The organism is Pseudohalocynthiibacter sp. F2068, assembly GCF_023015645.1.
Classification (GTDB): domain Bacteria; phylum Pseudomonadota; class Alphaproteobacteria; order Rhodobacterales; family Rhodobacteraceae; genus Pseudohalocynthiibacter; species Pseudohalocynthiibacter aestuariivivens.
On record NZ_JALKAK010000005.1, the window covers coordinates 1 to 56,412 of the forward strand.

The 56,412-nt window shown below is 53.1% G+C and carries 55 protein-coding genes, 1 tRNA gene and 1 pseudogene (1 of these 57 only partly in view); 36 read left to right on the forward strand and 21 right to left on the reverse strand.

Going from position 1 to position 56,412, the window contains the following annotated elements; translation table 11 throughout:
• The first annotated feature begins 56 nt into the window (after positions 1-56).
• The 3 genes and pseudogenes from MWU63_RS07430 to MWU63_RS07440 all read left to right on the forward strand — a co-directional run.
• A tRNA-Met gene (locus MWU63_RS07430) sits at positions 57-133 on the forward strand.
• Between the two features lie 317 nt (positions 134-450).
• Positions 451-1,125, forward strand: a complete 675-nt coding sequence (locus MWU63_RS07435; RefSeq protein WP_213889443.1) for an SDR family NAD(P)-dependent oxidoreductase — start codon at positions 451-453, stop codon at positions 1,123-1,125.
• A 69-nt stretch (positions 1,126-1,194) separates the two neighbouring features.
• Positions 1,195-1,398 (forward strand): annotated as a pseudogene (locus MWU63_RS07440) (hypothetical protein); the annotation flags it as partial.
• Positions 1,399-1,471: 73 nt separating this feature from the next.
• Here the strand turns inward: MWU63_RS07440 and MWU63_RS07445 are convergent.
• Positions 1,472-2,395 (reverse strand): DMT family transporter, encoded by a 924-nt coding sequence (locus tag MWU63_RS07445; RefSeq protein ID WP_247077437.1) that lies wholly within the window; start codon positions 2,393-2,395, stop codon positions 1,472-1,474.
• A 710-nt stretch (positions 2,396-3,105) separates the two neighbouring features.
• Between MWU63_RS07445 and MWU63_RS07450 the strand changes: the two genes are divergently transcribed.
• On the forward strand, positions 3,106-3,699 hold the full coding sequence (locus tag MWU63_RS07450; RefSeq protein ID WP_213889441.1) for a hypothetical protein: 594 nt from the start codon (positions 3,106-3,108) through the stop codon (positions 3,697-3,699).
• Positions 3,700-3,992: 293 nt separating this feature from the next.
• Here MWU63_RS07450 and MWU63_RS07455 read toward each other — a convergent pair whose 3' ends face one another.
• Together MWU63_RS07455 and MWU63_RS07460 are read right to left on the reverse strand one after the other, a co-directional pair.
• The gene (locus MWU63_RS07455; protein ID WP_247077440.1) at positions 3,993-4,352 is read right to left on the reverse strand and encodes a MerC domain-containing protein; all 360 of its coding nucleotides are present in this window, start codon (positions 4,350-4,352) and stop codon (positions 3,993-3,995) included.
• Positions 4,353-4,504: 152 nt separating this feature from the next.
• Entirely contained in the window at positions 4,505-5,410 is a 906-nt protein-coding gene (locus MWU63_RS07460) for a LysR substrate-binding domain-containing protein (protein ID WP_213889439.1), read from the reverse strand.
• 111 nt (positions 5,411-5,521) lie between these two features.
• Here MWU63_RS07460 and MWU63_RS07465 point away from each other — a divergent pair, with 111 nt between their 5' ends.
• The 9 genes from MWU63_RS07465 to MWU63_RS07505 all read left to right on the forward strand — a co-directional run bounded on the left by MWU63_RS07465 (position 5,522) and on the right by MWU63_RS07505 (position 16,454).
• A complete protein-coding gene (locus tag MWU63_RS07465) occupies positions 5,522-7,048 on the forward strand; it encodes a trimethylamine methyltransferase family protein (RefSeq protein WP_247077442.1) in 1,527 nt (508 codons plus the stop codon).
• A 24-nt stretch (positions 7,049-7,072) separates the two neighbouring features.
• Positions 7,073-9,511 carry an FAD-dependent oxidoreductase gene (locus MWU63_RS07470; protein WP_213889437.1) on the forward strand — a complete coding sequence of 813 codons (2,439 nt, stop codon included), beginning with the start codon at positions 7,073-7,075 and terminating at the stop codon, positions 9,509-9,511.
• A gap of 140 nt (positions 9,512-9,651) precedes the next feature.
• A complete protein-coding gene (locus tag MWU63_RS07475) occupies positions 9,652-10,692 on the forward strand; it encodes a D-cysteine desulfhydrase family protein (RefSeq protein ID WP_213889436.1) in 1,041 nt (346 codons plus the stop codon).
• Between the two features lie 127 nt (positions 10,693-10,819).
• Complete coding sequence (locus tag MWU63_RS07480) at positions 10,820-11,617, forward strand: S49 family peptidase (protein WP_213889434.1); 798 nt, start codon at positions 10,820-10,822, stop codon at positions 11,615-11,617.
• Between the two features lie 171 nt (positions 11,618-11,788).
• Positions 11,789-12,751 (forward strand): calcium/sodium antiporter, encoded by a 963-nt coding sequence (locus MWU63_RS07485; RefSeq protein WP_213889433.1) that lies wholly within the window; start codon positions 11,789-11,791, stop codon positions 12,749-12,751.
• A 440-nt stretch (positions 12,752-13,191) separates the two neighbouring features.
• Positions 13,192-15,072: an excinuclease ABC subunit UvrC gene (gene uvrC / locus MWU63_RS07490; RefSeq protein WP_247077445.1), complete on the forward strand. Its 1,881-nt coding sequence runs from the start codon at positions 13,192-13,194 to the stop codon at positions 15,070-15,072.
• Positions 15,073-15,090: 18 nt separating this feature from the next.
• Positions 15,091-15,765, forward strand: a complete 675-nt coding sequence (pgsA, locus tag MWU63_RS07495; protein ID WP_213889430.1) for a CDP-diacylglycerol--glycerol-3-phosphate 3-phosphatidyltransferase — start codon at positions 15,091-15,093, stop codon at positions 15,763-15,765.
• The gene (gene moaD, locus MWU63_RS07500) at positions 15,758-16,006 is read left to right on the forward strand and encodes a molybdopterin converting factor subunit 1 (RefSeq protein WP_213889428.1); all 249 of its coding nucleotides are present in this window, start codon (positions 15,758-15,760) and stop codon (positions 16,004-16,006) included. The genes pgsA and moaD overlap by 8 nt, the downstream gene beginning before the upstream one ends.
• Position 16,007: 1 nt before the next feature.
• Positions 16,008-16,454: a molybdenum cofactor biosynthesis protein MoaE gene (locus MWU63_RS07505; RefSeq protein ID WP_213889426.1), complete on the forward strand. Its 447-nt coding sequence runs from the start codon at positions 16,008-16,010 to the stop codon at positions 16,452-16,454.
• A 198-nt stretch (positions 16,455-16,652) separates the two neighbouring features.
• On the opposite strand, the gene MWU63_RS07510 is transcribed toward MWU63_RS07505, so the two are convergent.
• From MWU63_RS07510 to ubiA, 3 genes are all read right to left on the reverse strand, one after another.
• The gene (locus MWU63_RS07510; protein WP_213889424.1) at positions 16,653-16,979 is read right to left on the reverse strand and encodes a hypothetical protein; all 327 of its coding nucleotides are present in this window, start codon (positions 16,977-16,979) and stop codon (positions 16,653-16,655) included.
• A complete protein-coding gene (locus tag MWU63_RS07515; protein WP_247077448.1) occupies positions 16,966-18,882 on the reverse strand; it encodes an OmpA family protein in 1,917 nt (638 codons plus the stop codon). Before MWU63_RS07515 ends, MWU63_RS07510 begins: the two co-directional genes overlap by 14 nt.
• 61 nt (positions 18,883-18,943) lie before the next feature.
• Positions 18,944-19,924, reverse strand: coding sequence for a 4-hydroxybenzoate octaprenyltransferase (ubiA, locus tag MWU63_RS07520; protein WP_246531707.1), 981 nt, complete (start codon positions 19,922-19,924; stop codon positions 18,944-18,946).
• Between the two features lie 12 nt (positions 19,925-19,936).
• Between ubiA and MWU63_RS07525 the strand changes: the two genes are divergently transcribed.
• The 3 genes from MWU63_RS07525 to MWU63_RS07535 all read left to right on the forward strand — a co-directional run bounded on the left by MWU63_RS07525 (position 19,937) and on the right by MWU63_RS07535 (position 22,622).
• Positions 19,937-20,662 (forward strand): 16S rRNA (uracil(1498)-N(3))-methyltransferase, encoded by a 726-nt coding sequence (locus tag MWU63_RS07525; RefSeq protein WP_213889419.1) that lies wholly within the window; start codon positions 19,937-19,939, stop codon positions 20,660-20,662.
• On the forward strand, positions 20,659-21,174 hold the full coding sequence (locus MWU63_RS07530) for a hypothetical protein (RefSeq protein WP_213889418.1): 516 nt from the start codon (positions 20,659-20,661) through the stop codon (positions 21,172-21,174). Before MWU63_RS07525 ends, MWU63_RS07530 begins: the two co-directional genes overlap by 4 nt.
• 77 nt (positions 21,175-21,251) lie before the next feature.
• On the forward strand, positions 21,252-22,622 hold the full coding sequence (locus tag MWU63_RS07535) for a glutamate--cysteine ligase (protein WP_213889416.1): 1,371 nt from the start codon (positions 21,252-21,254) through the stop codon (positions 22,620-22,622).
• A gap of 14 nt (positions 22,623-22,636) precedes the next feature.
• Here the strand turns inward: MWU63_RS07535 and MWU63_RS07540 are convergent, their stop codons facing one another.
• The 4 genes from MWU63_RS07540 to MWU63_RS07555 are packed head-to-tail and all read right to left on the reverse strand — an operon-like array spanning position 22,637 to position 25,755.
• Entirely contained in the window at positions 22,637-22,897 is a 261-nt protein-coding gene (locus MWU63_RS07540) for a hypothetical protein (protein WP_213889415.1), read from the reverse strand.
• Between the two features lie 3 nt (positions 22,898-22,900).
• Entirely contained in the window at positions 22,901-23,509 is a 609-nt protein-coding gene (gene plsY, locus MWU63_RS07545) for a glycerol-3-phosphate 1-O-acyltransferase PlsY (protein ID WP_213889414.1), read from the reverse strand.
• Between the two features lie 3 nt (positions 23,510-23,512).
• Positions 23,513-24,805 carry a dihydroorotase gene (gene pyrC, locus MWU63_RS07550; RefSeq protein WP_213889413.1) on the reverse strand — a complete coding sequence of 431 codons (1,293 nt, stop codon included), beginning with the start codon at positions 24,803-24,805 and terminating at the stop codon, positions 23,513-23,515.
• Complete coding sequence (locus MWU63_RS07555) at positions 24,802-25,755, reverse strand: aspartate carbamoyltransferase catalytic subunit (RefSeq protein ID WP_213889412.1); 954 nt, start codon at positions 25,753-25,755, stop codon at positions 24,802-24,804. Before MWU63_RS07555 ends, pyrC begins: the two co-directional genes overlap by 4 nt.
• A gap of 161 nt (positions 25,756-25,916) precedes the next feature.
• Between MWU63_RS07555 and MWU63_RS07560 the strand changes: the two genes are divergently transcribed.
• From MWU63_RS07560 to MWU63_RS07580, 5 genes are all read left to right on the forward strand, one after another.
• On the forward strand, positions 25,917-26,702 hold the full coding sequence (locus tag MWU63_RS07560) for a uracil-DNA glycosylase (protein WP_247077449.1): 786 nt from the start codon (positions 25,917-25,919) through the stop codon (positions 26,700-26,702).
• On the forward strand, positions 26,695-27,309 hold the full coding sequence (locus tag MWU63_RS07565) for a LysE family translocator (RefSeq protein ID WP_213889409.1): 615 nt from the start codon (positions 26,695-26,697) through the stop codon (positions 27,307-27,309). The genes MWU63_RS07560 and MWU63_RS07565 overlap by 8 nt, the downstream gene beginning before the upstream one ends.
• A gap of 8 nt (positions 27,310-27,317) precedes the next feature.
• Positions 27,318-27,851 (forward strand): molybdenum cofactor biosynthesis protein B, encoded by a 534-nt coding sequence (moaB, locus tag MWU63_RS07570; RefSeq protein ID WP_213889407.1) that lies wholly within the window; start codon positions 27,318-27,320, stop codon positions 27,849-27,851.
• Positions 27,852-27,932: 81 nt separating this feature from the next.
• Positions 27,933-29,390 (forward strand): efflux transporter periplasmic adaptor subunit, encoded by a 1,458-nt coding sequence (locus tag MWU63_RS07575; protein WP_213889405.1) that lies wholly within the window; start codon positions 27,933-27,935, stop codon positions 29,388-29,390.
• Position 29,391: 1 nt separating this feature from the next.
• A complete protein-coding gene (locus MWU63_RS07580; protein ID WP_247077451.1) occupies positions 29,392-32,796 on the forward strand; it encodes an efflux RND transporter permease subunit in 3,405 nt (1,134 codons plus the stop codon).
• On the opposite strand, the gene MWU63_RS07585 is transcribed toward MWU63_RS07580, so the two are convergent.
• Complete coding sequence (locus MWU63_RS07585; RefSeq protein WP_213889401.1) at positions 32,793-33,593, reverse strand: protein-disulfide reductase DsbD domain-containing protein; 801 nt, start codon at positions 33,591-33,593, stop codon at positions 32,793-32,795. The genes MWU63_RS07580 and MWU63_RS07585 overlap by 4 nt on opposite strands.
• A gap of 147 nt (positions 33,594-33,740) precedes the next feature.
• Between MWU63_RS07585 and MWU63_RS07590 the strand changes: the two genes are divergently transcribed.
• Positions 33,741-34,298 (forward strand): YqgE/AlgH family protein, encoded by a 558-nt coding sequence (locus MWU63_RS07590; RefSeq protein ID WP_213889397.1) that lies wholly within the window; start codon positions 33,741-33,743, stop codon positions 34,296-34,298.
• 66 nt (positions 34,299-34,364) lie between these two features.
• Here MWU63_RS07590 and MWU63_RS07595 read toward each other — a convergent pair whose 3' ends face one another.
• The gene (locus MWU63_RS07595; protein WP_213889459.1) at positions 34,365-35,309 is read right to left on the reverse strand and encodes an L-threonylcarbamoyladenylate synthase; all 945 of its coding nucleotides are present in this window, start codon (positions 35,307-35,309) and stop codon (positions 34,365-34,367) included.
• 128 nt (positions 35,310-35,437) lie between these two features.
• On the opposite strand from MWU63_RS07595, the gene MWU63_RS07600 reads away from it, so the two are divergent.
• From MWU63_RS07600 to MWU63_RS07620, 5 genes are all read left to right on the forward strand, one after another.
• Positions 35,438-37,153 (forward strand): acyl-CoA dehydrogenase, encoded by a 1,716-nt coding sequence (locus tag MWU63_RS07600; protein WP_247077453.1) that lies wholly within the window; start codon positions 35,438-35,440, stop codon positions 37,151-37,153.
• The gene (locus MWU63_RS07605; RefSeq protein WP_247077455.1) at positions 37,150-38,196 is read left to right on the forward strand and encodes an MBL fold metallo-hydrolase; all 1,047 of its coding nucleotides are present in this window, start codon (positions 37,150-37,152) and stop codon (positions 38,194-38,196) included. The genes MWU63_RS07600 and MWU63_RS07605 overlap by 4 nt, the downstream gene beginning before the upstream one ends.
• A 2-nt stretch (positions 38,197-38,198) precedes the next feature.
• Positions 38,199-38,660 carry a DUF6173 family protein gene (locus MWU63_RS07610; protein WP_213889394.1) on the forward strand — a complete coding sequence of 154 codons (462 nt, stop codon included), beginning with the start codon at positions 38,199-38,201 and terminating at the stop codon, positions 38,658-38,660.
• Between the two features lie 88 nt (positions 38,661-38,748).
• Positions 38,749-38,883, forward strand: a complete 135-nt coding sequence (locus tag MWU63_RS07615; protein ID WP_213889393.1) for an aa3-type cytochrome c oxidase subunit IV — start codon at positions 38,749-38,751, stop codon at positions 38,881-38,883.
• Positions 38,884-38,939: 56 nt separating this feature from the next.
• Entirely contained in the window at positions 38,940-39,560 is a 621-nt protein-coding gene (locus MWU63_RS07620) for a hypothetical protein (protein ID WP_213889390.1), read from the forward strand.
• Here the strand turns inward: MWU63_RS07620 and MWU63_RS07625 are convergent.
• Positions 39,534-39,872: an AzlD domain-containing protein gene (locus MWU63_RS07625; protein ID WP_213889388.1), complete on the reverse strand. Its 339-nt coding sequence runs from the start codon at positions 39,870-39,872 to the stop codon at positions 39,534-39,536. The genes MWU63_RS07620 and MWU63_RS07625 overlap by 27 nt on opposite strands.
• Positions 39,863-40,579: an AzlC family ABC transporter permease gene (locus MWU63_RS07630; protein WP_213889387.1), complete on the reverse strand. Its 717-nt coding sequence runs from the start codon at positions 40,577-40,579 to the stop codon at positions 39,863-39,865. The genes MWU63_RS07625 and MWU63_RS07630 overlap by 10 nt, the downstream gene beginning before the upstream one ends.
• Before the next feature lie 51 nt (positions 40,580-40,630).
• Between MWU63_RS07630 and MWU63_RS07635 the strand changes: the two genes are divergently transcribed.
• From MWU63_RS07635 to MWU63_RS07645, 3 genes are read left to right on the forward strand one after another with little or no spacing between them, the layout of a single operon-like run.
• Entirely contained in the window at positions 40,631-41,521 is an 891-nt protein-coding gene (locus tag MWU63_RS07635) for a formate dehydrogenase accessory sulfurtransferase FdhD (RefSeq protein ID WP_247077457.1), read from the forward strand.
• Positions 41,518-42,141, forward strand: coding sequence for a molybdenum cofactor guanylyltransferase MobA (mobA, locus tag MWU63_RS07640; protein WP_213889383.1), 624 nt, complete (start codon positions 41,518-41,520; stop codon positions 42,139-42,141). Before MWU63_RS07635 ends, mobA begins: the two co-directional genes overlap by 4 nt.
• The gene (locus MWU63_RS07645) at positions 42,138-43,913 is read left to right on the forward strand and encodes a bifunctional molybdopterin-guanine dinucleotide biosynthesis adaptor protein MobB/molybdopterin molybdotransferase MoeA (protein ID WP_213889381.1); all 1,776 of its coding nucleotides are present in this window, start codon (positions 42,138-42,140) and stop codon (positions 43,911-43,913) included. The genes mobA and MWU63_RS07645 overlap by 4 nt, the downstream gene beginning before the upstream one ends.
• A gap of 76 nt (positions 43,914-43,989) precedes the next feature.
• Here the strand turns inward: MWU63_RS07645 and MWU63_RS07650 are convergent, their stop codons facing one another.
• Together MWU63_RS07650 and greA are read right to left on the reverse strand one after the other, a co-directional pair.
• Positions 43,990-45,021, reverse strand: coding sequence for a hypothetical protein (locus MWU63_RS07650; RefSeq protein WP_213889380.1), 1,032 nt, complete (start codon positions 45,019-45,021; stop codon positions 43,990-43,992).
• A 20-nt stretch (positions 45,022-45,041) separates the two neighbouring features.
• Positions 45,042-45,512, reverse strand: a complete 471-nt coding sequence (greA, locus tag MWU63_RS07655) for a transcription elongation factor GreA (RefSeq protein ID WP_213889379.1) — start codon at positions 45,510-45,512, stop codon at positions 45,042-45,044.
• Between the two features lie 432 nt (positions 45,513-45,944).
• Between greA and MWU63_RS07660 the strand changes: the two genes are divergently transcribed.
• The 3 genes from MWU63_RS07660 (at position 45,945) to MWU63_RS07670 (ending at position 50,245) form a co-directional block, all read left to right on the forward strand.
• Positions 45,945-47,597, forward strand: coding sequence for an electron transfer flavoprotein-ubiquinone oxidoreductase (locus MWU63_RS07660; RefSeq protein WP_213889378.1), 1,653 nt, complete (start codon positions 45,945-45,947; stop codon positions 47,595-47,597).
• A gap of 115 nt (positions 47,598-47,712) precedes the next feature.
• Positions 47,713-49,407, forward strand: a complete 1,695-nt coding sequence (locus tag MWU63_RS07665; protein ID WP_247077460.1) for a tetratricopeptide repeat protein — start codon at positions 47,713-47,715, stop codon at positions 49,405-49,407.
• Positions 49,397-50,245 carry a 4-(cytidine 5'-diphospho)-2-C-methyl-D-erythritol kinase gene (locus tag MWU63_RS07670; RefSeq protein ID WP_247077463.1) on the forward strand — a complete coding sequence of 283 codons (849 nt, stop codon included), beginning with the start codon at positions 49,397-49,399 and terminating at the stop codon, positions 50,243-50,245. The genes MWU63_RS07665 and MWU63_RS07670 overlap by 11 nt, the downstream gene beginning before the upstream one ends.
• On the opposite strand, the gene MWU63_RS07675 is transcribed toward MWU63_RS07670, so the two are convergent.
• A complete protein-coding gene (locus MWU63_RS07675; RefSeq protein ID WP_213889376.1) occupies positions 50,238-51,236 on the reverse strand; it encodes a polyprenyl synthetase family protein in 999 nt (332 codons plus the stop codon). The genes MWU63_RS07670 and MWU63_RS07675 overlap by 8 nt on opposite strands.
• Positions 51,237-51,291: 55 nt before the next feature.
• Here MWU63_RS07675 and MWU63_RS07680 point away from each other — a divergent pair, with 55 nt between their 5' ends.
• From MWU63_RS07680 to MWU63_RS07690, 3 genes are all read left to right on the forward strand, one after another.
• Positions 51,292-51,507 carry a DUF2007 domain-containing protein gene (locus MWU63_RS07680; protein ID WP_247077465.1) on the forward strand — a complete coding sequence of 72 codons (216 nt, stop codon included), beginning with the start codon at positions 51,292-51,294 and terminating at the stop codon, positions 51,505-51,507.
• Between the two features lie 4 nt (positions 51,508-51,511).
• Entirely contained in the window at positions 51,512-52,279 is a 768-nt protein-coding gene (locus MWU63_RS07685; protein ID WP_213889452.1) for a methyltransferase, read from the forward strand.
• Positions 52,280-52,404: 125 nt separating this feature from the next.
• Complete coding sequence (locus MWU63_RS07690; protein ID WP_213889370.1) at positions 52,405-52,572, forward strand: DUF465 domain-containing protein; 168 nt, start codon at positions 52,405-52,407, stop codon at positions 52,570-52,572.
• Here MWU63_RS07690 and MWU63_RS07695 read toward each other — a convergent pair.
• From MWU63_RS07695 to MWU63_RS07710, 4 genes are all read right to left on the reverse strand, one after another.
• A complete protein-coding gene (locus MWU63_RS07695; protein ID WP_213889369.1) occupies positions 52,569-53,444 on the reverse strand; it encodes an EamA family transporter in 876 nt (291 codons plus the stop codon). The two genes, MWU63_RS07690 and MWU63_RS07695, sit on opposite strands and share 4 nt — an antisense overlap.
• Positions 53,445-54,144: 700 nt before the next feature.
• Entirely contained in the window at positions 54,145-54,867 is a 723-nt protein-coding gene (phbB, locus tag MWU63_RS07700; protein WP_213889367.1) for an acetoacetyl-CoA reductase, read from the reverse strand.
• A 78-nt stretch (positions 54,868-54,945) separates the two neighbouring features.
• The gene (locus tag MWU63_RS07705; RefSeq protein WP_213889365.1) at positions 54,946-56,121 is read right to left on the reverse strand and encodes an acetyl-CoA C-acetyltransferase; all 1,176 of its coding nucleotides are present in this window, start codon (positions 56,119-56,121) and stop codon (positions 54,946-54,948) included.
• 163 nt (positions 56,122-56,284) lie between these two features.
• A protein-coding gene (locus tag MWU63_RS07710; RefSeq protein WP_213889364.1) for an EAL domain-containing protein crosses the window boundary here: on the reverse strand, positions 56,285-56,412 show its 3' end. It continues 706 nt past the right edge of the window; the window shows 128 of its 834 coding nt (coding positions 707-834); the start codon falls outside the window, past its right edge; its stop codon occupies positions 56,285-56,287.

The following is a 56,412-nucleotide window of genomic DNA, read 5'->3' on the forward strand; positions in this document are numbered from 1 at the left end:
AACAAAAGCGCTCAATGCCAAAAATAAAAAAAAGGCAATGGGCCGGAAAAAACTGTCGCGGGATGGAGCAGCCCGGTAGCTCGTCAGGCTCATAACCTGAAGGTCGTAGGTTCAAATCCTACTCCCGCAACCAAAATTTATTTGCACAAGGCCATCGGCAGTCATGCGGGTGGCTTTTTTGTTGTCTTGCGCGAGGCCGAGTATTCCTGCGATATCTCTCTCGATACCTATCAGGAGACCGGACGATAAGTCCTTGTTCACACGCCGGTTGGTTCGCAACCACCGAAAGCTACCAACTCCTCAAATTGTGTTAGGGTTTTTTTTGCCAACGTTGTTGGCTCGTCAGCCTTAAGCTTTTATTTCAAGCTCTGATAGATCAGGCGACCAGGGTTCAGCGGGTCGCAGGATGGCCTTTAACGTGATAAAAGTGTCCGGAACAGGAGGCGTTTCATGACCACAGCTTTGATTATTGGTGCAGGCCAAGGACTCTCCACCTCACTCGCCCGTGCGTTGCACGCGCGCGGCCACTCACTCATTCTCGCTGCACGCGATACGTCTGATCTAGGTGGGCTTGCTTCCGAGACCGGGGCGGCATTGATCAACTGCGATGCACGCAACCGCGATGATATGGTCCGCCTGTTCGACACTGTCGATACCAAAGGGCCATTGGACGTCGCCATTTACAACCCAAGTGCCCGCGTAAGAGGTGCTGTCGCTGATCTAGACACTGAAGCCGTCGAAAACGCCATTCTGGTCACCGCTTACGGGGCCTTTCTGATGGCCCATTACGCCACCAAACGGATGCAGCCGCAGGGGCACGGCGCGTTGCTTTTCACCGGGGCTTCCGCTGGGGTCAAAGGCTTCGCCAATTCTTCGGCCTTCGCCATGGGGAAATTCGCATTGCGGGGGCTATGTCAGTCTTTGGCCCGCGAACTGCATCCGCAAAACATACACATTGGCCACTTTGTAATTGATGGCGTTATCGCCAAATCCACCGACTCTGAGCCCGGCAATACCGTGCTGCACCCAGACGCCATCGCCCAATCCTACATGCATTTCCTCGACCAGCACCCATCATCCTGGGCGTGGGAGATTGAATTGAGACCGCAAACCGAACGGTTTTGACGTCCGTTTAGAGGTGGAGCCGGACATCGCGAGTTTCTAATCGTGAGCACTTAGTCGACCACGCTACAGTATCAAAAGGATTTGCGTATGATCGAGGCGCGTGACCTCATACAAAAAGGTCGACACTCTGTATCTGCCGCAGGGCTCGAAGTGAGTTATGAAAGCCCAACGCATTTTAGCCGCGACTACACACGGAATTTTGACGTTTTCCCCGTCAATGACGTTCGTGCAGCTAACGCCATATCTCAAGAAGATGCGCTGATAACTGCATGAACGGAACATTCGACGCGGATGCAAACGCTGGGAACTTGGTGAAAAGGCAGGCGTCAGACGCTAACGCGATTTCTTAATCGGCGTTCAAGGCGTGCGCGGTTTTGGTCTGACGTAACCGCCGCTCACGCCAAACAATCAACAGGCCACCTGTTGCGATCAGAAACGCACCCGGAAAAAGATCATCAATCGGGGCCTCTCCAAAAAATGCCCAACCAAAGACAAATGCAATCAGGATGCCAAAATAGTTGAACGGAGCAAGATTGCTCTGCTCGGTCATCCTGAACGAAACGACCAAGGCTAACACCGCCGATCCGCCAAGACACCCCATCGCCACGATCCAACCCAAATCACGTGACCCATCCAGCACGGAGAAACCGCCTGTGAGCAAAGTTAGCAACACCGCACCTCCACAAGACACCACCGTAGAATAGAGATTGATCAGAGGGCTTGGCACGCTTTGATCCATCATTCGTGCCATTACACCTGACAGCGCATACAGAAACGCTGCGCCTAGCGGCAACAATGCGTCATACGTGAAATTTTCGCCCGTGGGTCCCACGATCATGACCACACCTAAAAAACCAACACCCACCGCCAGCCAGCGTGCGAGGCCAACCCGTTCGCTAAGCAGCGGCACCGCGAGGGCCGTCATGAACAGCGCGTTGGAATACGTAATTGTCGAGGCCGTGGCAAATGCCAGCCGCCCTAAGGACAGATAAAATAGAAATTGTGCCATCGCCGTAATCACACCACGCAGGCATGCAAGCTCCCACTGGCGCATTCGCATCAATCGTCCTTTTTGATGCCATTGGCGAGAGGAGAAAAGGACAATCGCGCTCGGGATAAGTCCAAAAAAATTGCGATAGGCACTTAGCTCGGCGGCACTATAATCCTCTGAAAGATGCTTGACGATCAGCCCCATAAAATCAAACAGAACGATGGCTAATAAGCTCAGTAGAATGGCGGGTACAACTTTATCGGGGCGTTGGGGGACCACTCAACAACACTCCGTTTGAATGAATAAAAGCTCAAAATAGAACTGAACAAACATTCTGTCACATTGGAGAGGGACAGGTTTGCTGGCAAGGGGGATCGTTTCTTCCCTTCATTCGTTCGCCGGTAAGTTTTTGTCGGCTTTTGTAGGTAACGATCAGCAAAGTCTGGTTGGTATTCTGCTCCCCTGAGAGTTCGCGTCTGTGAGTTGGCTCCGTTCAGGTTTTGGTCCCCTTTAAGACGTGTGTTAAGAAGGTTTTGGACATCCCAAACAAATGGGCGGCAGGTTTCAATTTTCGGGCCAAATCACGGCAAAGTAGGAGAGCGTCCATGCGAATACCTCATAACAGTAAGGTCCTGATATTTTGCGCGTGCTGGTTTTGGATTGCGAACACAGGCACATCTGCCGGGGCCCAAGAAATTGGCTGCAACGGTTTGGACGCCCTTTCTTGTGTTAGCTCTGCAGAATGCATGTTGACTGCAAAATCTGAATGCATTGCGCCATGGGATCGCTGCCAAATCGGGTTTCAGCAAGCCATCTTGGGCAGCGCGGGAAATTCCATTGACTATGAGCAGCATCAAAGCACCGTAGATCAATGTCATTCTCAAGCGGGATGTTCCTATATTCCTGCAGAGCAATGTTATTGCCCACCGGACGTGAGTTGCGTCTGTGGCGGCGGTGAACCTCCGAACTGTCTACCGACTGAATCCGGTATGTTAAGTCCACCTGTTGGGGAATTTGTGATCGTTGATGCGCGGGCCGTCAGCGGCGTCGCTACTTCACCTGTCTTGCAAGATGTTGGCGAAATCATCGGAAATACGGTTTCCCTCTCGGCTGAGGCCATCTCACTTGAAGCGATAGCTTGCGATGAGTGGGAAATCCGTGAAATACCTGTGCCCCTTGATGTAATGGACCCACTCTTAGCCGATGTAATGCTTGGTCCAGTTGAATTGGGCGACACGGTCGTCGATCATCGCGTGCTCACCGGCTGGAATTATGGGTGCGAGGGTGAGTCGTTGATCGACATACTCGAAATTGACGGACGTGTTTTGGTGGCCCCATGGATGAACGGTGCAGTGAACCTAATTCTGGAACGTCCTTTGACATCAGGGGAGATTCACTTGGCTCAAACAAATTTGAAGAATCAAAAGTTTCTGGACCAAGTTTCCACTGGCCAACTTGATGAGGCGACAATTGCGGCCTTCGGATTTTGGGCAGAATACCGAAATCAAGAAACTCAGGCGTATCGGTTTGCACGAACTGCGATTACAGAAAACCTTCTCGTTGGTCTGATCGGACCAGATTAAGAATTAAGCTTTTGGTGTCCAATGTGATGTCGAGAGGACCGTTCCCAAAAACTCTGATGACAAACATACAGTTCAATCGTTTACAAAACGCCTAAGGGCGAACCTCGAAGAAGGGCGTACCTATGCCTCCTTTGATGTATTAATCCGTGTCGGCCACCGCCTTGGGCTTATTGTCGCCTATCAGGGGATATTGAAACCCTGTTCCCATAAGTAGTTGAATCCATTGCCCCGCCGCGAATGTTTGTTTGGCTAAAATTACTCCGGAGGAACTGGGACACCTGCGAAAGGTGAAACTATCTGGACTGACGAATTCGCCAATCCCATATTGCGGCAAGAAACAACAGCACAAAGCCAGTGATCTCGACGAGCCGGTCGTATCGCACGTACATGGCAAAGATAATTGCGAGAGTTCCTGCTATGCCGAGTACTATCGGCCAAAAGACTTTGTGCTGCTTCAGTCCGAGTACAAAGCCGAAGAGTGCAAGGATTGCAAACAGAACAATTGCACCGGCCCAAAGTGTCTCGTTCAAATGTATGGCGATGCCAAGAGCACCAAGAGCGGAAATAAAGACGAGGGAACCGTAGCAGGCAACCACCGAAAGTACCGTGGCGACACCGGCGAACCACCCAAACCGTAAAGGTTTCTGAGGCATTTTCAGTTTCCTCCAAACGGAAATGTTCCAGTCACACCCGTTCTCCATTTACCCATTTTTGTATCCTAGTGTTTGAGTTTACTGCCGTCCAGATTTGCAGTTTCAAGCGCCCCGCCTGACATGTTGGATGTCGTTCCGGGTTAAACAAAGTACTACCCGTCCGTCTCGGAGCCCGCATGTTCGCAAAGTTGTTTCAGCCACGTCGCAACACGTTGTTTAGAACGCTGATCGCCGCTGGTCCTGGGCTGACGCAAATAGTACTTGGCGGTCAGGGAATAGGGCGCGCCAAAAACCTCTGCAAGTTGGCCAGATCGCAAATGCTGATCAACAAAGGGGCGTCGCCCCAGGACGACACCGTCTCCACGAACGGCAGCCTCAAGGGCGATTAGGGATCCATCAACGGCCAAGCCGCGTGGTACAGCAACATCTTTCAGACCAAAATGGCGAAACCACCTGTGCCAGTCGTCTTCATAACCCAGAACATGGATCAGTTCGAAAGATTGGATATCTTTGGGGTTTTTCAACGGTTCCGCTTCAGCGAGCAAACGGGGAGACGCAACTGGCGTTATCGTAGAAGTTAGCAGCGGGCTCGTATTCGGGTCGCTAACGTCTTTGCCTGTAACGAAGATTTCCAGATCTACATTTGGATTTTTGTCTGCCGAGTTTTCGGAGTCGAGCGTTCGAATGCGAAGGTCAATTTCAGGATGCTCTCTGTGAAATGCGCCGATGTTTGGTGCAAGCCAGAGTGTCGCGATACTTGACGTACAGCGTATTGTTACGATTTGGTTTGATCTTTCCGGGAAGAGCTGATCCGTCACCGTGTCCAACCTGTCGATCGCTTCTTGGACGGTTCTGAAGTAGGCCTGCCCAACCGCGCTTAACGAAAGTTGCCTGTGATTTCGGACAAAAAGCTCGCTTCCCAAAAAGGTTTCAAGTTTGCGGATTTGCTGGCTGACCGCGGCCTGCGTGATGTTCAGCTCCTCGGCTGCAATTGAAAAGCTTAGCTTTCGGGCAGCAGCTTCAAACGTGCGCAGGGCATTCAGATTCGGGCGTTTCATTGGCGGGCTTTGAATAAGTTGTGCTTATGCAAACTGGCAGCAATTATCGTTTGTCGCAAGAACAGATGTGCCTACACTTCCCCGGAAGCTGCAATTCGCGGGAGCGCACAGGTGAAGTTTTTTTCTTATCTCACAGACGCGGAAATTCAGTACGTACATGCGTCGTCGCTGGAAATTCTGGAAGAGACCGGTCTTATCGTGCGAAACGCCAAGGCACGCAAACGCTTTGCCGATCACGGTGCCATTGTGGACAATGAAACGGAACTGGTTCGAATTCCGGCAGAGGTTGTTGAGAAATACCGAAAAATGGTGCCTCCAACCATTACCTTGCGGGGGCGGGATTCGGCATATGATATTACTTTTCCCCGTGAATTGCCTGTTGTTGCAACCGCAAGCTCGGCACCGGATATTGTTGACCCCGCAACCGGTATTACTCGTCGGTCAACTTCGGCAGACATCGCGCGGATTGCACATCTGGTAAACACTTTGCCGGGGTTTGATCTGTTTTCAATTTCGACACTGGCGGATGATGCCCCTTCAGACCAGTTCAGCCTGACACGGTTTTATGCAGCGCTGAAAAACTGCGTCAAACCCGTACGAACATCTGTTTATGATGTGAGGGAAGCCAAACAGGTTATCCGGCTGGGGGAACTTATTGCCGGTTCACCCGAGGCGTATTGGGAACGTCCATTCATCAACTTTGGCTATTGTTCCATCGTTTCGCCACTGACGATGGATTACGACAGCACTGAAACCATGATGTATTTTGCCGAAAACGGCATTACCGCCTATGGCACGATTGCGCCCATGGGGGGTCTTAGCACCCCGCTGTCGCTGGCAGGTATGCTGACGATCATGAACGCTGAATGGCTGGCCGTGGCGACATTGGCACAGATGAGCAAAGAGGGTACCGCACAAATCTATAATTTCCTTCCGGTCTTTGCGGATATGCGGGACGGGGCCTATGCGCCCGGCGCGATTGAAATTGGTATGATGAATTCGGCCGTTTGCCAGATGGCGCGGTTTTATAACGTGCCTGCTGGGGGGTATCTGGGCCTGACAAACTCAAAGGTTTCCGACGCGCAATCGGGTTTTGAGAAAGGTATGTCGCCCCTTATGGGCGCTATGTCGGGTGCCGATTTCATCGTTATGGGTGGGCTGCAGGATGCGCTTATGTCGTTTGATTTTGGACAATTGATGATCGATAATGAGATTTCGATGATGATCAAACGGGTGCGCGAGGGCTTTGGCTTTTCCAAAGAAAGCGCCAGTTTGCAGGAAATCAAAGACACTGGTCCAGCGGGGATGTTTGCGGACAACCCGTCTACGCTGGAGCGTATGCACACGGCGACGTTCATGCCGGAACTTGCCGACAGAAACCTGCGCGAGAAATGGGAACTGGAGGGGTCTTCCACAATTCAGCAACGGGCGCTCAACAAAGCACTAGAGATTCTGTCCACTCCAAATTCTGCTGCCTTGGGTGCTGACGCAGATGCCCGAATCAGGGCTGAATTCGAAGGCATTGTTGCCGGAGAGTCCCAACTACAGGAAGGTTGGGAGCGGATTGATATCGGCTCAAAGTTACCGACGCGTGCACGGCGGATTAACCGTCGTGGAAAAGCCACCCAGCGCCACTAGCTAACACATACGAGCGAACACCCCATGACCAAAACCTTCCCAACAACTGCGAACATCGTGATCATAGGCGGAGGCGCGATTGGTACCAGTATCGCCTACCATCTTGCCCGGGCTGGCGTGAAAGATGTCATTTTGCTGGAAAAATCAAAGCTGACTGAAGGGGCCACATGGCACGCCGCCGGTTTGGTAGGGCAATTCCGATCACAACAAAACCTGATGAGCCTGATGAACGACAGTGTAAAACTGTTTGATACCCTGCTTGAAGACACGGGTCAGGACCCGAGCTGGTGTAAGGTCGGCAGCATGCGGATCGCCAGTAGCCCTGATCGCTGGAAAGAACTGCAGAAATCATATTCGTCAGCGCAGGCCGTGGGGTTTGAGATGAACGTGATGACGCCCGCAGAGGCGAAAGAGATTTATCCGCTGATGAAGGTGGATGACCTGATAGGCGCCGCTTTCATTCCGGATGACGGGCATATCGACCCCAACAGTCTGACGCAGGCCTATGCCAAGGGTATCCGTAAATATGGTGGCCGAATACTCGAAGAGGTGATGGTCAAGGATCTGGTGCGCGACGGTCGCCGGATCACCCAAGTTGTGACAGACCACGGAAATATTGAGGCTGGAACGGTTGTAAATGCAGGTGGTCTGTGGGCCCGGCAAGTCGGTTGGATGGCCGGTGTTGAAATACCCGCGGGTGTCGTGGAGCATCAGTATCTGGTGACCGAGAAAACAGATGCGATCCCCAATAATCTTCCTGCGTTTCGTGACCCGGACGGCGGATATTACGCGAAGCCTGAACCCGGGGCGCTGGCAATCGGAGGATGGGAGAAAACAACGCGAAAAGTGAACCCGAAAGAGGGGTTTCCGTGGTCTCATGAACGGCATCTGTTTGACGCCGACATGGACCGAATTGAAGAGTTTCTAGAGCCTGCGATGCACCGCTTGCCGATCCTTGGGGACCTTGGTGTTCGTACAGTCATAAATGGCCCAATCCCAATTTCCCCAGATGGTGAACCGGTTATGGGGCCGGTGCCGGGGCTTGAGAATTTCTTTGTTGCCTGTGCCTTTACCTCTGGAATTGCCGCTTCGGGCGGCGCTGGCATGGCAGCGGCAAACTGGATCATGCATGACGATCCCGGACTTGACCTTTGGGCCTTTGACATCCGTCGTTTTGGGCCATTGCACGCAGGGCAAAAGTTTCTGTACGACCGCGCTGTTGAAAGCTATTCGCAGTACTACGCTATCCATTGGCCGGGGGAAGAACTGGAAAGCGCGCGCGGTGTGCGCCGTAGCCCGCTTTACCAAACACTTAAAAATCAGGGCGCGGTCTTCGGCTCCAAATTTGGCTGGGAACGTGCCAACTGGTTCACCCAAGGGGGCATTCCGCAACAAGATGTCTTTGGTTGGGATAGACCGGGGCAGGACCTGACAGTTGGTCGCGAACACAAGGCCGCGCGCGAAGGCGTTGTGATGATCGACATGTCGTCCTTCACCAAATTCGAAATCAGCGGGCGGGACGCCTGTCAGTTCCTCCAATTTCTCGCGGTAGCAAATGTCGACAAAGAACCGGGCGGTGCGACCTATACCCAGCTTTGCAATGACGCGGGCGGGATAGAGGCGGATGTGACGATCATTCGCCGGTCCGAAACGTCTTTCTGGCTGATCACCGGATCAGGCCTTGGAGTGCGTGATCGCGATTGGATAGAGCGGGCGGCGCAGAGATACAGAAAGGGCCATGCGCTTGACCTGCGTGTCTCAGACATCACGTCGGCTTATGGCGTGATCAACCTTGCAGGTCCACTGGCGCGTAAGGTTCTGGAAAAGGTTACGGATACAGATGTCAGTAATGAAAGCTTTCCTTTCACGTCAGCACGCGACATTCGCATCGGGTATGCCTCTGCTGTTGCTTACCGTGTGACATACATAGGAGAGCTGGGTTGGGAGCTCTACATTCCAACCGAATACATGCAGTACGTCTATGAAGTGCTGCAAAATGCCGGGCAGGTGTTTGGTATTTCAAACACCGGATACCGGGCGGTTGATAGCCTGCGGTTGGAAAAACGTTACCTCGCCTGGGGCGTCGATATTTCACCTGACTACAACCCGTATGAGGCGGGACTGCAATTTTTGATAGATTGGAACAAAGGTGATTTTCTGGGTTCTGACGCGTTGGCGCGGATCAAAGAAAATGGCGTAGCGCGAAAGCTCGTTTGCCTTGCGTTGGAAAAACCATTGTCGGTTTTTGGCGGAGAGGCGATTTTTCACGAAGGCAAAGCGATCTCCCAAACAACAAGCGGCAACTTTGGGTATTCGGTCGGTAAAAGTCTGGTTCTGGGATACGTGCCGTCAGACCTGTTTGGGAAAACGGAATTTGAAGTCGAAGCCTTTGGTGAAAGGTCACGGGCATTGTTGGTGAATGGGTCGGCCTACGACCCGGAACGAAAAAAAATTCTTTGCTGACAGTTGGGCTGTCTTCTCTAAGCGACCTGCACGGTGTTCGCTAAATGCGAACTGCCTGACATAGAATTCGCTCTTGCGCAGGGTCGTGGAAATGCGACTAATCCTTATAAGGGGCAGTGTTGCTAAAAGAGGTGTCCGCGATGTCCACAAACTTTCAACAACTCACGCAAGTGCTGCCAGAGCTTGAAAACCATCCGCGCGCGCCGCTTTTTAGCAGGTCTTCTGATCTTGAACCCTTACACAACCTTGGCCAACATCTTGGGATAAAACTAGACGCCAAACGTGATGATAGCCTTCCGCTCGCGATGGGCGGCAACAAGGTTCGTCAGCTTGAATATTATCTTGGACAAGCCGTCGAACAAAAGGCGGATACAGTTCTGATCACAGGGGCTGTTCAGTCGAATTTCGTGCGCCTCTGTGCGGCTGCAGCCCGAAAGTTGGGCATGCGTCCAATCTTGCAACTTGAAGACCGGGTGCCGAAGGATGACGTCGCCTACAACACCTCGGGAAACGTGCTGTTACTCAAGCTAATGGGCGGCGAGATTGAGTATTTCCCGGAAGGTGAAAACGAAAGCGCGGCTGACGCCAATCTGGATCGTATGGCCGCTGGGATCGCTGCGGAAGGCGGCAACCCTTTTGTCATTCATCTTGGTATCAACCACCCACCGATTGGGGCGTTGGGGTATGCTGCTGCAGCGGTTGAAACCTGGCTTCAGCACCGTGCGCTCGGGGAAATGCCGGATCACGTTGTTGTTCCATCTGGCAGCGGGCTGACACATGCCGGTTTTCTGGTTGGCGCGCGTGCAATAGGTTGGGACGTTTCCGTTCTGGGTATTTGTGTGCGGCGTGATGCAACCCAACAGAGCGCCCGGATTTTACGCCGTGCAAATGAGGTCGCTGAATTGCTTGGCGGGAAAGTCACCATCACTGAGGCCGACGTTCAGGTTGACGATACATCTTTAGCGCCGGGTTACGGCCAGATGAACGCCCAGGTTCTCAAGGCTATAACGAGCGCCGCAGAGAAAGAAGCGTTGCTGCTTGATCCGGTCTATTCCGGACGCACGATGGCTGGATTGCTGGACCATCTTGAAAGCGGTGTGATCAAACCCGGCGAGCACGTGACATTCATTCATACAGGCGGCACACCAGCGATTTTCGCGTATCAAAGCGACCTTCAGTAAACTGTTCGTTAACCCGCGGCATTCTTTCACGTGGTTTACATTTATTTCTGTCGGCAGCGGCGCAACACTGGGTGTTGATTTCACACCTGACCTTGTTGTGGGGCGGGTCGCGCTCTACATCGGGGGAATGACTCGATGGATACCTTTTCTCAACCGTGCACCCAAAGTCGCCGTTGTTCGCCTTTCAGGCGTTATTGCAACTGCTGGCCGAGGTAGTTTGAACGACGATGGAATTGCGCCGATACTGGAGCGCGCGTTTAAACGCGGCAAACCTGCGGCTGTCGCTTTGCTGTTGAACTCTCCCGGAGGCTCGCCTGTTCAATCCTCGCTGATCGGCGTCAGGATCAGGCGGCTCGCGAAGGAACACAGCGTACCTGTCTATGCTTTTGTTGAAGATGTGGCAGCCTCTGGTGGCTATTGGCTGGCTGCTGCAGCAGACGAGATATGGGTCGATCACAGCTCTATTGTTGGTTCGATCGGTGTCATCTCATCAAGCTTCGGGCTCGAAGAATTCATTGGGCAACATGGTATCAAACGCCGCGTCCATACAGCAGGCAAATCAAAGTCTATGCTGGATCCGTTTCAGCCAGAAAAGGCTGCGGATGTGAAACGGCTGAAGGTGTTGCTGGAACATATCCACGACAACTTCAAGGAACATATAACATCTCGCCGTGGTGAAAAACTTGATCAGGAAAAAGACCTGTTCACCGGTGAAATCTGGGTGGGTCAGCAGGCGCTGGACGTTGGGCTGGTTGATGGCATCGGCCATCTTGTCCCTAAGATGAAAGAACTCTACGGCGAGAAGGTGCGCTTCTTGCGTTATGGGCAGAAAAAATCGATCCTGCAACGGTTCGGCGCGCGCATCGTAAATGATGCTCTGACCGGAATAGAGGAGCGGGCAGAGTACGCGCGATTTGGCCTTTAGATGATTATCAAGATCGTCAGTCTTTTTCTGATCGCTATGGTCGTTCTGGCTATGTTTGGAAAACTTCGGTTCCCGGGGAAAACGGCATTCGACAACCGGAAATGTCCGTCTTGCGGGCGTTTTCGCATCGGCAAAGGTCCGTGCGACTGCGGAAAAAGGGGTCGCTGACGAATGGATTGGGTCTATGTAGGTCTGGGACTGGTCATTCTGCTGTTGGCAGGTGATGTACTGGTCAAAGGCGCGGTGAATCTATCACTACGTCTTGGTGTCCCGGCTTTAATTGTCAGCCTGACAATCGTGGCCTTCGGCACCTCAGCCCCGGAATTGCTGATTGCGATAAATGCTGTCCATGAAAATGCCCCCGGTATTGCGCTTGGCAATGTGATCGGTTCGAACACGGCGAATATTTTGCTTGTTCTGGGTATACCCGCGATGCTTGCAGTGCTGCACTCAAGCGAGTGCAATACCCGAAAAACATATATCTACATGATCCTGTCCAGCGTGCTTTTCATCGTTGTGGCGATGATGGGGCCAATCACCTGGATGCATGGTATTGTATTACTGAGCGCGTTGTTTTTCGTGTTAGGTGACGCCTTTTGCGAAGCAAGGGCGCACCGCAACGGCAATTCAGCGTGTGATCCCTGTGCAATTGGCGATGTAGAAGACATCGAAGGTGTTGACCCCGATATGCCGTGGTGGCGTATCGGGATTTTTATGGTGCTTGGTCTGATAGGCTTGCCGCTTGGTGCTGACCTTCTTGTGGAAGGGGCAGTCAGCATCGCGCGGCATTTTGAAATTGACGAGACCGTCATTGGGTTAACTTTGGTTGCGGTCGGAACGTCATTGCCAGAGCTTGCGACAACGGTCATGGCGGCCTTGCGCCGTCAGGCGGACGTCGCTCTTGGCAATGTCATCGGCTCGAATATGTTCAATCTGCTCGCAATTATCGGCATCACGAGTTTCGTAGGCGTCATCCCGGTGGATGAACAATTCCTCCGTTTTGATCTTTGGGTTATGCTCGGTGCCTCGCTGTTGCTGGCTCCTTTTGTTTTTCTGGGCTGGAATATTACCAAACAGTGGGGGATTGTGCTGACAAGTCTTTACGCGGTTTATATTTTGATCGTGTTGCTCTGACGAAGTTGCCAATAACGCAGCGGCAAGTAGGAATCTTCTTTGTTCCCAAACTCTAATTAGGTAATCGAAATTTCTTGATTGGGCTCAGAATCTAGGCTGCAGGACACTTCGAAACCTCAGGATAGAGAGCATTTTTTAATGATCAAAAGATTAGACACCAAGAAACTTGTGCACTTCGAAATTTAACGTCACAAAACTGTTACCTTTTCTCTAATGTTTTCAGTGATTTGGCTAGCAGAATAAAAAATAACACTTAATATCAATAGCTTATTTTACTGCCTAAAAATTAGGCAATTGATGGAACCTGATTAAAAACAAAGAGAATTTTGCGGGAGCCGGAAGTTACCACCAGAGTTATCCACAGAAATCGTGGACATGTTTTCACTTGCTACCCGGAGCATAAGATTGCAGGCATCTAGGGAATCAGATTGTTAGCGCCAATGAGTGACGAAACCAACATCAAGGAACAAAGTGGACCGCTCTCGGGTCATGCCTGCATATTGTCTTATCTGAAAACTCTGGACAATTCTCCAGGTGTCTACCGGATGCTCGATAGTCAGGGCAGGGTGCTCTATGTCGGCAAGGCAAGGAACCTGAAAAAGCGGGTTTCCAACTATGCAAATCCAACGGGTCACAGCGCGCGGATCGCCCGAATGATTTCGCAGACAACCAGTATGATGTTTCTGACAACCAAGACAGAAACAGAGGCCTTGTTGCTGGAACAAAACCTCATCAAGCAACTTAAACCGTACTTCAATGTGCTGCTGCGGGACGACAAAAGTTTTCCCAATATTCTTGTCGCAAAGGATCATCGGTTTCCTCAGATCAAGAAACACCGGGGTCGCAAGGCAGAAAAGGGTGACTATTACGGCCCATTTGCAAGCGCCGGGGCGGTGAACCGGACTTTGAACCAGTTGCAGCGTGTTTTCCTGCTACGAAACTGTTCTGATACAACGTTTGAAAACCGAACGCGCCCCTGCTTGCTCTACCAGATTAAGCGCTGTTCCGGCCCTTGCGTTGGTTATGTATCTGAAAAGGACTACGCCATACTAGTAAGTGATGCTGAACGGTTTCTGGCAGGCAAATCGACCCGCGTTCAGGAAGATCTTGCACGAGAGATGGAGGCAGCAAGCGAAGCACTGGAATTTGAGCGCGCCGCCGCGCTGCGTGATCGCATTCGTGCGTTGACTCAGGTGCAATCGACTCAAGGTATCAATCCACGCGGCGTTGCCGAGGCGGATATCATCGCGCTTCATCTCGACGGTGGTCAGGCTTGCGTGCAAGTGTTTTTCATACGTGCTAATCAGAACTGGGGAAACCGCGACTATTACCCACGTACTGGGGCAGGGGCCGAGGCAAGCGAGGTTCTCGAGGCTTTTGTTGGCCAGTTCTACGGTGACAAAACACCTCCTCGAGTGGTTCTCCTTTCGCATCCGGTAGAAAACGCCGATTTGGTTCAGGACGCGCTAAGCCAAAAAGCAGGACGCAAAGTTGAGGTTGCGGTGCCGCTACGTGGCGAAAAGGCGGAACTGATGTCAGGGGCTGCCCGCAATGCCCGTGAAAGCCTGGCGCGGCGTATGTCTGAAACAGCAACTCAGGCAAAACTTTTGCGAGGCTTGGCTGACGCATTTGATCTGGGTATGCCGCCTGCGCGCGTTGAAGTCTATGACAACAGTCACATTCAGGGAACAAACGCAGTGGGTGCAATGATTGTCGCTGGACCCGAAGGTTTTGTGAAAAGCCAGTATCGTAAATTCAATATCAAGGGCAAAGATCTGACCCCGGGTGACGATTTTGGCATGATGAAAGAGGTGCTGACCCGACGCTTCCAGCGCCTTATCAAAGAAGATCCCGAACGCCAGAGCGGTAATTGGCCAGAGCTGTTGCTGATTGACGGCGGCGCTGGGCAAGTAAGTGTTGTTGCAGGAATTATGGCGGAACTCGGGGTTTCGGATATTCCCATAGTGGGTGTTGCTAAAGGCGTCGACCGGGATCACGGCAAGGAAGAATTCCATCGCACTGGTGTACGCCCCTTCGCTCTGCAAATGAATGATCCCGTTCTTTATTTCGTTCAGCGCCTGCGCGACGAGGCGCACCGTTTTGCAATTGGGACCCATCGTGCCAAACGTTCCAAGGCCATTGGCGCAACGCCGCTTGACGATTTGCCGGGCGTAGGTGCCGCGCGCAAACGTGCGCTTCTGACCCATTTTGGCAGTGCCAAAGCCGTCAGTCGCGCTGGCCTTCCTGATCTGAAGGCAGTAGACGGAATCTCGGACGCTTTGGCAGAAACCATTTATGACTTCTTCCATGACAAAGCCTGAACAGTTAAGGATGTTGTTATGATATGGAATCTTCCCAATATTCTGACTGTCTTGCGGCTGCTTGCAGCGCCAGGTGTCGCAATAATGTTCCTTTACTTTTCACGTCCGCTTGCGGATTGGTTCGCGTTGCTTTTGTTTGTCACCGCCGCTCTGACTGATTTCATTGATGGCTATCTCGCGCGGGCCTGGAAACAGGAAAGCAAGTTCGGAGCGATGCTGGATCCAATCGCCGACAAAGCGATGGTCGTGATTGCGCTTTTGGTTATCACAGCGATTTCGGGATTGAACCCCTGGGTGTTGCTACCCGCGACGCTGATTATTTTTCGCGAGGTTTTTGTTTCTGGCCTGCGGGAATTCCTTGGCAGTAAAGCGGGGCTTCTTCAGGTCACAAAACTTGCGAAATGGAAAACGACCGCACAGATGATTGCGATAGCTGTCTTGTTCGCAAATGGCGTTTTTGAGCATTATTTCTATATGCAATCCTACGGTATGAATCAGGAAATCGTTCAAAACGTGCTGAACGGCACAGAGGCTGATCACCTTGGTTTGATTTGGAAATACAAAGGATTGATTGCAAGTTCCACAGGTGGGATTGTGATGCTCTGGCTCGCAGCTCTGTTAACGCTTGCAACGGGCTGGGACTACTTCGTCAAAGCAATGCCACATCTGCGAGAGGGGTCACGCAATGATTGATGTACTTTATTTCGCCTGGGTGCGCGAACGTATTGGTGTGCCAAAAGAATCTGTTGATACACAAGCGACTTCGGTGACCGAACTGGTCGCCGAATTGTCCGCGCGCGAAGAGCGCTATGCCATGGCTTTTTCGGATATCTCTGCATTACGCGTTGCTGTGGATCAGGAGCTTTCAGAATTTGACGCGCCACTACAAGGGGTACGCGAAGTGGCGTTTTTTCCACCCATGACAGGCGGTTGATATGGTCGTCAGGGTGCAGGAAACGGCTTTTGATCTTGGGGCCGAAGTCAAAGGTTTTGCGGAAGGCTGCAAAAATGCTGGTGCGGTAGTGACATTTACTGGTCTTGTGCGCGATCTCGCCTCAGGAAATCTCGACCGCATGCTGATTGAGCACTACCCGGGAATGACTGAAAAGGCTTTGTCCAAAATCGAAGCTGAAGCTGTAAAGCGCTGGTCCCTCAATGAAAGCCTGATTATCCATCGGCACGGTATGTTGCGCCCGGGTGAAATCATTATGATGGTAGCGACCGCCTCGAAGCATCGTAAAGATGCTTTTGAAGCTGCGGAGTTTCTGATGGACTACCTGAAATCCCGGGCACCTTTCTGGAAACAGGAATTCACGAACGATGGTACAGAGTGGGTTGAAAGCAAATCAGAAGACGAAGCAGCACTGGGGCGTTGGTCCTGACTATTCCAAATCACCAGTTTCCATAAATATCCCCGCCGGAGGCCCAAAAGTTTTCTTGCCTCTGGCGGGGATATTTTTAGAAATTGGTAACTTATTCCCGGCAGGTTACGTGTGCGGCACAGGCTGGGAAGCCGATGGCCGTGAAAATGGTCGGCACCCTGTCCGCCTGGCGTCGGGCAGGGTGTTGCATTTCAGGTGTCAGTCCCCCTGAACCCTGTCAATATAGGAGCGTAGTTCTTCTGCCTCTTGTCGCGCAGCCCTCAAGCCATCCATTGCAGCGCTGAGTTCGGCCTCGGTCTGGCTGAGTTGATTGGTCATTTCCGCTTCGCGTTGCTGCAAATAAGTAATCGCCTGATCCCGGGTTTCTTCTGCTTCGTGCAAAGACTTTGCCATATTGTCGAGCTCGCTGAGGTCGCCTTGCGAAACTCGTGTGAAACGATGGATCAGCCAATGGGCGAACCAGCCCATCAGAAATGCGACAAAGAGGATGATCGCCGTCGTAATAATAAATTCAGTTCTGTTCATCATCAGTTCCTGTTGCCGTAGCCTCTGTTTCATTCGCAACTGCTGTCGGTGTCGCGCTCTCAGCTTCTTCGGTTGGCTCTTCTTCAGGCAAGATTAGTGTAAACTCAATCCGACGGTTGGCTTCGCGGCCTTCTTCGGTGTCGTTGTCTGCAATTGGGGTGCTCTCGCCATATCCCTTTGCCTCAAGGTTTGAGGTCAGCACTCTGCGGGCCATCAGAGCGGAAAGAACTGCTTCTGCCCGGCCCTGGCTGAGGTTCTGGTTCATTATTTCACGGCCCTGGCTGTCGGTATGGCCCGCAATTTCCATCTTCACATCCTGACAGTCACGCATGATGTCCGCTATTTTATCAAGTGTTCTGCCCGCCCCTGCGGCGATTGTTGCAGCACCCGGTGCAAAGGTGATTTTTGTTTCAGCCAGCACTGCATTGATGCCGTCTACGCATTCTTCGGTTGTGGGAAGGGCGGCGATTGGGTCAAGCGTTTCTTCGTATGTCACTTCAACACCAAAATTTTCTGCTTCACCAAGTTTTTCGGAGAGAATCCTGGAAATATTTGCCCGCGCTTCCGGATGACCGGTGGTGCCGCGGACCTCGACGAAATCCGGCTGAACAACAATACTTCCGTGGTTAAGTTCAGCAAGTGCTTCAAGCGCTGCCAGCACACGAACCGGCCATCCGTCCGGAAGTTCCGCGTCAAGTCGTGTTGCTGCATAAACCTGATCCATCCCAAACCTTGCACGTGCGTAGCTTTCTACAGCGCTGCGCACCCTTTCGTCTGTCAGTCGACCGCGTAATTGTATCAGCCCTTCGGGACTACGTGTCGCGACAAATTCTGGTGGTCCTTGCCCTTCACCGGTTCCGTCAATTTCTACCGGGTCTGGCAAGACTGCATGCAGTGAAAACACATCGGGAAGGTCTGTTTCCAGTTCACCAGCCACGCGGTCAAATAAAGCTTGTGGGGTTGTGTCCAGAGCAACAAGCGTGACGTCTGCATCTGAGAAGGTGATTGATCCGCCACCGATTTCGGCAAGGGCCTTTACCCCTATCGCAACTGCCGAACCCCATTTTGGAGATGGGTTTCCAAGCCCGATGACGCATTCTGCGTCGCCCTGCAATCCAGATGCTCTCGCAGCTGTAAGAATTTGGTCGATCGTAGTCTGGCTATCGGCAGAACAGGCGTCAAATGAACCTACGCCATCATTGATCAGGTAGCGCAACGTAAAGGGTGTGATGACAGGACGTGGTGCGGAAATGTCCAGCATTACCTCAAGACCGTCTGGGACGCGCTGAAGAAGATTGGCTTCCAGCTGTTCTCGCTCAGCCGCAGAATTGCTGATCGCGGTAATAGCGACCAGGTCAGCGTCGACAGAGATTTTTGAACGAGGTAGCGAACCCAAAGCGTCCAGCCCAAAAGAAAGCGCACTTTCCCAACCTTCGGGGACAGGATGATCAGCGCTTTCCAGCATATCGGTGACGTGGGTTCCGTCAGCGATTTCTTCGATTTTGGTCACGACCTGATCACGGTTGGTACCGGTAGGTATTAGGCCGATAAGCGAAATGCCATCTCCATTTCGCAAAATCTCGACCGAAAAACGTGGCGCTGCGATCTCTGCTGCGGCCTGCACTTCCATGCGGTCGATTGCTCTGTGTGCATCGACAATCGAACCAGCCACGGAAAGGGCGCGAAAACGGTCGGCCTCTGTTGGGGCGGTTCCTGAAAGGCGTACCTGCAAACCATCAGACGAAACATGGACCCAGTCGAATTCGCCCTCTTCCAGTGCCTTGGAAATGGAATGGGTCGAAAAGCGCTCTATCGCTTCTGCCGCGAAAGAGGCGACAAGGACGGCCGCCGCGGCGGCTGTTACATAGACAGAGAAGACGATAATGGATGAAGATAGGCGCATATATCACTCAGCGTCAGGTTACTACAGCAATGTGTCTACGCCTTGAACGGATTAGGTTCAATCACACCACGAGGGCTACGGCGAAAAATAGTACAGGAATGAGGCCCGTATTTCGGTTGGCGCGAAAAAGACGAAGACAATTTTCGGGTTGATCGATGTCAAGATGGCGCATTTGCCATACAAGATGCCATCCAAAGGCCCAGGGACCGCCAAGCGCGATGACAAGTTTCAAGACGTTTGCCTGCTCGGTCATGGCAAGAAGAATCGCGAGTGCCATCAATGCGACAGAGATCATCATAAACCAGCGCAGCCAGCGACGCGTATTCTCCCCGAAAAGGCGCGCGGTGGATTTTACCCCGATCATGGCGTCATCTTCTTTGTCTTGGTGGGCGTAAATCGTGTCGTAAAACAGGGTCCAGGCAATGCCAGCGGCATAAAGGCAGACTGCGGGCCATTCCAATTGCCCCCGATGCGCTGTCCACGCAAGAAGAGCGCCCCAGTTGAACGCAAGGCCCAGAAAGACCTGCGGCCACCATGTAAAGCGTTTTGCGAATGGATAGATTGCAACAAGAACCAGAGACGCAATGCCAAGTTTGATGGCTGCCCAGTTAAACGTGAAAAGAATTGCGGCGCCAACAAGCGCCTGAAACGACATCCAAATCAGCGCCTGCTTAACAGATACCTGCCCTGATGGCAGCGGGCGAGACCGCGTGCGCTCAACCTGAGCATCAAACTTGCGGTCAGTAATATCATTCCAGGTGCAGCCAGCGCCCCGCATCACCAATGCGCCGATGGCACAGCCAACGGCAATCCAGAGATCATGTAACCCTGGGCTATCGCTTGCTGCCGCTAGCGTGACGCCCCACCAGCATGGCAAAAGCAAGAGCCAAGTGCCAATTGGCCGGTCTGCACGCGACAGACGCAGATAGGGCCGGGACCATGCCGGTGCCATGGTATCCACCCAATTGCCGCGATAGGCATCTGCAACCTGACCGGTGTCTGTATCTGTTTGTGGCTCTGGCGTTTCTGAAAACTCGGGCATAAGGTCCGCCTCATGACAGGTGCAAAGATCAGGCTCTATGTAGACGAGGCATTGGGGGAGGGGCAAACCATTCCTCTGACCCAACCACAGGCGCATTACCTTTTTGGGGTGATGCGGCTTGCTGTTGGGGGTGCCGTCGCTTTGTTTAACGGCCGTGACGGTGAGTATCTCGCGCATGTCGTCGAGGCCGGAAAACGCCGTGGCGTGTTAAAATGCGCAGAGCAGACGAAGCCGCTGCAAATGCCGCCTGATCTCTGGCTTTTGTTCGCGCCGATCAAAAAGGCGCGCACCGACTTCATCGTTGAAAAAGCGGCAGAAATGGGGGTGTCGAAGATTTGCCCGGTACAGACACAATTCACGAATTCCGAACGCGTGCGGCGGGATCGTCTGCAAGCCCATGCGGTTGAGGCGGCGGAACAATGCGGCGGTACATTTGTGCCCGGGGTTGCGGAGCTGCAAAAACTGGATTCGGTTCTGTCCAACTGGCCGGAAGACCGAAAACTTGTTTTCTGCGATGAATCCCTTGTTGGTGCGAGAGAAGTGCTGAGTGCCGTAGAATGTGAAAAATGGGCGATTCTGATTGGCCCCGAAGGTGGCTTTTCGGAAAAAGAACGTGCTCGGCTGAACAGCCTGCCATTTGTCGTTCCGATCAGCCTGGGTCCGCGTGTTTTGAGGGCAGACACCGCCGCGGTCGCGGCGCTTGCGCTGTGGCAATCTACACTTGGAGACTGGAAATGAACTTCATTCGCCCAGAAGCTCGAGCCTTGCTTTGGCAATGGCGTGACGTACTCATCGGGCTTGCTGTATTTGCGCTTGGACTGTGGGTTTTCCTGCGGAGTTTTGGTGTATTGGCGTGGCTTGGGGCTGCGGCGGCTATCGTAGGGGTGTTACTGGTTTTAACAGGCGCGATCAGGGTGCGATTTCGCGTTCCACACGGTGGGCCTGGTGTTGTCGAAATCATAGAGAGGCGTATGACCTACTTTGGCCCGGAAGGTGGCCGGAGCTTTTCATTTGATGAGGTTAAAAAAATCGAGATCGAAACAACTGAAGGCGGCCCTTCCTTTGACGACCTGTTCTGGATTTTCCATTTGGAAGGCAATCCACCTGTGCGCATTCCTGCCTCTGCTGCAGAAGGCGAGGAAATCATAGATGCGCTTTCTGCGTTTTCTGGGGTAAATTCAAAAAATGTTGTCGACGCCTGCCTTACAACAACTCGTGAACGGTTTCTTGTTTGGGAAAAAGGTGATTGAACCTCCCCGCGTGAAAGTCTAGCGCTAGGGAACTGAATCGCGCCCTTTGCGGCCGACGAAATGGAAGGAAACTGCCCATGTCGATCCCTCAATCCGGTGGTGGCCCAATTGAGAGCCACGAACAGCTTGCAGAGTTGTTGTCTAAAGGGTGCAAACCGAAAGAAGACTGGCGAATTGGCACCGAGCACGAAAAATTCGGCTATTGCAAAGATACACTGAAACCACTGCCATACGAAGGCCAGCGTTCCATCCTGGCTGTTCTTGAAGGGTTGCGTGATAGCTTTGGCTGGGCACCGGTTCTGGAAGGTGACAAGCTGATTGGCCTTGAGAAGAACGGCGCAAATGTTTCACTGGAGCCGGGTGGCCAGTTGGAATTGTCCGGTGCACCACTTGAGACGATTCATGAAACCTGTGACGAGGTGAACGCTCATCTTCGTGACGTGAAAGCGATTTCAGACAAGGTTGGCGTTGGGTTTATTGGCCTCGGTGCTGCACCGACCTGGACACATGAAGAAATGCCACAGATGCCCAAAGGGCGTTACAAGCTGATGACGGAATACATGGGCCGTGTCGGCACCCACGGAACACAGATGATGTACAGAACCTGTACCGTGCAGGTGAACCTCGATTTTTCATCTGAAGCGGACATGGTTCAGAAATTACGCGTGGCACTGGCGTTGCAGCCTGTTGCAACCGCCTTGTTTGCCAATTCACCGTTCTTTGAAGGCAAGCCCAATGGCCACAAAAGCTGGCGTAGCCGTGTGTGGCGCGGGCTTGATAATGCGCGCACCGGCATGCTGCCCTTTGTTTTTGAGGATGGCATGGGGTTTGAGCGCTGGGTGCAATATGCGCTCGATGTGCCGATGTATTTCGTCTATCGCGACGGGAAATATATTGACGCGCTGGGCCAGTCTTTCCGGGATTTTCTGCAAGGCAAACTTCCGGCTCTTCCCGGCGAAACCCCAACGCTTAGCGATTGGGCGGATCATCTGACAACGGCCTTTCCAGAGGCGCGTGTGAAACAGTTCATCGAAATGCGCGGTGCGGATGGTGGCCCTTGGCGCAGGCTGTGCGCTCTTCCGGCATTCTGGGTTGGTCTGTTGTACGACCAATCCTCGCTTGATGCGGCCTGGGATATGGTCAAAGGCTGGGACGCGGAAACCCGTGAAGGGCTGCGCATTGCGGCCTCGGAAGATGCACTTCAGGCAGAGGTCAATGGTCTTAAAATGCAGGATCTCGCTGCACAGGCGGTCGAAATCGCAGAGGCTGGGTTAAAAGCACGCGCACGCCCCGGTGCTGACGGGCTGATCCCGGATGAGACACATTTCCTCAACGCGCTTAAAGACAGTATTGAAACCGGGCAGACCCCGGCTGATGAGTTGTTAGAAAAATACCACGGAGCCTGGGGTGGTGACCTGAACCGAATTTTTGCAGAATACAGCTACTAACACGGCTTGGGGTTTCATTTTGAAACGATGACATCCCTGACAAATGATATTACTTTTTCCTCTGGCATTTCGCAGGGCTTTAGCAGCGATTTTCCAGAGGATAGTTGATATAGGTTGAGGCTAATATAGTCCGGGCCACCCAATTCTTCTGCAATAAGTTTTTGGCTGCGTCCCCCGGCAAATCGCGATTTCGTCAGAACATAGGGACGGTTCTGATAACGCCCCTGATGGGTGCCGAACGGCAGCGCATCAAACGCAGCAAGAAACGCCTTCATGGCCTAGCTCTTATGGCCTATTCTGGGTTCGGTCCCTGCACGCAGACGTTTGATGTTTGCCCAGTGGCGCGCGTAAACCAGAATGGACAACAGAAGACCCAACAGGATGGCTTGGCCGTAGAAAAAATACATCATCCAGAAAGGTGATATGCCCGCAGCCAGAAGCGCGGCGAGCGAGGAATAACGAAACACCAAAGCCACGACCAGCCATGTGGCACAGCAGGCCAAACCCACAAAGAAGTTAAGCGCAAGCAGTATACCAAGGAATGTCGCTACGCCTTTGCCACCTTTAAAACCCAACCAGACCGGGAACAAGTGGCCGAGAAAGGCGCAGACCCCGGCGAGTTGTGCAGCGTCCTCGCCCAGCAGCGCACGCGCGACCAGCACGGCAACAGCACCTTTACCAGCATCAAATACAAGCGTCAGAAACGCGGCGAGCTTGTTACCTGTGCGCAGCACGTTTGTTGCGCCAATATTGCCAGACCCAATGTCGCGCAGATTGCCCAGCCCCATGACGCGGGCAACCACCATGCCGAAAGGAACAGAGCCAAGCAAATAGCCAAGCACACCAGCGAGGATGAGCATTTGAAGGGAATTTACAATCGCTGGCATAGCCTAGGCTCCAAAAACTTCGATACCGCCGACAAAGGTTTTTAATACTTTGCCCTGCATCCGCTGTTCGTCAAAGGGTGTATTCTTTGATTTCGAACGCAGTTTGAAACGATCCAGCACAAAAGGTGTGTTTGGGTCAAACAAAACAAGGTCTGCGGGCGCTCCAACCGCCAGACGTCCGGCATCAAGCCCAAGACGGCGCGCCGGGTTCAGCGACAACGCGCGCCAAAGTGTCGGCAAATCGATCGCACCCGCATGCACAAGCCGGAGTGCTGCAGGCAACAAGGTTTCCAGCGCAACGGCACCACTTGCTGCTTCTTCATAGGGCAGGCGTTTGCTTTCCTCGTCCTGCGGTGTGTGGAAGGATGAGATCACGTCGATCAACCCACTGGCAACGGCAGCGACGGTTGCAAACCGGTCATCTTCGGATCGAAGTGGCGGTTTAACCTTAAAGAAACTACGGTAGTCACCCACGTCGAATTCATTCAGTGTCAGGTGGTGAATTGACACGCCAGCGGTAACATCAAGACCTGCGTCCTTGGCGCGTTGCAACGCGGGCAGGGCGCCTGCGGTTGAAATGCAGTCAGCGTGGTAACGCGCGCCCGTCATTTCAACCAATGCAAGGTCACGCTCCAGCCCCATGCGTTCCGCCATAGGTGACACGGCAGGCAATCCTTTGAGTGAGGCGAATTTACCGGATGTAACAGCCGCCCCTTTAGACAGTCCGGGGTCTTGCGGATGCGCCATCACCAAGGCACCAAGGCTGCGCGCATAAGTCAGACAGCGTGAAAACACCTTTGGGCTTTCGACAACACGGTCACAATCGGTAAAGGCAACGGCACCAGCGTCGTGCAGGAAACCGATTTCGACCATCTCGCGGCCTTCACGTCCTTTGGTGAGCGCTGCCATGGGAAGGATATGAACCGGGGCGGCTTCGTTCGCGCGCCGTGCAACGAATTCAAGCGCTTCGGGTGTATCAAGCGCCGGGGTTGTATCGGGGCGCGTGATCATCGTTGTTATGCCACCTGCCGCCGCCGCCGCACCAGCCGTGCGGAAACTTTCCTTGTGCCGTTCACCCGGCTCGCCAATTTTAACGCCAATGTCGACGATACCGGGAGCAAGATATTGACCGCCGCAGTCCGCAACCTTCCCGGCAGGGAAGTTTTTAATAGCTTTTTCAATATCTTGCGTTAAGATTTCGGCAATCTTTCCTTCCGAAATCTTAATAGCACCGAAAGTTTCGGTGCCCGCTTCCGGGTCAATCAGGCGGGCGTTGGTGAGGAAAAGGTCGCTCATACCATCACCCCCTCATCACTGCTTGCCCGCAGATTTCGGGCCAAAAGGTCCATCGCAGCCATCCGCACTGCTACCCCCATTTCAACCTGGTCCTGAATAACGCTTCGGTTGATGTCATCGGCCAGTAGGCCGTCAATCTCTACTCCGCGGTTCATCGGGCCGGGGTGCATGACGATGGCGTCTTGCTTTGCGTAGCTCAGCTTTTCCGCGTCGAGTCCGAAGCGATGATAATACTCGCGCTCTGACGGGATAAACCCACCATCCATGCGCTCGCGCTGCAGGCGCAGCATCATCACGACATCAACGTCTTTTAACCCCTCGCGCATGTCGTCGAAAACTTCGACACCCAGTTCCGCGATTTGTGATGGCATGAGCGTTGGCGGGCCGACGAGGCGTACCCGGTTTTCCATTTTGCCAAGCAGGATCAGGTTTGAACGCGCCACGCGGGAATGGGCGATATCCCCGCAAATCGCGATGCTGAGGCGATGCAGGCGGCCCTTTTTGCGCCTGATGGTCAGCGCATCAAGCAGGGCTTGTGTCGGGTGTTCATGCCGTCCGTCGCCTGCATTTAACACCGCACAGTTCACCTTGGAGGCAAGCAATTCCACAGCGCCGGAATGGGGGTGGCGCACAACCAGCAGATCGGGGTGCATTGCGTTCAGTGTCAGGGCCGTATCGATCAGGGTTTCGCCCTTTTTGACCGAACTCGCCTGCATCGCCATGTTCATAACATCTGCACCCAGCCGTTTCCCGGCCAGCTCAAACGACGCCTGCGTGCGCGTCGAGTTCTCAAAAAACATGTTGATTTGGGTGAGGCCCGCCAGCGCGTCAGAGTGTTTGACCTGTCGCCTGTTCAGATCGACGTATTCGTCGGATAGATTCAGGATCGTTTCAATTTCTTCGGGCGATAGTTGCTCGATGCTTAAAAGATGCTTCGCACGAAAACTCATGGCGACCTCTGTCTGATTTGTTTGCTTATAGGGTGTGCATGCTTGGCGAGGCAAGAGTGTGCGAGCCTCATTGCCGCGAACCGCTCAAATCACGCTCAAATGAACGTTTCAAAGCGCGTTGTGCGGTTTCGTTTCCCGCAATCATGCTCTAGCGTGGCGCAATGAACGAGACTCAGGACTTTCATCATCTAAAGGCGATGCTGGAATGGCAGGTTGAACTTGGTGCGACCGAGGCAATTGGCGACGTTCCGGTGAACCGCTATGAGGTTCCGGCTGAAGCGCCGAAACCCAAAGCAACCGAAGAGGTTGCGCCTGCGCCTGTTTTAGAAGCGCCTAACCCTGTTGAAATAGCAAAAGCCGCGGCGATGCGGGCGACCGATTTGCCTGAACTGAGAACCGAAATCGACGCATTTGAATTTTGCGAGTTGAAGCGCGGTGCGCGTAATCTTGTATTTGCCGACGGTAATCCGGCTGCGCGGGTCATGATTGTTGGCGAGGCGCCGGGGCGCGACGAGGACCTGCAAGGTCGACCATTTGTTGGCCGTTCCGGTCAGTTGCTCGACCGGATGTTTGCAGCGATCAACATGGCGCGCGATGCGAAAGAACCCGAATCTTCGGTCTACATCACCAATGTCTTGCCTTGGCGTCCGCCGCAAGACCGTGACCCGACACCAGAGGAGATCGCAATGATGCGCCCGTTTCTGGAACGTCACATTGCGCTGGTGAACCCGGAGTTTCTGGTTTTGACCGGGAACATTTCATCCAAAACCTTGTTAGGGAAGACAGGCATAACCCGCTTGCGCGGGATATGGACAGAGGTGTTTGGCATACCGGTATTGCCAATGGTTCACCCGTCCTATCTGTTACGCAAGCCCGAAGCGAAACGCGAAGCATGGGCCGACCTTTTGTCTTTGCAGGCGCGCTTGCGAGGTGATGTAGATGGTTGAGTTCACAACGCTTCTTGCGTTTATCCCGGCTGCGCTCGCATTGAACCTGACACCCGGTGCGGACATGATGTTTTGTGTCGGTCAGGGTTTGCGGGGGGGCGTGCGTGCTGCCACATCGGCGAGCTTTGGTATTTCAATCGGATCATTTGTACACGTGACGCTGGCGGGTATTGGGCTTGGCGCTTTGGTTTCTGCCTATCCCGCAGTTTTTGACGTAATTCGCTGGATGGGAATAACCTATCTTGTGTGGCTTGCCATAAAGGTGTTGCGAAGCCCGCTTGAGGCTAACGGCGCACCCGCAGTTTCAGCAAAACGTGCGTTTTGGGATGGGCTGCTCGTGAATTTGACAAACCCAAAAGTGATCTTGTTTGTATTGGCGTTCATCCCGCAGTTTGTTGATCCCTCACGCGGAAGCATTTTAGCCCAATTCCTTGTTTTCGGGGCGGTTCTTGGCCTTGGAGGCTTTGTAATCAACGCCTTAGCTGGTATATTCGCGGGTGGCCTTGGCGGGCGTATAACTGGCGCTGTTGGTTTTCAGCGTGGGTTGCGCTGGGTTTCTGCAACAGTTTTTGGTGCGCTTGCCGTACGGCTGGCGCTTGAGAAGTAGAGAAAAGAATGACAACCGAAAAAGAATTTATCCCGGTCCGGATCGCCGTACTTACAGTCTCCGATAGTCGTGGTTTGGCAGAGGACAGATCTGGTGATGTTCTGGTCGGACGGATATCCGGTGCCGGGCATGAGCTTGCGGACCGCAAGATACTTCCGGATGAGCGGCATCAGATAGCCGACCAACTGCGCGAATGGTGTGCAAACCCTGAAATCGATGTTGTTATTTCAACAGGGGGAACCGGTTTGACAGGGCGCGATGTGAGTGTCGAAGCACATCGGGACGTCTACGAGAAAGAGATTGAGGCCTTTGCTACCGTTTTCACCATGGTGTCTTACAAAAAGATAGGCACGTCTGCCGTTCAGTCACGCGCAACAGGCGGCGTAGCGCAGGGCACATACCTATTTGCATTGCCTGGCAGTCCGGGTGCCTGCAAGGATGCCTGGGACGAAATTTTGGCCGCGCAGCTCGATTATCGCCATGCTCCGTGTAATTTTGTGGAAATTTTTCCAAGATTAGAGGAACATAAGCGACGGAAATAGCTGCCTGGTACGTAATACAATTATGAGCCAAAGGCAGAATTTTTGCGTATACTCTAAGTAAACCGGTCTGAAAGGACAGCTATGCGGTTTTTGGCACGTAGTCTTATGGGGCTGTTCCTTCTGTCTGTGACAGTGGGATTTTTGGCGATGGCCGGTGCCATGTTTTACAATGCGCTTCTGATTTCATGGGCCGAAGACGATTTCACGATGCCAAACCGTGAGCGCATTTTTGCAGCAAATGTCGTTAGATATGAACCCGGCAACATCGCACCGGTCCTGACAGCATTTGGGGAAGTGCGCAGCCGCCGGACCCTGGATTTGAGAGCAACTGCGTCCGGCACCATCGTAGAGCTGACAGAGAATTTTGTTGAGGGTGGCCGTGTAGAAAAAGGCGCCTTGCTGGCCCGGATTGATCCGAGCGAAGCGCAATCTGAGTTGCAGCGTGCGCAAACCGACGTCTTAGAAGCTGAAGCCGAGGTGCGCGATGCAGCTCGTTCCTATGATCTTGCCGTGAATGAACAGGAAACAGCGGAGGCGCAACTGGTTTTGCGTCAAAATGCTTTGGCACGCCAGCGTGATTTGCGCGGTCGTGGTGTAGGAACCGAGGCTTCGGTTGAGGCTGCCGAACTCGCAGAGGCAGTGGCGCAGCAATCTTTGCTGTCCCGGCGTCAGGCCATTGCGCAGGCAGAGGCGAGGATAGATCAGGCAGATACGGAGCTGCGCCGGCAAAAAATTAATCTCGCGGATGCGGAGCGCGAACTTGCAGATACCGAAATTTTCGCAGAGTTCTCAGGTACACTGGGGGACGTCAGCGTTGTTCAGGGTGGACTTGTTGCAAACAACGAACGCATAGCACGATTGACGGACCCGGACCTGCTGGAGGTGTCTTTCCGTGTTTCGACCACTCAATACACGAGACTTCTCGATAGTCTGGGAGCATTGAACCGCGCTCCTGTAGAAGTATTGCTGGATGTGTATGGGGTCGATCTTTCGACCTCTGGTGTGATCTCACGTGAAAGCGCATCCGTGGGGGAAGGTCAGACCGGGCGACTTTTGTTCGCGCACCTAAAAGACGCGCGGGGCTTCAGGCCCGGTGACTTTGTAACAGTCAAGGTTCGGGAGCCTGAATTGATTGATGTCGCGTTGCTGCCGTCCTCTGCTGTGGATTCCGCTGAAACCGTGTTGCTGATAGGCCCAGAAGACAGGCTTGAAGTAGCATCAGTCGAATTGCTACGACGACAGGGCGACGATGTGATTGTTCGTGGTGAAATGCTTGACGGTCGCGAACTCGTTGCAGAACGCTCACCCTTGCTTGGCGCGGGAATAAAAGTACGTCCAATCCGTAGTAACGGTTCTACCACTGCGCAGGAGCAGGAAATGCTCGAACTCAGTGAAGAGCGCCGCGCCCGGCTTGTCGCTTTTGTAACCGAAAGTGACCGGATGCCGGAAGAAGCTAAAACCCGGGTTCTAGGATTGCTTGCTCAGGAACGGGTTCCTGCCCAGGTTGTTGAACGCATCGAAGCGCGAATAGGGGGCTGAGATGGTGCGCGAAATCCCCCCGGCGGCGGCTGGGATACTCAGCTACTTTACCCGCCATCGGACAGCCGCAAATTTGTTGCTTGTACTGATGATCGGGTTGGGTCTGGCGGCAATGCCGCGGATGCGCGCACAGTTTTTTCCGGATGTGATCATTGATAACGTAAGCGTTTCGGTCGTCTGGACCGGAGCCGGAGCCGAAGATGTGGACGCTGCAATTGTGCAGGTTCTGGAGTCGGCTTTGCTGGCTGTCGAGGGCGTCGAAAGCTCTTCTGCGACATCAAGCGAAGGCCGGGCGAGTATTTCGCTCGATTTTGAACCGGAATGGGACATGGCGCGCGCCGCAGATGAGGTGCAAGCGGCGGTTGACGCAGTCGACACATTGCCGGAAGACGCAGAAGAACCAAAGGTCAGGCGCGGAGCATGGTGGGACAGGGTAACTGATGTTGTGATAACTGGTCCTGTTGCGGTGGATCAGTTGGGTCGGTTCGCGGATGAATTTGTCACCCGGTTGTTTGCCGAGGGTGTGACGCGGACCACCATCAGAGGTGTGGCAGCCCCGCAAACGATTGTAGAAGTGCCTTCTGCGGCGTTGATCAAGAACGATGTCACAATGGCAGAAATCGCGGCGACGATTAACGCAGAGGTTTCTTCCGATCCCGCAGGAGACGTATCTGGCGCAAATGCGCGTGTGCGGACGGGCATAGAAAAAAGGCGTGCGGATCAGATTTCAGCCATATCTTTGCGCTCCAACCCTGATGGGTCGCATCTTACGGTCGGGGATGTTGGCCGTGTTATTGTTGAAGGGATTGACCGGGACAGGGCCTATTACGTTGGTGCCAACCCGGCAATTTCGGTGCGTGTTGATCGGTCGGGACAGGGCGATGCCATCCGAATTCAGAAACAGGTGGAAGAGGTTGCCGCCGACTTGCGTGCAACCCTGCCGGAAAACGTTTCAATAGATTTGATCCGAACACGTGCAGCGGCGATAACGAGTCGCCTGAATTTGCTGCTTGATAACGGGCTTGTCGGGCTGGGGCTTGTGGTTGCTTTGCTGTTTCTGTTCCTGAACGCGCGCACAGCATTTTGGGTTGCGGCTGGCATTCCGGTTTCAATGCTGGCGACGATCGCGCTGATGTATGCTTTTGGATTGACGATCAACATGGTTTCGCTGTTTGCGTTGATTATCACATTGGGGATTGTGGTGGATGACGCCATTGTTGTTGGCGAACACGCAGATTTTCGCGCGCGGCGGCTTGGAGAAGGACCTGTTGAAGCGGCTGAAAATGCGGCGCGCCGCATGGCTGCTCCGGTGTTTTCAGCAACAATTACGACTGTGATTGCGTTTTTCGGACTGGTTGCAATTGGCGGGCGGTTTGGGGACCTGATTGCCGATATTCCGTTTACCGTGATTGTTGTGTTGCTTGCTTCGCTCGTGGAATGTTTTCTGGTTTTACCAAACCATATGAGCCATGCGCTGGCCCATTCAGCAAAACAACATTGGTATGACTGGCCAAACCGCATTGTGAATCGGGGGTTTTCGAAGGTGCGCGACAAGCTGTTTCGCCCTCTGATGCGTTTTGTGGTTTGGGCGCGTTACCCGGTGTTCGCCGGGGTGTTGGTTGTCCTTTCCAGTCAGGTTTCGATTTTTGTTCGTGGTGATCTGCAATGGCGTTTTTTCAATGCGCCGGAACGTTCGTCTGTTTCCGGGAATTTTGCGATGGTGCCAGGCGCTAAGCGTGAGGACTCGCTCGCTATGATGCGCGAGATGCAGCGCGCAACCGAAGAAATTGGCAAGCTCTATGAAGAACAATACGGGGAGAACCCATTAAAATATGTTGTTGCGGAAATTGGCGGCAACACGGGACGCGGGCTGTCAGGGGCATCCGCGAAAGATCCGATTTTGTTGGGGTCGATCGCGATCGAATTGATCGACGCGGATCTGCGCCCCTATTCAGCCTTCAGTTTTGTCGCCGAATTGCAGGATCTGGTTCGCCAGCACCCTCTGGCAGAGACGGTTAGTTTCAGGCGCTGGCATTCTGGCCCCGGCGGCGATGCGCTTGATGTAGAGTTTTACGGCGCGGATTCGGCGACATTGAAGGCGGCAGCCGAGGCATTGAAAACTGCCCTTATTCCTTATCCGGAGGTATCAGCCGTTCAGGATTCACTGGCCTATGACAAAGAAGAACTGATCCTCGAGCTTACACCACAGGGTCAGGCTCTTGGGTTCACAATTGACGGGTTGGGGCGCGTGTTGCGCAATAGGCTGGGGGGGATTGAGGCCGCGACTTACCCCGATGGTCCACGCACCGCTGAAGTTCGGGTTGAATTACCCGAAGGCGAGTTGACCGCTGATTTTCTTGATCGCAGTCAAATGCGAACAGCTGAAGGAGAATATGTTCCCCTGTCGGATATTGTGACGGTCACAAGGCGCAGCGGTTTTTCAACGATACGCCGCGAGAATGGCCTCCGTCTGGTCTCAGTTACAGGAGATATTTCCGAGGACGACCCGGCGCGTGCCGAGGCGATCATGGCCGAACTGGAGAACGAGATACTGCCACGTATCGAAAGCGAATATCGCGTGTCGTTCAAAATGTCTGGTTTGGCCGAGCAGGAAAATGATTTTTTAAGTGATGCAGCATTTGGCTTTTTTCTCTGCCTGATCGGTATCTATCTCACGCTCGCCTGGATTTTTTCGAGCTGGACACGGCCTGTCGTTGTTATCGCAATCGTGCCTTTTGGGATGGTTGGTGCGATCTACGGACACGTCGCCTGGGAGGTGCCGCTATCAATGTTCAGCGTTGTCGGCCTGATTGGTATGACAGGTATCGTCATCAATGATTCCATCGTTCTGGTCACAACGATCGATGACTATGCAAAGGAACGGGGGCTCATTCCGGCGATTATCGATGGCACTGCAGATCGTTTACGCCCGGTTTTGTTGACCACAATGACAACGGTGCTCGGGCTGACACCATTGCTCTATGAGAGGTCCGTTCAGGCGCAGTTTCTGAAACCAACCGTTATAACGCTTGTCTACGGCCTGGGATTCGGGATGTTAATTGTGTTGTTGATTGTCCCTGCTTTGCTGGCCATGCAGTTGGACGTTACGCGTCAGTTAAACGGTTTTCGTCGTGCACTTAGCCTGCCCGCCCGTTCGGGCCGGGTTTGGCTGATTACAGCGCTGGCAGGTCTGGTAACTTTAGGGATTTTTGTTTTCACTTTAGGAACTGCCGCCTTCACGGGAACCTTGCCGAATGCATTGCTTGGCGCCTTGCCGGTTCTTCAAAATATATCAGCTCTCTCTGTCGGCTTTCTGCTTTTTGTAATTTCAACTGCGGCAATAGTAATATTCGCCTTTATATGCGGTGCTCTATTTTTACGCCTTGGTCGTTTGGAAAAGAGCTAGCCGCCATGGCAGCCCTGAATATCCACAGCGCGATCCGCCCCCAAAACCGTTATCCGCACGTCGGACCTGTTAAGCGAAAAAGGTTGCGCATTTGGTGGGACCATATCTGCGGATGCTTTTAGCTCACTGCCTGAGCGGTGTGCGCTCGCCTCGCTAATCCAGATCGTTTGATCCGGTAATTCGAACACCGCAACCTCATTGCGGCCAAGCGATGGCATAGTGATGCTCGCCGTCACGCGCAGCCCGTCTTCAATGGGTTCGACCTGACAAAGAACGGAACTGACCTGCGCTTGCACAGCGCTGGTTGGTTGTTGGTTTAGCGCAAGCCGAATGACCGGGTCGCTTTCTGTCAAATCATTTCCAAGTTCCGCATTCAGACGCAACGTTACCGGCACGCAAACAGATGCGCATACACCAAGTTCCACCTTGCCGCGTATCAGAATAGATGCGTTTGCGCGGTTCGGTGTGAACTCCAGTGGGATCACAACTTCATTAATGTATCCGATCGTGCGAAGCCCGTTCGTGTCAAACACGGATGGCCTTGGCCAGTGAAGCTCGACAGAACCAATGTTTCTTGAGCCGGTCCAGTCAAACCGTGGAGGAATCCCAGAATCTCCAGGTGCGCGCCAATAGGTTTTCCATCCTTCGGCAAGACGAACGCGCAGCGCGGTCATATGCGTGTTATTCTCCGTTCGCCACCCGGGCAACACATCAATCGTGACAACCCCATCTGCGACCTGCGCCGACGCTGGTACAGACAACGGTACCATGAAAACGCCAGCCAAGACCGCGTTCATGAGGAAATTCTTAATCATGCAAAGACAATAGACGAGCCACACGGGATAGAAAATCACATTTGGGAGATAGGTTGTGACTGTGGCGTTCTTGACCTTGCGAACAAGCCAAAGAGCGGCCATGCTTAAGCCATGGAAGCATCAGGCGACATGACGAATCTGAGCGGTAAGCTTCTGGTGGCCATGCCGGGCATGGGTGATACCAGATTCGAGAAATCTGTTGTATTTCTATGCGCACATTCTGACGCGGGGTCCATGGGGCTTATCGTAAACAAGCCGTCGGTTGAAATGAAGTTTGATGAACTTCTAAAACAGCTTTCGATCAATATCGTTCCCGGCATCGTTGTTCCCGACGTCCATTTTGGAGGCCCGGTTGAAATTGGCCGCGGCTTTGTGCTGCATTCTTCGGAATACGGAACAAAAGAAACGACGATGCAAATTGATGACTGTTTCGCAATGACAGCTACGTTGGATGTTCTGGAAGATCTTGCGCAAGGCCAAGGGCCAGAGCGTGTTCTTCTGGCGCTTGGATATGCTGGCTGGGGGCCGGGTCAGTTGGAGGCGGAAATTGGCCAAAACGGCTGGCTAACCTGTGATGCCAGTCCCGAAGTTGTTTTTGCCAAGAGCAATCGGAGCAAATGGGAAGCAGCGTTAAAAACGTTGGGAGTTGATCCCCTGCTTTTGTCGGCAACGGCCGGGCGGGCTTAAACTTAAGCGCTAGATCGTTCTACTAATAGCAAGGGCATTTTTAAGGCTAAGAGGTTTCATTGCCCTTTATGAGCGAGGTGCTGCTGCGCGGCGCAGGCGGTCATTAATTGCACGGCCAAGCCCGGTATCAGGAATGGTTGAGACTGCGATTGTCTTTGCGCCCATTGCGTCAAGTTGGTGAAGGTAGCCAAACAGGTTTGCAGCGGCTTCTACCATATCGTGGCTGGGTGAAAGGTTTAAATCAGCACCCTCGACCGACCCGAAACCAAGCAGCATTTCGCCCTCATTCTTAGTCGTTGCATTCAGGCGGACTCGCGCGTTTGGCGCGTAATGGGATGCAAGCTGTCCCGGTGCCGTGACCGGGTCAGTTTTCGAGATAAACCGCAGCGGCTTACCAAGGCAGGATTCGATGACTTCCATCGGTAACCCCCCTGCGCGCAGTAAGGTTGCGCCGCCCTCAAACCCAATGATTGTGGATTCAAGACCGACAGGGCAAGGGCCGTCATCCAGCACCGCCTCAATACGTCCGGTAAGCCCAGCCAGAACATGCGCCGCAGTCGTCGGGCTGATTTGGCCTGAACGGTTCGCTGAAGGCGCAGCAATAGGGCCACCGAACTCTTCAAGGAGCATTTGCGCAGCACGGTGTTCCGGTACACGCAGACCTATCGTGTTGAGCCCTGCAGAGGCGAGAGGAGACATGCCAGAGTTTTCGCGCAACGGAAGCACAAGTGTCAGAGGCCCCGGCCAAAATGCAGCGGCAAGTCGAAGAGCGATATCATCGAAATGCGCGAAAGCACGCGCCATCCGGATGTCAGCAACATGGGCAATCAACGGGTTGAAACTTGGCCTTCCCTTTGCTTGAAAAATCCGTGCAACAGCGCGGTTACTGCAGGCATCGGCCCCCAGACCGTAGACAGTTTCGGTTGGAAAGGCGACAAGCCCTCCGTTATGAAGGATCTCAGCCGCTTCTTTGAGGTCTGGCGGAGTTACGGAAAGAGTTTTGGTTTCGATCACTGTCTGCCCTGTGACGCTGCGTCAATGTTGCTGTACGGGGGCCGTCGTTTAACTTGGGCCGCGAAGAATTTTTTACTGTTGCCGCTGTTTTGACCACAATAAGGCGGTTTTGGAAAGGGAACACGATGGCCTATCGCGCACCGGTGGATGAGTTTCAGTATATTTTTGACCACGTGGTGGAGTTTGATCAGGTCGCAAAAACAGATTTGTTTGCCGAGGCCACCCCGGATATGACATCTGCGATTCTGTCAGAAGCCGGGCGGATGTGTAGCGAAGTCCTCTCGCCACTACAACGCAACGGGGATTTGCATCCGGCAGTTCTGGAAAACGGTGTTGTTCGTACGTCTCCGGGTTTTGCCGAGGGGTATCGTGCTATTGCTGAAGGAGGCTGGATCGGAATCTCTGCAAGCGCGGAAAGCGGGGGGATGGGTTTGCCAATGACCCTCACAACAGCCGTGAATGAGATGATGGCTGGCGCATGTCTGGCGCTGCAGCTGAATCCGCTCATGAGTCAGGGCCAGATCGAAGCGCTGGAACACCACGCGAGTGAAGAGATCAAGGCGATCTACCTGCCGAAACTTATCAGTGGTGAATGGTGCGGAACGATGAACCTGACCGAGTCACAAGCAGGTTCAGATGTTGGTGCATTGCGGTCAAAGGCAGAGTCAAATGGTGACGGCACTTTTGCTGTTACGGGCCAGAAAATCTATATCAGCTGGGCTGACAATGATTTCAGCGCGAATGTCTGCCACCTTGTGTTGGCCCGTTTGCCGGATGGTGCTGCTGGCACAAAGGGTATCAGCCTGTTCATGGTCCCCAAATATATCCCAGATACTGACGGTGAACCCGGTGTCGCCAACAGCCTGAGTGTTGTGTCGCTCGAACATAAACTGGGGCTGCACGGATCCCCCACAGCGGTAATGCAATTCGATGGCGCAACTGGTTGGCTCGTGGGTGAACCACATCAGGGCATGAAAGCCATGTTCACAATGATGAACAATGCGCGTCTGGGCGTTGGCGGACAGGGGATTGGTTCAGCCGAAGGTGCCTATCAGCAGGCGCTTGGTTATGCGCTTGAAAGAAAACAGGGTAGTACGCCGGTAGAAGGCGGCGGCACCATTGCTGATCACGCCGATGTGCGCCGGATGTTGACCACAATGAAGGCCGAGGTTTTTGCGGCACGCTCTATCGCACTGTCCTGCGCTGTCGCGATTGATATGGCGCGCGCAACAGGTGATTCAGACTGGCTGGCACGCGCGGCGCTAATTACGCCAATTGCCAAAGCGCATGGTACCGATATCGGCAACGAGGTCGCGCATATGGGGGTTCAGGTACATGGCGGTATGGGCTTTATTGAGGAAACAGGTGCTGCGCAGTTTTCACGCGATGTGCGTGTGACTGCTATCTACGAAGGGACAAACGGTATTCAGGCGATGGATCTGGTCGCCAGAAAGCTGATGGACGGCGGCGACGCCGCATTTCGTTTGTTGGAAGAAGTCGAAATGGCTGCCGAAGCAGAGCGGGAATTGTTCCCGAATATGAGCGAAGCGCTTTGGTCTGCGGCAGAAACCCTGCGCGAGACGACGGAATGGTTGGTTTCACAGGAAGATCTTAATGAACGTTTTGCCGGTGCTGTGCCTTACTTGCGCGCGTTCGCACGGGTTTTGGGCGCGCATTTCCACCTGAAAGCCGCAAAGGCAGAAGGCGGGAGTGGCCCACGTACCCATCTTGCGCGTTTCTACATCAAACGGCTGCTACCGGAATATGCTGCTCAGCTGACGCATGTACGCGAAGGCGCGCGCGGACTCTACGCGCTCTCGCTGGATGAATTGGGCGCATGATGGACGGCGCAGAGACGCCTCTCCGCTATCCCCATACATCGCCTCCCGTCGAAGGAGATGCGGTAGAGGTCGCTGATGGTGTGCTTTGGATGCGGCTGCCGCTTCCAATGAAACTGGATCATGTGAATGTTTATGCGCTGGATGAAGGTGAAAGCTGGACGGTCATCGACACTGGTTTTGACTCACGCCGCACACGCGCGGTCTGGGAAAAACTGCTGGCTGGCCCACTTGGTGGCAAGCCCGTCAGTAGGGTGTTCGTCACACATCATCACCCAGACCATGTGGGATTGGCCGGGTGGTTTCAGGCCGCACAGGGGGCTGAACTATGGACGACACGTACTGCCTGGCTGTTCGCGCGAATGCTTATGCTGGATGAACAGGCGGTGCCGACCGAAGAAACGCTGAACTTTTGGCGATCATGCGGTATGGATGCGGACGTGCTGGAAAACCGTGCTACGGAACGACCCTTCAATTTCGCTGATATCGTCGCGCCCATGCCATTGGGGTTTAACCGCATCAAGCAAGGTGATGTCATGCGAATCGGCGGACGTGACTGGGACGTTCATATTGGGAACGGGCACGCGCCAGAGCATGCAACTTTCTGGTCACGCGATGACAATTTGGTGATTTCTGGCGATCAGATCATTGCGTCAATCTCGCCAAATGTAGGCGTCTATGCAACAGAGCCTGGCGCTGATCCGTTAGCTGACTGGCTTGAAGCTTGCGAACGTCTTCAAACACTTGCGCGGCCTGACCACTTGGTGTTGGCGGGCCATAATCTGCCATTTACGGGTTTGCCAACCCGAATGCGGCAACTGATTGATAACCACCATGGCGCGTTGAACCGGCTGATGGCGCACCTTGAAACACCGCGAACAGCGGGCGAATGTTTCGCACCTCTGTTTAAGCGGGAAATTGGTGAAGGTGAATACGGGCTTGCACTGGTCGAGGCAAAGGCGCACGTCTCTCATCTGTACCAACTTGATAAAATTGCGCGTCGGCGGCGCGAAGACGGTGCTTGGCTTTACTACGTAGGGGGATGAATATGGACGGTAGAATCAAAACGTCAGCCGAAGCGGAAGAAGACGCCGCACTGCCACGCGCCCATGCAGTGCATTGCAACCCGGACGGCACAGTCACGACCGAGGGCCGCAACCTACCAAAGGGCAAAACCAAAAAAACCGTTAAACAAAAAAGCCCCGCCGAATGGGCGTATGAACGCATCATTCTTTACATCAAAAACTTTGAAGAGCAGCTCGACAATGAACAAGAGGTCGCAATGGGCTTTACCGGCGGCGATGCGGGTGTTCTGCGGATCGAAGGGCTGGGTTATTTTGACCCGGATATTGTGACCTTTTATGGTTCGGATCAGGCTGGCGCCAAAACGCAACTGGTTCAACATGTCACCCAACTTAATGTCATGCTGCGCGCGCTTCCTAAAGAAGTTAGCCGCAAAGAGCCAAACCGGATTGGTTTCAGGTTGGCTGCGGATATAGAAGCCGGTTGAATTTGGGTCTATGATCCCGTTAACAGATGCGTGACAGCGCTTGTAAAATCGTCTAAGTGAAGCGCAAGACATTATGAGGATCGCACCTATGGCAGAACATAAACACGGAACAATGAGAACGACAGTTCAGGAAAAGACCTATTCTGGCTTTATCAAAGCCGTCACATATTCCAGCGTTTTCATTATTGGTATTCTGATTTTTCTTGCCATCTTTAATAGCTGATCTTCTGCCGCGCGCGGAAATGTTTGCCGCTTAGCTAAGAGTTCAGGGAACAGATAATGCGAAAGCTATTCCTGTGGTTTCTTCTTTCGGGTTTTCTTGTGGCCTGCGGAACCGCGGCAGAGCCCGTTTGGGCCCCTGCAGAGGAAGTAGAGCGCGCGGTCTACACTGACGGCGGGCCAACATCTCTGACGCTGTTTACAGTGATCAATGCGCAAAACGGAGCTGGCGCGCATTCGGGCCTGATGGTCAATGGAAACCAGCGGATTCTGTTTGACCCTGCGGGTACTTGGCACCATCCGGCAGCACCTGAACGCAACGATGTGCACTATGGCTTTACGCCGAGCTTTCTCGATTCCTATCTCGACTACCATGCGCGTATAACGCACTACGCAGTGGTCCAGACACTTGAGGTGTCACCCGAAGTTGCACAGGCAGCGATGCAAGCGGTCCAGAGCTACGGGGCGGTTCCAAAGGCGCAATGCTCAAAGAGTCTTTCAACTATTCTTGCGAGCTTGCCGGGTTTTGAAGAATTCCCGTTCAGCTGGTTTCCAAAGAAAACCATGGAAGAATTTGCAAAGTTTCCTGGGGTAACAACGCAGATTTTGCGCGACGACGATGCCGCCGACAACAAGTACCTTCTGGTCGAAGCTTCAGCCGAGGATATTGAGGGTATATAGCGCCAGATAAAGCGTACCTATGCCCGCGAAGATTGAGGCAAGCACATTTTTCGTTACATAACCGATTGTCAGCGCAGCACCCGCAGCCAATAGGCGTGCCAAATCGGGCTCACCCCCCGTTGCGGGCGGCCACAGAACAAGTGGCGCAACCATACCGGGGATGACCGCAACGGGTGTGTAGCGCAGATGCCGCAACACCCAATCCGGAAGTTTCCGGTCGCCAATCAGGCCCACAAAAGAAAACCGGATCAGAAACGATCCAATTCCGATCGCGACGATGACAATCCATGTTTCGCTACTATTCATGTCCATTTCCCGCGCCTTTCAAGCCAAAGTTCCGTTTGTGCGCCTGTGATCATTGCCAAAACCGCGGCAACCAGCAGGCCAAGGTTGAAGGGAAGAAATGCAAAAATCAGCGCAGCAGTGACTGAAACAACCGCTGCCAGCAAATGTGCAAGCGTGCGGATCGCAGGGGCTAAGATTGAAAGGAATGTGATCGGTAGCGCGAAATCCAATGCGTATTCCGGTGGAATCTGCGAGCCGACCAAGGCACCAACCAGTGTCATGCCGTACCAAGCCGGGATGATCGGTGTCGCGGCACCAACAAAAAAGGCCACTTTCTCGCCCACTGACATTTCCGGACGTTTCTCATATTCCAGCACAGATAGCGCATAGTTCTGGTCAAACAGAACATAGCTCAACAGAACTCGCTGCCAGAGAGGGGCTGAGCCGAGATAGGGAACAAGTGCCGCTGAATACATCGCCATGCGCAAGTTAACAGCCAACGCAATTGCGATAACAATAAGCGTGGGTGAATTGTCGACCATCTGCTGAACAGCGGCAAATTGTGCAGCCCCGCCAATGATCAGCACGCTAAAGCCCATGGTTTCCAGAATGTTGAAACCGGCTTCGGTTGCGACAACCCCAAAAAGCGTTGCAAAAGGGATCGCAACAAACAAAAATGGCAAACCGTTGCGAATGCCACGCCAATAGGCGGATTTCGAGGTGGTGGATGTCATTCGGTGACTCTAAGCTATTACTTGCAAATCCATGCCTGTTTCAGGGGAAAGATGCAAATGGCAACGCGTGATGATCTTGATCAATATCTGATAGCACCTGATCCGGCGCATCACAGATTGACGTGTGCAGTCGTCGGGCGCGATCAGGACGGTGCCGAAACGCAAATTTCCGTGGTAGAAGAACGCCCCTTGACGATTTTTCTGAACAGCCAGGAAATTGTGACTGCAATGACGATTGGCGACTATCCGGAATACCTGGCGCTTGGGTTTTTAAGCAATCAGGGGATGTTACAGCCGGGCGAGACCATTCGCGGCATCGACTATGACGAAGATCTGGAAACCGTCGTTGTGCGGACGGATGGGCAAACCACCTATGAAGAAAAGCTGAAAAAGAAGACGCGCACATCCGGCTGCGCGGTTGGGACAGTCTTTGGCGATATGATGGAGGGTCTGGAAGGGCTGGTGCTGCCACGAACGACGTTACGCACCTCGTGGCTCTATGCGCTCTCAGCCAAGATAAACCGCACGCCAAGCCTTTATCTGGAGGCCGGTGCAATACATGGGACGGTTCTGTGTCATCAGGACCAGCCGCTGGTCTATATGGAAGATGTGGGGCGTCATAACGCGGTTGATAAAATCGCGGGCTGGATGCTTTCCAAAGGCGCGACAGCCGAAGACAAGATCCTTTATACAACTGGTCGGCTGACATCAGAGATGGTGATCAAGACTGCCATGATGGGTATTCCCGTCCTTGCATCCCGGTCAGGTTTCACTGCCTGGGGTGTCGAGATAGCGCGCGAAGTTGGTTTAACCTTGGTTGGCCGGTTACGTGGGAGGCGCTTTATTTGCTTGTCTGGCGAAGAGCGGTTGGTCCGTGACGCTGACCCAGCCACAGTTCCCGATGAGGGGAAGAAGAACGGGCGCAAGGGGGCAAGTTTGTGAAGCAGCCTTTAGGGGTAATTCTTGCGGGCGGTCAGGCACGCCGCATGGGAGGTGGTGACAAAGGCTTGTTGCCGCTAGGTGGTGCGCGAATTCTGGACCATGTGATTGAGCGACTCGACCCTCAGGTTGCGGAATTGGCGCTAAATGCAAATGGGGATGCAACACGATTTTCCGAATTTGGACTTCCGGTTATCGCGGATAGCATTGAAGGTTTTGCAGGACCGCTAGCAGGCGTTTTGGCCGGGCTGGACTGGGCGGCGAAAAAAGGTGCAGACCATATCGTAACCGCAGCAGCCGATACACCGTTCTTTCCTGCCGATCTGGTGCCACAGTTGATTTTGGCTGCGGAAACATTGGGGACGCCGATCGCGCTTGCTGCGACGCCTGATCCGAAGCGTGGTGTGGCCCGGCATCCAACGTTCGGTTTGTGGCCAGTTGCTTTGCGCGACGATTTACGGGCAGCGCTTTCAGATGGGTTAAGAAAAGTTGTTCTTTGGACCGACAGGCATGGTGCAGGACAGGCGCTGTTTCCGGTTGCCGCGTTGGACCCGTTTTTTAACGTTAATACTGCCGAAGATTTGGCGCTTGCTGAAGCGTATTTAAAGACGGGTGCCGCATGAAAGTTTTTGGTGTAACCGGCTGGAAAAATGCGGGTAAGACCGGGTTGATGGAACGGCTGGTCCGTGAAATTACGACGCGTGGGATTAGCGTTTCGACTGTAAAACATGCGCACCACAGTTTTGATGTTGACCACCCCGGCAAAGATAGCGCGCGCCACCGCGAAGCAGGTGCACGAGAGGTTCTGCTGTCGTCTCGCAATCGCTGGGCGTTGATGAGCGAATTACGCGGAGAAGACGAAGAGGTGCTTTCTGATTTACTTGCACGACTCTCGCCGGTAGATCTGGTGTTGATTGAAGGATATAAGCGGGATCGTCACCCAAAAATCGAGGCGTATCGCGCGGCAACAAAACATCCTCTAATTTCGATAGAGGACGACAGCATTGTCGCAGTTGCAAGCGACGTCGCCTTGGCAGAGTCGGTGATACCAGTTTTCGATCTGGACGATACCGTTGGAATTGCGGATTTTGTTTTACAACAGGTGGGTCTGTCGGTCAGTCAGGCGAAACCTACCAAAGCTGAAATGCAATTGAAAAATGATTGTTTTGCCCTGCCGTCGGGCGTTGACTGGACACCAGTCGATACGGCGCTTGCCCACCTTCGGGAAAATCTGGGCCGGTGTGTCGGAATCGAAACTCTGCCGGTATCAGACTCTCTCGGCAGCGTGTTAGCAGAAGACCAGATCGCACGACGCTCTAACCCGCCAGCCCCTAACTCTGCAGTGGATGGCTTTGGCTTTGCGTATGCGGCTTTAGCGGACCAACAATCTCAGAAGTTACCACTTGTTAACGGGCGCGCCGCCGCCGGTTCACCCTATTTGGGGGAGGTGCCCTTGGGTTATGCGGTTCGTATACTGACTGGGGCAATCCTGCCAAAAGGCGTTGATACGGTGGTGCTGCAGGAAGATGTAACAGTTGTCGGGTCAAACATTACTTTTGAAGGCTCTGTTAAAGCGGGGTCAAATACGCGTAAAGCCGGAGAGGACGTGAAGCAAGGTGACGTTGCAATTATGGCTGGTCATGTTCTGCGGCCGCCCGATCTGGCCCTTTTGTCAGCACTTGGCATTGACGGTGTATCGGTTTTTGAAACCCTGCGCGTTGGGGTAATATCGACAGGGGATGAATTGGTACCTCCGGGGAGCACTGAAGATGTTGCCTCTACCTATGATGCTAATCGACCGATGCTGTTATCACTGGCCGCGCGCTGGGGGTATCAGCCGGTAGATTTGGGTCATGTTGGTGACAATCGCGCGCTACTACGCGACGCACTTGATGCCGCAGCGCAAAAATGTGACGTGATCCTAACCTCCGGTGGGGCTTCTGCAGGGGACGAAGACCACATGTCGGCGTTGCTAATGGAAGCAGGTGGATTGCAGATGTGGCGTATCGCAATGAAACCGGGGCGGCCACTGGCGCTGGGCCTTTGGCAAGGTGTTCCGGTATTTGGGTTGCCCGGAAATCCGGTTGCGGCATTTGTATGTGCTTTGATTTTTGCCCGTCCGGCCTGCGCCGTGCTTTCGGGTGCTGCGTGGCAAGATCCTGTCGGTTTTGACGTTCCGGCCAGCTTTGAAAAGAAGAAAAAAGCGGGGCGGCGAGAATACTTACGCGCAAGGATAACAGACACAGGTCAGGCCGAGGTGTTTGCATCAGAAGGCTCAGGCCGGATTTCAGGTCTGACATGGGCCGACGGATTGGTGGAACTGGAAGATGGCGCACGCCATGTAAAACCCGGTGATCTGGTGCGGTTTATCCCATACGGGGCATTTGGACTGTAGCGGTCAGCGTATGTGCGATGTTGAACGCGATTGTCCCGTTGCCTATATCCAAGAATTCTAAAGACGCAGTTAGGGCTTAGTCAAACGTTCCTGTGACGCGGCCAAGCAACATGAAAGCCCGTGCTGTACGTGTGTTGGACAAGGCGGCAATGTCTTCATCAGACGCGTTGCCTTCGAATTCAACAAAGGTTTTGTCGAACTCGCGCAGAAAGTGGTGCACAGCATCGCGAAAAATCGGATCCTGGCGCATCCGTCCAGCAGTTAGAGCGAGGCTGGAACGGTCACGTACCCCACCCAGGGCCGCTACGGGCCGCCCGCGCTCGCCCCTGGCGAAGCTGCGCCAAATTTCCGGGCGTGCACGGTCTGGCCTTAGATCATCCATGTAGATACCATCCTGACTGAGCAGGGTCAGTACATCCTGAGAGGCCTGAACAAGCTTTGCTGTCTGGCGATCACGCAATGCGCGCCGCAAAGCATCAAACCCTTCATGGTCTTCCGGGGTCTCGGGAAAATGCAGCGCACGAATGAAGTCAGGAATCGAAATCGGTGGATCAAGTGCTTCAGCGGGCGTACCCAGCGCAAGCGACGATTGGCCTTCGGAACCAGAAGCTTCGGCAGTTGCCGCGATTGCAGGTTTCTTTGCAGAGCCTTTGCTCGCGTCACGCTCCCTGCTCGATGTGAACGTGACCAGCGCGCTTTCCGTCATTTTCTGGGCTGCAGCGATTTCATCAAGCTTCTTTTCGAAAGAGGGCTTTACCCCCATCCCGGCCGACTGGAACTGTTCGACATAGGTATGTCGCATTGCGTCAATAGCAGCTTGCAGGCGTTCGCTTTCGTTTCTCATGACACGCGCACTGCGCGCTGCGATCGCGCCAATCCAAATCACAGCAATCGGCAAAAAGATCGACATCAGGGTCATCACAAACTTTAAAGAGTCAAAACCCGAAGCGTCATTTCCGTCGCCCGAGAACACGTAAAACCCGGTGACAGCCGCAATCCACAGCGCGCTTAAGACAATAGCAATCAACTCAGCCGAAGTGATACCATCCTCGCCGGCTGAATTGAAAATACCGAGATTTATCGGTTTATCTTTTTTTGGCTCTGCCATTGGTTGGCCCTGACTCCGCGTCAGACGAAAAGGATGTTCAATACTTCATAGCTGCGTTCCCCACCGGGGGTTCTTACCTCTACACTGTCACCTTCCTCTTTCCCAATCAATGCACGGGCAAGCGGAGATTTGATGTTGAGCTTGCCGTTCTCAATATCGGCTTCTGGTTCGCCAACGATCTGGTAAGTCTTTTCAATATCATTGTCCTCATCAACCAGCGTAACGGTTGCGCCAAATTTGATTGCACCGCTCAAGGTCTTCGGGTCGATAACTTCAGCAAGCGAAATAACAGCTTCAAGCTCTTTTACGCGGCCTTCGATAAAGCTCTGCTTCTCACGGGCAGCATGATACTCGGCGTTCTCGGAAAGATCGCCGTGTTCTCGTGCTTCAGCGATAGCTTTAATGACAGCGGGGCGTTCCACTGTTTTCAGGTTTTTCAATTCTTCATCAAGCGCAGTGAACCCTGCGCGTGTCATAGGTATTTTTTCCATAAGTGCCCTGAAATGCTTGTTGGGGAATAGGCAACACAGTGCTGTTAATTCAATCCCTCAGCGGAAAGTCAATAGGATGAGAGTTCAATTCTAGCTAGACAACGGTAAATCACAAACAAAAAGCCAGATCCAAATGAGAATTTTCTTTCGGTTCATTTTGGCTGGCACTGCGCGATTGACGGCTATTTTTCCGTAGCACTGGTGTTTGCATATTGGGTTTTCCTGCGGCGGCGTGCCGGAACAAACCCTTCCCTTCAAACCAGTGTGACCGGGTGAAACGATATGACGTTGGGTTGCGTCGTTAAAAACTTACCTTTCCGTGTGAAATATTGTTTCGTCGACGATTGACGCGTTTCCCTGCCGAAGATATCGAGGTGCGGAGTTTTATTCAGGTAGGATGAGTGCGCGCTTGCGCTGCAGAAGGAAGAAAACATGGCCGAGATTGAACGCGAGTCGATGGAATATGACGTTGTGATCGTCGGGGCTGGCCCTGCGGGCCTGTCGGCAGCGATCCGTTTGAAACAGCTTGATGCTGATCTTCAGGTTGTGGTGTTGGAAAAAGGCTCTGAAGTGGGGGCGCATATTCTGTCTGGTGCGGTGCTCGACCCGTCAGGCATTGATGCACTTATTCCCGACTGGAAGAAAAAGGGCGCGCCGATAACAGTGCCTGTGAAAAAGGATAATTTTTACCTCCTTGGCGAAGCTGGCCAGGTTCGTATTCCGAATTTCCCAATGCCACCGCTGATGAACAACCACGGCAATTACATCGTTTCAATGGGTAACGTCTGTCGCTGGATGGCGGAACAAGCTGAAGAGATGGGAGTGGAGATTTTCCCGGGCATGGCGTGTTCCGAGTTGGTCTACGGTGAAAACGGCGAAGTCAAAGGTGTGGTTGCCGGCGAATTTGGCAAAGAAGCCGATGGCTCCCATGGTGCGAACTATGAACCGGGAATGGAACTTTACGGCAAATATGTCTTCCTGTCAGAGGGTGTTCGCGGCTCACTTTCAAAAGAGGTGATCGTCAAATACGACCTAAGTAAGAACTCCGACGTTCAGAAGTTCGGCATCGGAATGAAAGAGATTTGGGAAATCGACCCTGCGAAACATAAGGAAGGTACTGTAACTCATACTATGGGTTGGCCGCTTGGCAGCAATGCTGGCGGGGGTTCGTTCATTTATCATCTCGACAACAATCAGGTCTATGTCGGGTTTGTTGTACACCTGAACTATAAGAACCCCTACATTTTCCCATACATGGAATTTCAGCGCTTCAAACATCACCCGATGGTTGCTGAGCTTTTGAAAGGCGGCAAACGCGTTGCCTATGGTGCGCGTGCGATTTCTGAGGGGGGCTGGCAGTCGGTTCCAAAAACATGTTTCCCGGGTGGTGCTCTTTTGGGGTGTTCTGCGGGGTTAGTGAACGTGCCGCGCATCAAGGGCAACCACAATGCAATGCTGTCTGGAAAAGCTGCGGCTGAGGCGGCCTATGCCGCAATCAGCGATGGGCGTTCCGGTGATGAACTCACAGCTTATGAAGCCGATCTGAAATCAGGCCCGGTTGCCAAAGATCTCAAGCGCGTTCGCAACGTGAAACCGCTTTGGTCGAAACTGGGGCTCACAGCGTCGCTGGTTTTGGGTGGCTTTGATATGTGGGTTGCCAATATTACCGGTCTCAACCCTCTGGGTTCGATGAAGCACGGCAAGAACGACGCGCAGGCAACCGAAGAAGCCGCAAAGCACAAGCCAATCGACTATCCCAAACCAGATGGGACTCTGTCGTTTGACCGGCTGACCAATGTCAGCTTTTCAATGACCAACCACGAAGAAAGCCAGCCTGCACACTTGCACCTCGCAGACGCATCAATCCCAATCGCTATTAATCTCGCAAAATATGCAGAGCCTGCGCAGCGGTACTGCCCAGCTGGTGTTTATGAGGTTGTCGAGGAAGAAGGTAAAGAGCCGCGCTTCCTGATCAACTTTCAGAACTGCGTTCATTGCAAGACATGCGACATCAAAGACCCAAGTCAAAATATAACATGGGTGACGCCGCAAGGCGGGGACGGACCGAACTACCCGAATATGTAAATAAACCCGGAAAAAACCTTTGTTAGCGGGGTGGTCAATTGGCCGCCCCGCATTGCTTATACGCGATAGAGTGACTACCTTTTCGGCGAGGTATAAATTCGAGGCACCCCTTCATATGATCAGGCATCTAAAAATACTTGCAGTTTCAACGCTCGCGCTCGCCCCTTCCGGGCCGGTATTTTCCGAAGGATTGGCCGGGGCTTATCTGGCCGCAAGGCAAGCAAGCATCGAATCGGATTATGAAGCGGCAGCCCGCTATTTCACAATGGCGCTTGCGCAAGACCCCTCAAACCCGGTTCTTTTGGACAGCGCTGTTGCGACGTATTTGGGGCTTGGCGAGCTTGAGTCCGCTTTGCCTATTGCCAGAAAAATGCGGGCCGACGGGTTGGAAAGTCAGGCTGGGTTTATGGTGCTGATCGCCAATAATATTGCCGCTGGTGATTTTGACGCTGTTTTAAACGACTACAAGGACGGTCACAGAATTGGCCCCTTGGTCGATGGTCTGGTTCAGTCATGGGCTTTGGTTGGAAAAGGTCAGATGACAGAGGCCCTGACGGGTTTTGATGACGTAACGCAAATTCGCGGTACTCGCGCTTTTGGCCTTTACCACAAGGCATTGGCGCTTGCACTGGTCGGAGACTATGAAGGCGCTGACAAAATTTTGTCTGGCGAAGCAAATGGACCGCTCCGCGCAACGCGCAGTGGCGTGATTGCGCATATCGAAATCCTGAGCCAGTTAGAGCGCAACAGCGATGCATTAGAACTTTTGGATCTCATATTTGAAGGCAATACAGAGCCCGGGATCGCCGAGATGCGTGCAGCACTTGAAACGGGTGAAACATTGCCATTTACGCAAGTTTCCAGCGCACAGGACGGGATTACTGAAGTATTCTTTACAGTCGCCAGCGTCCTTAGTAGCGAAGCGTCACCAGCCTATACATTGCTTTATTCGCGCATTGCTGGGTTTTTAAGCCCTGATCATGAAGAGGCGCTTTTGCTGACTGCCAGTATACTGGAAAGACTTGAACGCTATGAACTGGCAACGGAGGTCTACGATCAGGTCCCTCGTGACAGCTTTGTCTATCACATAGCTGAGCTTGGCCGTTCAGAGGCGCTTCGCAATTCTGGCAAGCCCGACGCGGCGATCGAAGTGCTGATGCAGTTGGCTGAAAGCCATAATAAATTGCCAATCGTTCACTCGACCCTCGGCGATACGTTGCGCGGGTTGCAGCGTTATGCTGAAGCGACAGAAGCGTATGATCGTGCAATCGCTCTGTTTGAGGAACCGGAAAGAGATCAGTGGATCGCGTTTTATTCGCGTGGAATAACGCGTGAACGCGAAAACCGATGGGATGAATCGGAAGCGGATTTCAGGAAAGCATTAGAACTTAATCCTGGCCAACCACATGTTCTGAACTATCTTGGATATTCTTTAGTCGAACAACAAATCAAGCTGGATGAGGCACTTGCGATGATCGAAGAAGCGGTGGCCGCGCGCCCTGACGACGGTTACATCGTCGATTCATTGGCCTGGGCATTGTTTCGGCTAGGGCGCTACGAGGAAGCGATTGTTCATATGGAGCGCGCTGCGGAACTGGCGCCGGTTGATCCAATCGTTAGCGATCATCTGGGTGATGTCCTATGGGCCGTCGGCAGAACCCGCGAGTCAGAATTCCAATGGCGCCGGGCTATGTCGTTCGATCCTGAAGAAAAAGATGCTGCACGTATATTGCGCAAGCTTGAAATTGGGCTAGACGCAGTATTGCTGGAAGAGGGATCGGAAGCGCTGTTTGTTGCAAATGACGATTAGGGAATTTGCCCCCGCTAAGATCAATCTGACGCTTCATGTTACCGGGCAGCAGAGTGATGGTTACCACCTGATTGATAGCCTGGTCGCGTTCGCCGATATCGGTGATTGGGTCGCTGTCGATAAAGCGCCTGAGATGCATTTTACTGTTAGAGGGCCGCGCGCCATGGGTGTTCCGACTGATGACAGCAACCTAGTTTTACGCGCAGCAGATTTGATGCTTTCAGGTCAGAGTGCATCGATCACGCTGGAAAAACATTTGCCTGCAGCATCGGGTATTGGTGGAGGTTCGGCGGATGCCGCGGCCATGCTGCGCGCGATTCACAAGCTTTACAAACAACCCTTGCCATCTGCTCCGGACATTCTTTCGCTTGGTGCGGATGTACCGATTTGTCTTGAAAGTAAAACTGCTCGGATGCAGGGGATCGGTGAAGTTCTGACGCCCATACCCGCGCTTCCGCCTGTCTGGGTTGTATTGGTCAATCCAGGCGTGGAAATTTCGACTCCGCGGTCGTTTAAGGCCTTGGCCTCAAAAGAAAACCCATCGATGCCCGAAATTATTCCTGTGTTCAAAAACCTGGGCGAAATGACGGCCTGGCTCTTGGACCAGCGCAATGACCTTCAGCCCGGCGCAATCGCTATGGAGCCTGTGATCGGCGATGTTCTGGCGGCTCTGGCCACGACTAAAAAGCTTGTTCTGACACGCATGTCAGGTTCTGGTGCAACGTGTTTTGGGCTGTACGCAACAGAGGAAGACGCCTCGATAGCCACGCGATCCATTTCAGTCAGGCATCCTGAATGGTGGGTCGCCACCGGAACGTTAGGATCCGGCGTCAATTAACCCGTTCAACAACGTAGTCAGCGATGTCTGTCAGCATATGACGGATTGGCGCGTCCGGTAGTACGCAAAGCGCATCCTTGGCTTTTGCGGCCCATGACAAAGCCTCGATCCGCGTCTCTTCCATGGCATTGTGCTTTTTAAGCAGGACCAGCGCATGGTCTAGATCACCGCCGCCCTGCGCACCCTTTTCAATTGCCCGGACCCAAAAAGCGTGTTCTTCTTCATTGGCTTTTGCGACGGCTTTAATGACAGGTAGCGTGAGTTTTCGTTCGCGAAAATCATCGCCAACGTTCTTGCCAGTCGCGCCCGAACCCCAATAGTCGAGCAGATCATCAACGATTTGAAAGCTTATTCCGAGCGCATCACCATAAGTGGACAGCGCAGCAACCTGAGCCTCGGGTGCATTGGCGATAACACCGCCAACTTTTGTGGCAGCAGAAAACAACGCAGCGGTTTTACCACGCACAACCTGCATATAAATATCTTCCGTCGTCGCAAGATCCTGTGCGGCGGTAAGTTGCAATACTTCACCTTCGGCGATAGTGGCCGATGCATTTGCCAGAATATCAAGAACCTTCAGTGAGCCGGTTTCAACCATCAACTGAAACGAGCGTGAAAACAGGTAGTCTCCAACCAAAACGCTGGATTTATTATCCCACAGAAGGTTTGCCGTGGGTCGCCCGCGCCGTTGACCTGATTCATCGACAACGTCATCGTGCAGCAAGGTCGCCGTGTGGATAAACTCCACAGTGGCAGCAAGATGCACATGGTACGGGCCATCGTAATTGCATAGTCGGGCTGCGGCTAGTGTCAGCATCGGGCGTAACCTTTTACCCCCGGCCTCAACAAGATGTGCTGTTACCTGAGGGATACGCGGCGCGTGCTTTGACGCCATACGCTCGCGAATAAGCACGTTAACTGCAGCTAAATCATCGGCCAGATGTTCGCTCAGGCGTTCATGTGGTTTTATGCTTTCTTCAACCAGCCCCATCACATCCCCGTCACATAGCTCGACGAATCGTACGCCATGCCCTTATCTCATCATTATGAAAGAGCTTCTCAGAACAAACGACCCGACGATTATTGCATATGCCAAAGCGCTCCTTCAAGGCGAGGGTATAGACTGCTTTGAAATGGGCGTAAATATGAGCGTGCTGGAAGGATCAATTGGAATCTTTCCACGAAGGTTGATGGTACGTCAATCCGATCTGTTCATTGCGCGATCCGTTATGAGTGACAATGAAATACCGCTTGGGTCCTGAAAAGATGAGATTTGATCCCAATACGCTAACGTCCGACCATTTCTTAGGAGGGGCGTTGGACATACTGCAACCAGCAAAGGGGTATCGCGCGGGTGTTGATCCGGTTTTGCTTGCCGCTTCGGTTCCAGCAATTCCCGGGCAGTCGGTTCTTGAACTTGGGTGTGGCGCAGGTGTTGCAAGTCTTTGTTTAGGACACAGGGTCAAAGGGTTATCCCTGAGTGGGATTGAATTACAGCCCGAATATAGTGAACTGGCCGTACAAAATGCCGCGCGCAACAATCTGGAAATGGCTGTTTATAATGGCGATTTGCGGGTGCTGCCCAAAGAACTGCTTAACCAAAGCTTTGATCATATCATCGCCAACCCCCCTTATTTTGATCGCGCACATGGTACAGCCGCACCAGATGCGGGGCGTGATATCGCCTTGGCGGGTGCAACGTTAATGAAAGATTGGGTTCAGGCGGCTGCCAAAAGACTTAAACCCAAAGGCTACGCAACTTTTATACAAGATATTCGCCGCCTTCCTGAGTTACTTGAGGCAGTGAGCGCAAGGCTTGGAAGTATCGAAATACTGCCGCTTGCAGCGCGTTTAGGGCGCGACTCGCATTTATTCTTGTTGCGTGCGCGCAAGGGTGGTCGCGCCGCTTTTCGGCTTTATTCTCCGCGTGTTATGCATCAGGGGGTAGCGCATGCTGGTGATCGGGAAAGCTACACGGATCAGATTCGGTCAGTGTTGCGCGACGGTGTGGCTCTCAAGTTTGGTGGGCGCTAGGGTTACTAAGGTATTTCGCATTTTACCGGGAAAAAATCCGCCGCATGCTGCGGTGAAGCGTGACACGACTCAAAATCTGTGTTCGACTGTATGTGATGGTAAATCTTATATGACGGAGGACAAGAATGACAATGAGTTCACATGTACAGGAACTCCGCAAGAAGCATCAAACATTATCTGAGGAAGTAGAGGCCGCGCAACGCAGCCCGGGCGCTGATGAATTTCAGATCGCTAAAATGAAAAAACGAAAACTCAAATTAAAAGAAGAAATTACACGTTTAACCGACGCCTAGTTGGAATCGGAGGCTGCAGCGCTGGCGCGTGCCGCCAGAGCTGCGCCACCAGCAATCAGGGCTGCAGCCAGCAAAAGAGGCCAGTTGGCCGTTGCGACCCCGGCAAGAATCAACGCAATTGTAGACAAAAGTGGTGCTGCGTAAGAGGCAACACCCAGAAGCTGGATGTCACCTTGTTTTACGCCAATATCCCAAACATAAAACGCAAGGCCGACAGGCCCCAGCCCCAGTGCGATACAAGATAACCAGCCGATTGCTGACGTGGGCCATTGCGTTTCTTCCATGAAAAGATGCGCGCCAAAGGCAAGCACAGCTGTTAGCGCGCAAAAAACGGCAACGCTTGCGGTAGGTGTGTCGCCTAAGCGTCGCGACAAAACGGAATAGCTTGCCCATGTCAATGCACAGAGAAATGCCAGCGCATAGCCTGGTAACGCGCTGGTCTGAAAGCCTACGCCACCTTTTGCAACGATGAGCGCTGCACCTGCAAAGCCGATTAGCCCGCCTATCACATGCCCTTTACGCAGATGTTCGCCCGGCAATAAACCAGACATCAGAACGATGAGCAGGGGCCACAAATAGGCAATCAAACCAGCTTCAGCAGCCGGTGCGATGCGTAAAGCCGTGAAATAAAAAAAGTGATAACCAAACAGCCCAAACGTGCCGAAGGCATAAACCTTCCACGAAACATGTCTGAGTTGTTTCAGACCGCCGGTCCGTGCCGCCCAAATCAAACCGATCCCGGCACCGATCGCAAAGCATATGGCGCTAAGCTGCAACGGTGGAACCGGTGCAGATCCAACGGTGAAAAGTGCAAGCAAAGCCCACAGTAGGACTGCGACAAAACCGATGCCTGTTGCTTTACTGCGGGTCATCCAGATAGCTCATCAGCGTTGATGAAATCGTGTCTGTCGCGGAAAGTTTTCATTACACTAATTTCCGAATGAAGCTATTGTTTGAACGCAGCAATATTTAGGCGTGTCTCTGTGCCACTTAGGCACACGAATCTGTATTTGTAGGGTAAGTCAATTGCAATCTTAAATGGGGCGGCGAGCTGCCCATCTCGCAGGGCTTTTTCCGCAAGCGAATAGTGCCCCAATACAACACCGCTGCCGGAGATCGCAGCATCATGTGCGTGATCTGCGTGGGAGAGTCGAGGACCAACCTTTGGCGATGTTCCTATGTCTGCGGCTTTGGCAAAGCTCATATGCCGTGCAGCAGCCTCAAAGGCACGAAGGGCAGTAAACGATCCTGCATACAGTTAAGTAAAACTAAACCGAAGCGACTAAAAGCCTTGTTTGTAAATAACCTTCAGAACGTCGATCTGAATTCCAGTTCAGTTTTTCAAATGTAGATAGGTAATAAAATGATTGAAGGCACAACATCAAGAAAGACACGAAATGCATTTGAAGCAGCGCATCAAGCACGCGCAGATGCGCTAAAGGCCATATTGTCAGGATTGTTTCGCCGAACCAGCAAGCGCCGTTCCGGAGCGGCAGTCTAACCAAGTTTGGCTGCGGTGTTACAAAAAAGGCCACCCCAAAGGGTGGCCTTTTGATATTGAATTAGGCTTTCTTAAACGAAGAACTGAGCCCCGTTCGCAGAAATTGTGGAACCATTGATGAATTCCGACTCGTCAGATGCGAGGAATGTCACGCATCGTGCGATTTCTGCAGGCTCGCCAAGGCGACCTGCAGGAATTTGAGAAATGATAGACTCGCGAACCTTTTCAGGAACTGCCATAACCATTTCGGTTGCGATGTAGCCTGGGCAAACCGCGTTCGCCGTGATGCCAAAACGCGCGCCTTCTTGGGCCAGTGATTTGGTGATACCAAGATCGCCAGCCTTGGAGGCAGCGTAGTTCACCTGTGCGAACTGGCCTTTCTGACCGTTGATCGAACTAATTGTGATGATACGTCCAAACTTACGTTCGCGCATGCCCGGCCAGATCGGGTGAGTCATATTGAAAACACCTGACAGGTTGGTGTCGATGACCTGATGCCATTGCTCAGGTGTCATTTTGTGAAATGGTGCGTCGCGGGTAATGCCGGCGTTATTGACCAGAATATCAACTGGACCAAGATCGGCTTCAACCTTCGCAATACCTTCCACGCATGAATCGTAGTCTGCGACCGACCATTTATAAGTTGGAATTCCGGTTTCTTCAGTAAATTTGGATGCGGCTTCATCGTTGCCTGCGTAGTTTGCGGCGACGGTGTATCCTGCGTTCTTTAAAGCAACAGAAATCGCCGCTCCAATACCGCGCGACCCTCCGGTGACAAGTGCAACTCTGGCCATAATTCCTCCGACTAGTGTGTAATCAAGTTACAAATTTGTGACAGGGTGCGCAATTTTATTGCGCACCCATCACGTTGTTTAGTCGCGTTCAACGCAGAGAGCAACACCCATACCGCCACCAATACAAAGTGTCGCAAGGCCACGCTTCGCATCACGGCGCTGCATTTCAAAAAGCAAGGTGTTTAGAATCCGGCAACCAGAGGCACCAATGGGGTGACCAATGGCGATTGCACCACCGTTCACGTTAACAATCGAAGGATCCCAGCCCATGTCATTGTTCACAGCACAGGCTTGCGCTGCGAAGGCTTCATTGGCTTCGACGAGGTCGAGATCACCAACAGACCAGCCAGCTTTTTCCAATGCCTTGCGCGATGCATAGATCGGGCCAGCGCCCATAACAGACGGGTCGAGGCCGACTGTTGCATAGGACGCAATACGGGCGAGGGGCTGAATACCGCGTTTTTCAGCATTCGCTGCGCTCATCAGCAACGTCGCGGCGGCACCATCATTCAAACCTGATGCGTTGGCTGCAGTGACGGAGCCATCCTTGGTAAAGGCAGGGCGCAATTTTTGCATTGCTTCCATTGTCGCGCCATGGCGAATGTATTCGTCAGCATCGACAACGATGTCACCTTTGCGTGTTTTGACGGTGAATGCGGTGATTTCATCGGCAAATTTGCCGGCCTTTTGTGCGGTTTCGGCTTTGTTTTGGCTGGCCACTGCAAATTCGTCCTGCGTGTCGCGGCTGATCTGCCATTGGTTGGCAACGTTCTCGGCTGTTTGGCCCATGTGGTAGCCATTGAACGCGTCCCAAAGACCGTCACGGATCATCGAGTCGATGTATTTCACGTCGCCCATTTTGTGGCCCGCACGAAGATGCGCAACATGCGGTGACAAAGTCATGCTTTCCTGACCACCTGCAGCAACGATTTCCGCGTCGCCCAGTTGGATATGCTGGGCACCAAGTGCAACCGCACGAAGACCAGACCCACAGACCTGATTAATGCTCCACGCTGCAGATTCGATTGGAAGACCTGCATTGATATGTGCCTGGCGCGCAGGGTTCTGACCCTGACCTGCTGTCAGAACTTGCCCCAAAATGGTTTCTGATACTTCGGCTTTTTCGATGCCTGCCCGCTCAACCACAGCTTCAAGAACGGCTGCACCAAGATCATGTGCTGGAGTATTGGCAAAAGAACCGCCAAAGCTGCCAACAGCAGTACGGGCGGCGGAGGCAATAACAACGTTGGTCATGTAAGATTTCCTCTTTCGGTTTTGGAATTGGGCAAGGACGGCACACAACGCTTGGTCGTGCATTCGAAGCCCAGCTAGCTTATTCCCGCAGAGTCTTAGGGGGTCTGCCCTGAAAGAGCAACGGACAGGGTGTCTCACACTTTCGCGAATATCATTCTCGCGCTCAAGCGCGCTTCAATTCAGGGCCGGAAGGCCGCTTTACAAAGGGTGCGCCAAAGTAATAGCCCTGCAGGCAATCAATACCCATTTCGGTTAAAAAGATCGCATCCTCTACGTTTTCTACGGCTTCTG

Coding starts and splice junctions, on each gene's coding strand:
- MWU63_RS07510 (WP_213889424.1), bottom strand. CDS start 16,979: ATGAACAGAACTGAATTTATTATTACGACGGCGATCATCCTCTTTGTC.
- MWU63_RS07695 (WP_213889369.1), bottom strand. CDS start 53,444: ATGACCCGCAGTAAAGCAACAGGCATCGGTTTTGTCGCAGTCCTACTG.
- MWU63_RS07685 (WP_213889452.1), top strand. CDS start 51,512: ATGAGATTTGATCCCAATACGCTAACGTCCGACCATTTCTTAGGAGGG.
- MWU63_RS07590 (WP_213889397.1), top strand. CDS start 33,741: ATGACGAATCTGAGCGGTAAGCTTCTGGTGGCCATGCCGGGCATGGGT.
- MWU63_RS07450 (WP_213889441.1), top strand. CDS start 3,106: ATGTTAAGTCCACCTGTTGGGGAATTTGTGATCGTTGATGCGCGGGCC.
- MWU63_RS07470 (WP_213889437.1), top strand. CDS start 7,073: ATGACCAAAACCTTCCCAACAACTGCGAACATCGTGATCATAGGCGGA.
- MWU63_RS07575 (WP_213889405.1), top strand. CDS start 27,933: ATGCGGTTTTTGGCACGTAGTCTTATGGGGCTGTTCCTTCTGTCTGTG.
- phbB (WP_213889367.1), bottom strand. CDS start 54,867: ATGGCCAGAGTTGCACTTGTCACCGGAGGGTCGCGCGGTATTGGAGCG.
- MWU63_RS07635 (WP_247077457.1), top strand. CDS start 40,631: ATGCAAATGGCAACGCGTGATGATCTTGATCAATATCTGATAGCACCT.
- plsY (WP_213889414.1), bottom strand. CDS start 23,509: ATGCCAGCGATTGTAAATTCCCTTCAAATGCTCATCCTCGCTGGTGTG.
- MWU63_RS07665 (WP_247077460.1), top strand. CDS start 47,713: ATGATCAGGCATCTAAAAATACTTGCAGTTTCAACGCTCGCGCTCGCC.
- greA (WP_213889379.1), bottom strand. CDS start 45,512: ATGGAAAAAATACCTATGACACGCGCAGGGTTCACTGCGCTTGATGAA.
- MWU63_RS07670 (WP_247077463.1), top strand. CDS start 49,397: ATGACGATTAGGGAATTTGCCCCCGCTAAGATCAATCTGACGCTTCAT.
- MWU63_RS07600 (WP_247077453.1), top strand. CDS start 35,438: ATGGCCTATCGCGCACCGGTGGATGAGTTTCAGTATATTTTTGACCAC.
- MWU63_RS07605 (WP_247077455.1), top strand. CDS start 37,150: ATGATGGACGGCGCAGAGACGCCTCTCCGCTATCCCCATACATCGCCT.
- MWU63_RS07455 (WP_247077440.1), bottom strand. CDS start 4,352: ATGCCTCAGAAACCTTTACGGTTTGGGTGGTTCGCCGGTGTCGCCACG.
- MWU63_RS07505 (WP_213889426.1), top strand. CDS start 16,008: ATGGTCGTCAGGGTGCAGGAAACGGCTTTTGATCTTGGGGCCGAAGTC.
- MWU63_RS07650 (WP_213889380.1), bottom strand. CDS start 45,021: ATGGCAGAGCCAAAAAAAGATAAACCGATAAATCTCGGTATTTTCAAT.
- MWU63_RS07475 (WP_213889436.1), top strand. CDS start 9,652: ATGTCCACAAACTTTCAACAACTCACGCAAGTGCTGCCAGAGCTTGAA.
- MWU63_RS07480 (WP_213889434.1), top strand. CDS start 10,820: ATGACTCGATGGATACCTTTTCTCAACCGTGCACCCAAAGTCGCCGTT.
- uvrC (WP_247077445.1), top strand. CDS start 13,192: ATGAGTGACGAAACCAACATCAAGGAACAAAGTGGACCGCTCTCGGGT.
- MWU63_RS07460 (WP_213889439.1), bottom strand. CDS start 5,410: ATGAAACGCCCGAATCTGAATGCCCTGCGCACGTTTGAAGCTGCTGCC.
- moaB (WP_213889407.1), top strand. CDS start 27,318: ATGACAACCGAAAAAGAATTTATCCCGGTCCGGATCGCCGTACTTACA.
- pyrC (WP_213889413.1), bottom strand. CDS start 24,805: ATGAGCGACCTTTTCCTCACCAACGCCCGCCTGATTGACCCGGAAGCG.
- MWU63_RS07515 (WP_247077448.1), bottom strand. CDS start 18,882: ATGCGCCTATCTTCATCCATTATCGTCTTCTCTGTCTATGTAACAGCC.
- MWU63_RS07565 (WP_213889409.1), top strand. CDS start 26,695: ATGGTTGAGTTCACAACGCTTCTTGCGTTTATCCCGGCTGCGCTCGCA.
- MWU63_RS07690 (WP_213889370.1), top strand. CDS start 52,405: ATGACAATGAGTTCACATGTACAGGAACTCCGCAAGAAGCATCAAACA.
- MWU63_RS07580 (WP_247077451.1), top strand. CDS start 29,392: ATGGTGCGCGAAATCCCCCCGGCGGCGGCTGGGATACTCAGCTACTTT.
- MWU63_RS07555 (WP_213889412.1), bottom strand. CDS start 25,755: ATGAGTTTTCGTGCGAAGCATCTTTTAAGCATCGAGCAACTATCGCCC.
- MWU63_RS07675 (WP_213889376.1), bottom strand. CDS start 51,236: ATGGGGCTGGTTGAAGAAAGCATAAAACCACATGAACGCCTGAGCGAA.
- MWU63_RS07630 (WP_213889387.1), bottom strand. CDS start 40,579: ATGACATCCACCACCTCGAAATCCGCCTATTGGCGTGGCATTCGCAAC.
- MWU63_RS07645 (WP_213889381.1), top strand. CDS start 42,138: ATGAAAGTTTTTGGTGTAACCGGCTGGAAAAATGCGGGTAAGACCGGG.
- MWU63_RS07615 (WP_213889393.1), top strand. CDS start 38,749: ATGGCAGAACATAAACACGGAACAATGAGAACGACAGTTCAGGAAAAG.
- MWU63_RS07610 (WP_213889394.1), top strand. CDS start 38,199: ATGGACGGTAGAATCAAAACGTCAGCCGAAGCGGAAGAAGACGCCGCA.
- MWU63_RS07535 (WP_213889416.1), top strand. CDS start 21,252: ATGTCGATCCCTCAATCCGGTGGTGGCCCAATTGAGAGCCACGAACAG.
- moaD (WP_213889428.1), top strand. CDS start 15,758: ATGATTGATGTACTTTATTTCGCCTGGGTGCGCGAACGTATTGGTGTG.
- MWU63_RS07625 (WP_213889388.1), bottom strand. CDS start 39,872: ATGGACATGAATAGTAGCGAAACATGGATTGTCATCGTCGCGATCGGA.
- MWU63_RS07660 (WP_213889378.1), top strand. CDS start 45,945: ATGGCCGAGATTGAACGCGAGTCGATGGAATATGACGTTGTGATCGTC.
- MWU63_RS07705 (WP_213889365.1), bottom strand. CDS start 56,121: ATGACCAACGTTGTTATTGCCTCCGCCGCCCGTACTGCTGTTGGCAGC.
- MWU63_RS07530 (WP_213889418.1), top strand. CDS start 20,659: ATGAACTTCATTCGCCCAGAAGCTCGAGCCTTGCTTTGGCAATGGCGT.
- MWU63_RS07525 (WP_213889419.1), top strand. CDS start 19,937: ATGACAGGTGCAAAGATCAGGCTCTATGTAGACGAGGCATTGGGGGAG.
- MWU63_RS07435 (WP_213889443.1), top strand. CDS start 451: ATGACCACAGCTTTGATTATTGGTGCAGGCCAAGGACTCTCCACCTCA.
- MWU63_RS07540 (WP_213889415.1), bottom strand. CDS start 22,897: ATGAAGGCGTTTCTTGCTGCGTTTGATGCGCTGCCGTTCGGCACCCAT.
- MWU63_RS07485 (WP_213889433.1), top strand. CDS start 11,789: ATGGATTGGGTCTATGTAGGTCTGGGACTGGTCATTCTGCTGTTGGCA.
- MWU63_RS07680 (WP_247077465.1), top strand. CDS start 51,292: ATGAAAGAGCTTCTCAGAACAAACGACCCGACGATTATTGCATATGCC.
- MWU63_RS07620 (WP_213889390.1), top strand. CDS start 38,940: ATGCGAAAGCTATTCCTGTGGTTTCTTCTTTCGGGTTTTCTTGTGGCC.
- ubiA (WP_246531707.1), bottom strand. CDS start 19,924: ATGCCCGAGTTTTCAGAAACGCCAGAGCCACAAACAGATACAGACACC.
- MWU63_RS07585 (WP_213889401.1), bottom strand. CDS start 33,593: ATGAACGCGGTCTTGGCTGGCGTTTTCATGGTACCGTTGTCTGTACCA.
- pgsA (WP_213889430.1), top strand. CDS start 15,091: ATGATATGGAATCTTCCCAATATTCTGACTGTCTTGCGGCTGCTTGCA.
- MWU63_RS07560 (WP_247077449.1), top strand. CDS start 25,917: ATGAACGAGACTCAGGACTTTCATCATCTAAAGGCGATGCTGGAATGG.